This window comes from Sphingomonas sp. M6A6_1c (assembly GCF_053345135.1).
On sequence record NZ_JBKEZO010000003.1, the window covers coordinates 56102 to 112062 of the forward strand.

General features: G+C 68.2%; 51 protein-coding genes and 1 pseudogene (2 of these 52 running past the window's edge). 23 read left to right on the forward strand and 29 right to left on the reverse strand.

The genetic code is table 11. The features are described from left to right. Both ACLBWH_RS06340 and ACLBWH_RS06345 read left to right on the forward strand, forming a co-directional pair. Positions 1-898: the 3' end of a flagellar hook-associated protein FlgK gene (locus ACLBWH_RS06340; protein ID WP_447797589.1), read on the forward strand. Its footprint begins 1217 nt before the window's first position; the window shows 898 of its 2115 coding nt (coding positions 1218-2115); the start codon falls outside the window, past its left edge; its stop codon occupies positions 896-898. A 14-nt stretch (positions 899-912) separates the two neighbouring features. Further along, the gene (locus ACLBWH_RS06345; RefSeq protein ID WP_447797591.1) at positions 913-1824 is read left to right on the forward strand and encodes a flagellin; all 912 of its coding nucleotides are present in this window, start codon (positions 913-915) and stop codon (positions 1822-1824) included. Between the two features lie 164 nt (positions 1825-1988). Here ACLBWH_RS06345 and ACLBWH_RS06350 read toward each other — a convergent pair whose 3' ends face one another. Then, on the reverse strand, positions 1989-3767 hold the full coding sequence (locus ACLBWH_RS06350; protein ID WP_447797593.1) for a hypothetical protein: 1779 nt from the start codon (positions 3765-3767) through the stop codon (positions 1989-1991). After that, positions 3764-4003: a hypothetical protein gene (locus ACLBWH_RS06355; protein WP_447797595.1), complete on the reverse strand. Its 240-nt coding sequence runs from the start codon at positions 4001-4003 to the stop codon at positions 3764-3766. The genes ACLBWH_RS06350 and ACLBWH_RS06355 overlap by 4 nt, the downstream gene beginning before the upstream one ends. Before the next feature lie 90 nt (positions 4004-4093). On the opposite strand from ACLBWH_RS06355, the gene ACLBWH_RS06360 reads away from it, so the two are divergent. Then, on the forward strand, positions 4094-4513 hold the full coding sequence (locus tag ACLBWH_RS06360) for a hypothetical protein (RefSeq protein WP_447797597.1): 420 nt from the start codon (positions 4094-4096) through the stop codon (positions 4511-4513). 4 nt (positions 4514-4517) lie between these two features. Here ACLBWH_RS06360 and ACLBWH_RS06365 read toward each other — a convergent pair whose 3' ends face one another. From ACLBWH_RS06365 to ACLBWH_RS06380, 4 genes are all read right to left on the reverse strand, one after another. Continuing rightward, positions 4518-5399 (reverse strand): hypothetical protein, encoded by an 882-nt coding sequence (locus ACLBWH_RS06365; protein WP_447797599.1) that lies wholly within the window; start codon positions 5397-5399, stop codon positions 4518-4520. Between the two features lie 37 nt (positions 5400-5436). Further along, on the reverse strand, positions 5437-5826 hold the full coding sequence (locus ACLBWH_RS06370) for a DUF6468 domain-containing protein (protein ID WP_447797601.1): 390 nt from the start codon (positions 5824-5826) through the stop codon (positions 5437-5439). Next, the gene (gene fliM, locus ACLBWH_RS06375) at positions 5823-6830 is read right to left on the reverse strand and encodes a flagellar motor switch protein FliM (RefSeq protein WP_447798194.1); all 1008 of its coding nucleotides are present in this window, start codon (positions 6828-6830) and stop codon (positions 5823-5825) included. The genes ACLBWH_RS06370 and fliM overlap by 4 nt, the downstream gene beginning before the upstream one ends. A 77-nt stretch (positions 6831-6907) precedes the next feature. Then, complete coding sequence (locus tag ACLBWH_RS06380) at positions 6908-7402, reverse strand: flagellar basal body-associated FliL family protein (RefSeq protein WP_447797603.1); 495 nt, start codon at positions 7400-7402, stop codon at positions 6908-6910. A gap of 145 nt (positions 7403-7547) precedes the next feature. Here ACLBWH_RS06380 and ACLBWH_RS06385 point away from each other — a divergent pair, with 145 nt between their 5' ends. From ACLBWH_RS06385 to ACLBWH_RS06405, 5 genes are all read left to right on the forward strand, one after another. After that, a complete protein-coding gene (locus ACLBWH_RS06385; RefSeq protein ID WP_447797605.1) occupies positions 7548-8288 on the forward strand; it encodes a flagellar hook-basal body complex protein in 741 nt (246 codons plus the stop codon). A gap of 34 nt (positions 8289-8322) precedes the next feature. After that, positions 8323-9108 carry a flagellar basal-body rod protein FlgG gene (gene flgG, locus ACLBWH_RS06390; RefSeq protein ID WP_447797607.1) on the forward strand — a complete coding sequence of 262 codons (786 nt, stop codon included), beginning with the start codon at positions 8323-8325 and terminating at the stop codon, positions 9106-9108. 8 nt (positions 9109-9116) lie between these two features. Continuing rightward, positions 9117-9560: a flagellar basal body P-ring formation chaperone FlgA gene (gene flgA / locus ACLBWH_RS06395; protein WP_447797609.1), complete on the forward strand. Its 444-nt coding sequence runs from the start codon at positions 9117-9119 to the stop codon at positions 9558-9560. 14 nt (positions 9561-9574) lie between these two features. Next, entirely contained in the window at positions 9575-10315 is a 741-nt protein-coding gene (flgH, locus tag ACLBWH_RS06400; protein WP_447797611.1) for a flagellar basal body L-ring protein FlgH, read from the forward strand. A gap of 242 nt (positions 10316-10557) precedes the next feature. Then, a complete protein-coding gene (locus ACLBWH_RS06405; RefSeq protein ID WP_447797613.1) occupies positions 10558-11433 on the forward strand; it encodes a flagellin in 876 nt (291 codons plus the stop codon). Positions 11434-11933: 500 nt separating this feature from the next. Here the strand turns inward: ACLBWH_RS06405 and ACLBWH_RS06410 are convergent, their stop codons facing one another. Then, a complete protein-coding gene (locus tag ACLBWH_RS06410) occupies positions 11934-14441 on the reverse strand; it encodes an HAD family hydrolase (RefSeq protein WP_447797615.1) in 2508 nt (835 codons plus the stop codon). 335 nt (positions 14442-14776) lie between these two features. On the opposite strand from ACLBWH_RS06410, the gene ACLBWH_RS06415 reads away from it, so the two are divergent. Further along, positions 14777-15109, forward strand: a complete 333-nt coding sequence (locus ACLBWH_RS06415; RefSeq protein WP_447797617.1) for a hypothetical protein — start codon at positions 14777-14779, stop codon at positions 15107-15109. An 80-nt stretch (positions 15110-15189) separates the two neighbouring features. Here ACLBWH_RS06415 and ACLBWH_RS06420 read toward each other — a convergent pair whose 3' ends face one another. The 8 genes from ACLBWH_RS06420 to ACLBWH_RS06455 all read right to left on the reverse strand — a co-directional run bounded on the left by ACLBWH_RS06420 (position 15190) and on the right by ACLBWH_RS06455 (position 23996). Then, positions 15190-15849 (reverse strand): flagellar hook assembly protein FlgD, encoded by a 660-nt coding sequence (locus tag ACLBWH_RS06420; RefSeq protein ID WP_447797619.1) that lies wholly within the window; start codon positions 15847-15849, stop codon positions 15190-15192. A 12-nt stretch (positions 15850-15861) separates the two neighbouring features. After that, positions 15862-17592: a flagellar hook-length control protein FliK gene (locus ACLBWH_RS06425; protein ID WP_447797621.1), complete on the reverse strand. Its 1731-nt coding sequence runs from the start codon at positions 17590-17592 to the stop codon at positions 15862-15864. A gap of 64 nt (positions 17593-17656) precedes the next feature. After that, complete coding sequence (gene flhA / locus ACLBWH_RS06430; protein WP_447798195.1) at positions 17657-19732, reverse strand: flagellar biosynthesis protein FlhA; 2076 nt, start codon at positions 19730-19732, stop codon at positions 17657-17659. Between the two features lie 36 nt (positions 19733-19768). Beyond that, positions 19769-20215 carry a helix-turn-helix domain-containing protein gene (locus ACLBWH_RS06435; protein ID WP_447797623.1) on the reverse strand — a complete coding sequence of 149 codons (447 nt, stop codon included), beginning with the start codon at positions 20213-20215 and terminating at the stop codon, positions 19769-19771. Then, on the reverse strand, positions 20215-20580 hold the full coding sequence (gene fliN / locus ACLBWH_RS06440) for a flagellar motor switch protein FliN (protein ID WP_447797625.1): 366 nt from the start codon (positions 20578-20580) through the stop codon (positions 20215-20217). The genes ACLBWH_RS06435 and fliN overlap by 1 nt, the downstream gene beginning before the upstream one ends. After that, positions 20577-22139: a flagellar basal-body MS-ring/collar protein FliF gene (gene fliF, locus ACLBWH_RS06445; protein ID WP_447797627.1), complete on the reverse strand. Its 1563-nt coding sequence runs from the start codon at positions 22137-22139 to the stop codon at positions 20577-20579. The genes fliN and fliF overlap by 4 nt, the downstream gene beginning before the upstream one ends. 110 nt (positions 22140-22249) lie before the next feature. Continuing rightward, positions 22250-22918, reverse strand: a complete 669-nt coding sequence (locus ACLBWH_RS06450; RefSeq protein WP_447797629.1) for a FliH/SctL family protein — start codon at positions 22916-22918, stop codon at positions 22250-22252. A gap of 43 nt (positions 22919-22961) precedes the next feature. Continuing rightward, a complete protein-coding gene (locus ACLBWH_RS06455; protein ID WP_447797631.1) occupies positions 22962-23996 on the reverse strand; it encodes a flagellar motor switch protein FliG in 1035 nt (344 codons plus the stop codon). 95 nt (positions 23997-24091) lie between these two features. Here ACLBWH_RS06455 and ACLBWH_RS06460 point away from each other — a divergent pair, with 95 nt between their 5' ends. Both ACLBWH_RS06460 and ACLBWH_RS06465 read left to right on the forward strand, forming a co-directional pair. After that, entirely contained in the window at positions 24092-26776 is a 2685-nt protein-coding gene (locus ACLBWH_RS06460) for a hypothetical protein (RefSeq protein WP_447797633.1), read from the forward strand. An 18-nt stretch (positions 26777-26794) separates the two neighbouring features. After that, a complete protein-coding gene (locus ACLBWH_RS06465; protein WP_447797635.1) occupies positions 26795-27202 on the forward strand; it encodes a flagellar biosynthesis protein FlgB in 408 nt (135 codons plus the stop codon). 28 nt (positions 27203-27230) lie between these two features. Here ACLBWH_RS06465 and ACLBWH_RS06470 read toward each other — a convergent pair whose 3' ends face one another. The 11 genes from ACLBWH_RS06470 to ACLBWH_RS06520 all read right to left on the reverse strand — a co-directional run bounded on the left by ACLBWH_RS06470 (position 27231) and on the right by ACLBWH_RS06520 (position 39637). Beyond that, positions 27231-28916 carry a hypothetical protein gene (locus tag ACLBWH_RS06470; protein WP_447797636.1) on the reverse strand — a complete coding sequence of 562 codons (1686 nt, stop codon included), beginning with the start codon at positions 28914-28916 and terminating at the stop codon, positions 27231-27233. Positions 28917-28955: 39 nt separating this feature from the next. Next, the gene (locus ACLBWH_RS06475) at positions 28956-29324 is read right to left on the reverse strand and encodes a response regulator (protein WP_447797638.1); all 369 of its coding nucleotides are present in this window, start codon (positions 29322-29324) and stop codon (positions 28956-28958) included. A gap of 2 nt (positions 29325-29326) precedes the next feature. Continuing rightward, positions 29327-29596 carry a hypothetical protein gene (locus ACLBWH_RS06480; protein ID WP_447797640.1) on the reverse strand — a complete coding sequence of 90 codons (270 nt, stop codon included), beginning with the start codon at positions 29594-29596 and terminating at the stop codon, positions 29327-29329. Further along, positions 29596-31920 (reverse strand): chemotaxis protein CheA, encoded by a 2325-nt coding sequence (locus ACLBWH_RS06485; RefSeq protein WP_447797642.1) that lies wholly within the window; start codon positions 31918-31920, stop codon positions 29596-29598. The genes ACLBWH_RS06480 and ACLBWH_RS06485 overlap by 1 nt, the downstream gene beginning before the upstream one ends. Then, a complete protein-coding gene (locus tag ACLBWH_RS06490) occupies positions 31917-32306 on the reverse strand; it encodes a response regulator (protein WP_447797644.1) in 390 nt (129 codons plus the stop codon). Before ACLBWH_RS06490 ends, ACLBWH_RS06485 begins: the two co-directional genes overlap by 4 nt. Then, positions 32299-33180, reverse strand: a complete 882-nt coding sequence (locus ACLBWH_RS06495; RefSeq protein ID WP_447797646.1) for a CheR family methyltransferase — start codon at positions 33178-33180, stop codon at positions 32299-32301. Before ACLBWH_RS06495 ends, ACLBWH_RS06490 begins: the two co-directional genes overlap by 8 nt. Then, positions 33174-33791 (reverse strand): HEAT repeat domain-containing protein, encoded by a 618-nt coding sequence (locus ACLBWH_RS06500; protein WP_447797647.1) that lies wholly within the window; start codon positions 33789-33791, stop codon positions 33174-33176. Before ACLBWH_RS06500 ends, ACLBWH_RS06495 begins: the two co-directional genes overlap by 7 nt. A gap of 17 nt (positions 33792-33808) precedes the next feature. Then, complete coding sequence (gene cheB / locus ACLBWH_RS06505) at positions 33809-34882, reverse strand: chemotaxis-specific protein-glutamate methyltransferase CheB (RefSeq protein ID WP_322850819.1); 1074 nt, start codon at positions 34880-34882, stop codon at positions 33809-33811. A gap of 7 nt (positions 34883-34889) precedes the next feature. Then, the gene (locus ACLBWH_RS06510; RefSeq protein WP_447797649.1) at positions 34890-36491 is read right to left on the reverse strand and encodes a chemotaxis protein CheW; all 1602 of its coding nucleotides are present in this window, start codon (positions 36489-36491) and stop codon (positions 34890-34892) included. 28 nt (positions 36492-36519) lie between these two features. After that, positions 36520-38445 carry a methyl-accepting chemotaxis protein gene (locus ACLBWH_RS06515; protein ID WP_447797651.1) on the reverse strand — a complete coding sequence of 642 codons (1926 nt, stop codon included), beginning with the start codon at positions 38443-38445 and terminating at the stop codon, positions 36520-36522. A 292-nt stretch (positions 38446-38737) separates the two neighbouring features. Further along, positions 38738-39637: a LysR family transcriptional regulator gene (locus ACLBWH_RS06520; protein ID WP_447798196.1), complete on the reverse strand. Its 900-nt coding sequence runs from the start codon at positions 39635-39637 to the stop codon at positions 38738-38740. A 104-nt stretch (positions 39638-39741) separates the two neighbouring features. Here ACLBWH_RS06520 and ACLBWH_RS06525 point away from each other — a divergent pair, with 104 nt between their 5' ends. Continuing rightward, positions 39742-40722: an aldo/keto reductase gene (locus ACLBWH_RS06525; protein WP_447797653.1), complete on the forward strand. Its 981-nt coding sequence runs from the start codon at positions 39742-39744 to the stop codon at positions 40720-40722. A gap of 154 nt (positions 40723-40876) precedes the next feature. Here ACLBWH_RS06525 and ACLBWH_RS06530 read toward each other — a convergent pair whose 3' ends face one another. Together ACLBWH_RS06530 and ACLBWH_RS06535 are read right to left on the reverse strand one after the other, a co-directional pair. Next, a complete protein-coding gene (locus ACLBWH_RS06530; protein WP_447797654.1) occupies positions 40877-41953 on the reverse strand; it encodes a catalase family protein in 1077 nt (358 codons plus the stop codon). Between the two features lie 58 nt (positions 41954-42011). Further along, the gene (locus ACLBWH_RS06535) at positions 42012-43133 is read right to left on the reverse strand and encodes an alpha/beta hydrolase (RefSeq protein ID WP_447797656.1); all 1122 of its coding nucleotides are present in this window, start codon (positions 43131-43133) and stop codon (positions 42012-42014) included. 107 nt (positions 43134-43240) lie between these two features. On the opposite strand from ACLBWH_RS06535, the gene ACLBWH_RS06540 reads away from it, so the two are divergent. Next, complete coding sequence (locus ACLBWH_RS06540; RefSeq protein ID WP_447797658.1) at positions 43241-43978, forward strand: Crp/Fnr family transcriptional regulator; 738 nt, start codon at positions 43241-43243, stop codon at positions 43976-43978. An 11-nt stretch (positions 43979-43989) separates the two neighbouring features. Here the strand turns inward: ACLBWH_RS06540 and ACLBWH_RS06545 are convergent. Continuing rightward, positions 43990-46353: pseudogene (locus ACLBWH_RS06545) on the reverse strand (TonB-dependent receptor). Between the two features lie 280 nt (positions 46354-46633). On the opposite strand from ACLBWH_RS06545, the gene ACLBWH_RS06550 reads away from it, so the two are divergent. The 10 genes from ACLBWH_RS06550 to ACLBWH_RS06595 form a co-directional block, all read left to right on the forward strand. Next, the gene (locus ACLBWH_RS06550; protein WP_447797660.1) at positions 46634-48067 is read left to right on the forward strand and encodes a methyl-accepting chemotaxis protein; all 1434 of its coding nucleotides are present in this window, start codon (positions 46634-46636) and stop codon (positions 48065-48067) included. Positions 48068-48353: 286 nt separating this feature from the next. Beyond that, on the forward strand, positions 48354-49781 hold the full coding sequence (locus ACLBWH_RS06555) for a methyl-accepting chemotaxis protein (RefSeq protein ID WP_447798197.1): 1428 nt from the start codon (positions 48354-48356) through the stop codon (positions 49779-49781). A gap of 32 nt (positions 49782-49813) precedes the next feature. Next, positions 49814-50119, forward strand: a complete 306-nt coding sequence (locus ACLBWH_RS06560; protein ID WP_322850829.1) for an STAS domain-containing protein — start codon at positions 49814-49816, stop codon at positions 50117-50119. 11 nt (positions 50120-50130) lie between these two features. Further along, positions 50131-52305: a chemotaxis protein CheA gene (locus tag ACLBWH_RS06565; protein ID WP_447797662.1), complete on the forward strand. Its 2175-nt coding sequence runs from the start codon at positions 50131-50133 to the stop codon at positions 52303-52305. Next, a complete protein-coding gene (locus ACLBWH_RS06570) occupies positions 52302-53162 on the forward strand; it encodes a CheR family methyltransferase (RefSeq protein WP_447797664.1) in 861 nt (286 codons plus the stop codon). Before ACLBWH_RS06565 ends, ACLBWH_RS06570 begins: the two co-directional genes overlap by 4 nt. Further along, entirely contained in the window at positions 53159-54199 is a 1041-nt protein-coding gene (locus tag ACLBWH_RS06575; protein WP_447797666.1) for a protein-glutamate methylesterase/protein-glutamine glutaminase, read from the forward strand. The genes ACLBWH_RS06570 and ACLBWH_RS06575 overlap by 4 nt, the downstream gene beginning before the upstream one ends. After that, a complete protein-coding gene (locus ACLBWH_RS06580) occupies positions 54196-54753 on the forward strand; it encodes a chemotaxis protein CheD (protein ID WP_447797668.1) in 558 nt (185 codons plus the stop codon). The genes ACLBWH_RS06575 and ACLBWH_RS06580 overlap by 4 nt, the downstream gene beginning before the upstream one ends. 32 nt (positions 54754-54785) lie before the next feature. Beyond that, positions 54786-55151, forward strand: a complete 366-nt coding sequence (locus tag ACLBWH_RS06585; RefSeq protein ID WP_322850834.1) for a response regulator — start codon at positions 54786-54788, stop codon at positions 55149-55151. Between the two features lie 23 nt (positions 55152-55174). Continuing rightward, a complete protein-coding gene (locus ACLBWH_RS06590) occupies positions 55175-55618 on the forward strand; it encodes a chemotaxis protein CheW (protein WP_322850835.1) in 444 nt (147 codons plus the stop codon). 89 nt (positions 55619-55707) lie between these two features. Continuing rightward, positions 55708-55961, forward strand: partial view of a chemotaxis protein CheB gene (locus ACLBWH_RS06595; RefSeq protein WP_447797671.1) — the 5' portion only. 757 nt of this gene lie beyond the right edge of the window; 254 of the gene's 1011 nt are visible here — the first part of the coding sequence; it begins with the start codon at positions 55708-55710; the stop codon falls past the right edge of the window.

The following is a 55961-nucleotide window of genomic DNA, read 5'->3' on the forward strand; positions in this document are numbered from 1 at the left end:
GCTGACGCTGCAGGCGAGCGGCAGCGGCGCCGGCATCGTCGTCGCGCAGGACCCGAGCAGCCCGAGCGACCGCGCCGGCGTCGGCTTCTCGCAATTCTTCGGCCTCAACGACGTGGTTCGCGCCGATCACAATCCGCTGGTGCCGTCGGGCTTCACCGCCTCCGACCCGACCGGCTTCGCCGCCGGCCAGACCGCGCATATCGTCCTGCGCGATACGTCGGGGCGCGAACTCGGCAATTACACGCTGAACGGCGGCAGTGGCCAGACCTTCGGCGGCGTCATCGCCGATCTCAACGCCAATCTCAGCGGCTTCGGCAGCTTCGCGCTCGACGCCAAGGGACGGATCGCCTTCACGCCGACCAGTGCGGCGGCCGGCGTCACCGCGCTGGTCACCGCCGATTCGACCGACCGGTCCGGGAGCGGCGTCAGCTTCACCGCGCTCAGCGGCCTGCCCGGCGCGGCGGGAAGCGCCACGACCGCCACGGTGCGCGCCGCGCTGGCCGCGGATTCGAACCAGCTTCCGCTCGGCACCTTCATCACCACCGCCGCAGTCGGCGCCAAAGGCATCGGTTCCGGCGACGTCAGCGGCGCCGCGCAATATGTGCAGGCGCTGACGGGCACCCAGGACCGTGGCGCCGCGGGCAATATCAGCATCGCCAATCTCGCCGCCGACATGTTCGCGCGGATGGGGACCGACGCGGCGCAGGCGAAGACGACCAACGTCGATGCCTCGGCACGTCGCGACGAGGCGATCCAGCGTCGCGACAGTTTCTCGGGGGTCAATATCGACGAGGAACTGGCGAACATGGTCGTGTTGCAGAACAGCTATTCGGCCGCCGCACGCGTGCTGACCACCGCCAGCAGCATGTACCAGACGCTGATCGACATGGTACGCTAAAAAAGGAACCGACGATGTCCAGAGTCGCCACATTGCCGACGCAGACCGCACTGGCCAACGCCCTCGGCCGCGGACAGGAAGGTCTCGCCGAGTCCAACGTCCAGCTCAGCACCTTCAAGAAAGTCCAGGATTATGCCGGCCTGGGCACCAGTACGCGCAGCGTCCTGTCCGCCGCGACGCTGCAGGCGCAGCAACAGGCGCAGAGCGATGTCGCCAAGCGCGTCGGCACGTCGCTGAGCTTTTACAATAATTCGCTGAGCGTCATCGACGACAGCATGATCGACCTCAAAAAGAAGCTGCTCGACGCGGTCGGCCAGAACAATGGCGGTGCCGTCAACCAAGTGGTGCAGGAAACGTTCGATCTGATGCGGACCGCGCTGAATGCCAGTGAAGCCGGATCGCCGATCTTCGCGGGTGGCCAGACCAGCACCTTGCCCTTCGTCCCCAGGTCGCTTGCCGATGTGGCGGCACTTGCCTTGCCCGACGCCGCTTTCGCCAACGACGATAGGCATGTGAGCGCGCGGATCGATGGCGATACCGACGTGAGCTATGGCATCACCGCCAGCGAGGTGGGGACCGGTCTGGTCAAGGCGTTCCAGACGCTCGCCGGACTCGGCACCGTCGGCAAGACGATGACGCAGGCGCAGATCGACGCGATCAACAAGGCGATGGGGCAGATCGATGAAGGCGTCGCCACGGTGCGGACAGCCAGCGCCCGCAACGGCGACTTGCAGAACCACGTCGATACGCTGGTGAACAAGGCGCAGGATCGCATCACCCTGCTGTCGGGCGTGATCGGTGACGGCGTCGATGCCGATCTCAAGAAGGTCGCGACCGAATTGTCGCTTCGTACGACGCTGCTCAACGCGTCCTATGCCGCCTTCACCAAGCTCAACGGCATGTCGCTCGCCGACTATCTCAGATAGCGGGACGGCGCAGACGGTCGCCCCGGTGGCAACCGTCTGCGCCGTTAACCGTCGAGGCCTTGGCCTGGATAGCCTTGGACGATCGCGGCTTGGCGCGTCGCCCGATCTACGCTGCGCCAAGCGGCCGCGACGCCGCGATCGTCTGCGGCGGCGATCCATCCTGCCTATTGGCCGAGCGCAATGAGATCCCCGACATCGCCTGCCGGGCTCGCCGACGGCATTGCCGCCATCGCGCGCGCCATCGTCGCGGGCGTCACCGTCTCGGGCGCACCGGTCAGCGCGGCGAAGACCGGTGCGCTCGGCAGATGGGCGAAAGCGTCGCGATAGCGGTCGTGCAGCGCGGCCAGCGCCGCCTTCTGGTGCAACATGGCGAGCGCGATCGCGCGGCGCAGCACGATCGCCTGACCGACCTCGCCGAGCGGCCCCCGGGGCAGGCTCGCCTGCGTTTCGGCGACGACCCGCGCCCAATCCTGTCGCTTCCACGCGATTTCGGCGCGGATCGCGGCACCGTCGGGCACGTCCTGTAACACCGCCATCGCCTCCAACGGACGGCCGAGCTGGTCGAGCGCGACCGCTTCGACGCGCTTGCGCTTGATCACCATCGTTGCCGGATAGTCGGCGTGGTTGGTGCGCCGGATCGCGTCGAGCGCGCGCCCCGGTTCGGCAGCGAGGATGTAGAGCGTCGCGACCTTCACCGACAAAGGACCCTGCGACAGGTCGATGGCGCGTGCGGTCAGCTGATGTTCGAGCAATTGTGCCGCCCGCTCGTAAAGCCCGGCCGCCTGCAGCCGTTCGGCGAGTGCGTCGACCATCGCGTCGCCTTCCGCGCCGCCGGGCAGCAGGTCGCGATAGTCCCAGAACATCCCCGCCGCCTTGTCGAGCGGAATGGCGCTGCCCGGGTCGATCGCCGCGGCCATCTGCGCCTGCATCTCGCCAAGCAGCGCCGGCCCCTGCCGTGCCGGTCCGAAGAAGCGGAACAGCGCGGCGCCATTGTCGAGCGCGCTCTTGAGGTCGTGATGCTGAACCGCGATGGTGTAACCGAGCCGCAATGCGCGTTCCTCGATCCGGTCGCCGCGCCACCGATAGCGCAGATCGTCGATCTGGCGCAGCAGCACCTCGGGCCGCGCCCAGCGATTGACGGCGGCGAGTTCGATCTTGCCGAGTTGCGCCTCGGCGCGGACCGCCGGCGCGCCGGTACGGATCGCCCGGTCGAGCCGCGCGCGCGCCGCCGTCACCTCGCCCAGCACGCCCTGCGCACGCCCGCGCAGCAGGTTGGCGGCGGCATCGGTATCGGGCAGCGCGCTGAGCCACAGCAGCGCTTGATGCGCCTGTCCGCCCTCCAGCGCCGTACGGGCGGCGGCGAGCAGGAACGGCTGGCGTTGCCCGAGCGGGCGCGGCTGGATCGCCGCCGCCGCGCAATTGATCGTCGGCAGTGCTTCGGCGGCGCGGCCTGCTTCGGCGAGCGCGCGCATCCGCCAGGCGCATGCCTCGCGATTGCGCGGCAGACCGCCGCCGCCGAGTGCGTCGATCGCCGCATCGGGGCGGTGGAACAGGACCAGCGCGGCACCGCGGGCCAGCCGGAACGTATCGACCATCCCCAGATCGGGATCGTCCGCCTGCATCACGTCGAGCACGCCGAGCGCGTCCGCACCACGCCGACCCGCGATGAGGCTGCGCGCGTAATTCCACCGTGCACGCTGTCGGTCGATGCCGCGGCTGTGCGTCATCGCGCGCCAGATTTCGGCCTGCGGCAACACGGTGCCGGCGGTGGCGGAGCTGATCCGGCCGTCCTGCTGCAATTGCTGGGCGAAGCCGGGGATGCGCGCCGCGGAGGCGGCGAGGGTCAGGTCCGGATCGGGCGAGGCCAGGATCGGTGCGGGGATGGTCGGCAAAGGGACGACGGCCGCCGCCGCCGCCGTCGCCAGCAACAGCAGGGCCTTCACAACGGCAGCAAAGTCGGCAGGTCGAACAACGCGGTGAGCACGCCGCCGCCGATGCTGGCGATCCCGAACAGCAACACCACGCTCCAATCCAGCTTGAGGCGTTGCGCCGGTGCGGCGGCACCCTGCGCCGCGATCGGCACCGGCGCGGCGGCCGTATCGGAGCGCCGCCGGTCGGCGCCATCCGATCCGGTCGTGCTGGTGAGGCGTACCCGCGGCGGACGCTGATCTTGGCTCATCGGAACGGCTCCCTCATGTTCTTCCCTATTATAGAAGCAGGGCGGCCGCTGCCGACCGCACCGCCCGTCGTTCCGGTGCCGGAGTTCATCATGCGTCCCGTCTTTCCAGCGTTTCTTCTCTTTGGTCTCGTCCTCGCCGGGGCTGCCGCCGCCGCGGACAAGTCGCGCAACACCATCGACGAGGTGCTGGCGAGCAGCGGCAAGCGCTTCGTGCCGATGGACGAGATCACCACGCCGATCTTCGGCGAAAGCCAGATCGAGGGCGGACTGACCGTAAGGCTGGTGCTGGAAACGTCCGATGACGCTGCCGCCGGCGTGTTGCGCACCCAGATACCGAAAATCCGCGCCACCGCGGTGACGACGACGCTCGAATTCGCGCGGCTCAACGCCTCGGGCTATGCCCCGGTCGAAGCGCCGGTGTTGAGCAGCGCGCTCAACCGCGCGATCAAGGCGATCGACCCGCGCGTGACGCGGGTACTGATCGTCCGCCTCGGCGCGCAGGGCGGCTGACCGTCTAATGGCCCGGACGCGCTCCCGTGTCCGTCGGGACGGCGCGGGGCGGCGAGAGGGAGGGCGCGACCATCGCCTGCACCGGCGCCTGTAGCGGCGCCTGCACTGGCGCGGGGACCAGCGCGGGCGCCGGCAAGACGCGCTCGCGGCTCGCCGAATCGAATTGCGCGGTGTCGCGCGCGGCCGGCGCCTGTCCGCGCAGGCTCGGCCGATCGACCTGCGGCCGTTGCGGTGCGGTGATCGCGATCCGCGCCGCGGTGCCGTTGCGGCTGCCGACACGCTTGGCGGTTGCCGCGCCGGGCGGCGCCGTCGGTGCGTCCGCGGCGGTCCGCGCGGGTAGCGGCTGCGGGTGCGAGACCGGGTGGCCGGCGAGCGCCATGCTGAGCTCGGCCGCCGCGACCGGGTTCATGCTCGCCATCAGCAATGCCGCCGATCGCCCGCGCATCCGCCGCGCCACGTTGAGCTGCACCTCGGCGCCGAGTTTTTCGAAGATCGGAGCGGCGCGCGCGGGCTTCATAGCCTGATAGATGCGGGCGAGTTCGTCATAGGCGGTGGCGTTCGCCTTGGCCGGATCGGCGGGGTTGGCGGGATTGGCCGCCTGCGCGTCCTGGACCTGCTGTTCGGCGGCGCGCTGCGCCCGCTCGCGCAGCGCCAGCGCGCGTTCGCGCTCGGCATAGCGTTTGTCGCTGTCACGCATCGCTTGCCCGATCGCCTGGCCGAGCCGGGTCGGCTGGTCGGCGGGCGCGGCGATCGCCACCGCATTGGCGATCGCACAGGTCGCCGCGGCGGGAACGAGGAGCGCGAGCAGCGAGGCGCGGCGCCGGCGGCGGGGCGGGACGATCGCGCCGGCGGGCGGGGCCGGGCGGCGGGCGGAGGATGGGATCATCGGGATACTTTCGGGCAATGGGCAGCGATGCGGTCGGTCAGTGCAGGCCGGCAGGCGCGGCGGTGGGTTCGGCCTCCGCATCCGGCGCGGCCTCTGCCGTCTCGGGCTCGGGCCGGACGCTGTCCGACGCCTCGATGATGCGGTCGGCGACCGCATTGCCGATACCGATCAGCACCGACAACTCGTCCTGCAATGCCTGCGCAGTGCGGATCGTGCGGAAGCCCGAGGCGACATCGGTCGCCAGCAATTGCTTCATCTCGCCGAGCACCTGGGAGGCCTCCTGCGTCGCGCGGTCGAGCGCGACGATCGTGTCGTGCAGATTGTCCGCGCGCATGTCGCGGATGCGGCGCATCATCCGCGTCGCCTGCAACGCGACCACCGCGCACAGCACGACCAGCACGAGATTGGTGATCAGGGCGAAGCTCATCGTTGAAATCCCTTGGCGATGTCGGTGACGATCCGCACCGCGATGTTGCTGCGCCGCTGGCCGATATGGCCGTGGCCGAGCGGCACCCCGCCCGAATGGACCTCGAGCATGTCGTCGGGGCCGCGATCGAGCCGGATGGTCTGGCCGACGGCGAGGTTGCTCACGTCGTGCAGCCGCATCTGGCGCTCGCCGAGCACGACGTCGATCGTCACGTCGGTACGCCACAATTCGCGCGCCATATGCGCTTCCCAGAGGCGGTCGCGGCCGGGGTTCTCGCCCATGAAGCGCTGGAGCAGCTTCTCGCGGACCGGCTCCAGCGTGGCATGCGGCAGCAGGATGCTGAAACTGCCGCCGCGGTCCTCCATGCTCACCGAAAAGGTCGCCACCGCGGTGATGTTGCTGGGACCGGCGATCGCGGCGAAGCGCGGGCTGGTCTCGATCCGCTCCAGCTCGATGTCGATCGCATCGATCGGCTCGAACACGCGCGCGAAATCGTCGAGCGCGAGCTTGATGATCCGCGCGACCAGCCGCGTCTCGATCGAGGTGAAGGCGCGCCCCTCGATCCGTTGCGGCATGCTGCCGCGCCGGCCGCCGAGCAGCGCGTCGACCACCGCATAGATCAACCCGGTATCGATCGTGACGACGCCGTAATTCTCCCATTGCGGCACCTTGAAGACCGCGATCATCGCCGGCAGCGTCACCCGCTTCATGAACTCGCCGAAGCGGACCGAGGTGACCTCCTCCAGCCCGACGTCGATCGCGTCGGAGGTGAGGTTGCGCATGCTGGTCGCGAAGATCCGCACCAGCCGCTCGCACGCCGCCTCCAGCATCGGCATCCGTTCGTGGCTGATCGTGTCGGACTCGACGACCGCCCGCAGCCCCTTCTTCGGTTTGGCGACGGGGACCGCGTCGAAGCCGAACAGAGCGTCGATACCGGCCTGGTCGAACGTCTGCGGCTTGCCGTCGTCGCCCTTCGGCGCGTCGGTGGGCTCGCCGCCGGACATCGCGAGGTCGAGCGGCACGAAGGCGTCCGTGTCGTCGTCGGCGGCGGGGTCGGGCGCCGGATCGGCGGATACGGGGGTCATTGCTGGATGAGATCCTGGATGAGCACGTCGCGGACCGCGCCCTCGCCGAACGCGTCGGCGGCGCGCGACAGCATCTCTTCTTTGACGCGGAAGACCGCTGCCGAGCCGTTGAGATCGTCGGGCCGCAATTCGTGCAGGAAGGGCTGAAGCTCGTCGATGTAGAGCGGCAGGCGGGTGCGCACCGCCGGCACCTTGTCCGTATCCGCGGCGAGCAGGATGACGTGCAGCTTGAGCAGATGCGGCCGGCCGTCGCTGGTGTGGAGGCTGACGACCATCGCCGGCACGTCGATCATCGCCTTTTCGGAATCGACCGGTTTTGCCGCAGCCGCGTGGCCACGGCTCTGGTTGAGCCAGGCGTAGGCGCCGCCGGCCAGCACCAGCAACAGCACGACCGCGGCGGCGATCAGCGGCCCGCGCCGGCTTTTCCCGCTACTGGCGGACGCGTCCTCGATCTGCCGGTCGTCTGCATCGTCGTCGCCGCTATCGATCACAATCGTCCCCTTCAGGCTGGCCGCACCGTCGCGAATTCCTGCGGCGGTGCGACGTATCGGCCGGTTCTGCCTCTATTATAGGATCGGCGGGCGGCTCTTTTCCGGCCGGCGCAATTGATTGGCGTTTTTTCGGGAAGGTCACCGCATGGATGTCTCGTCCTACGTATTGCTGAGCCACGAGCAGGCGTTGCGGCGGCGGCTGGACGTCGCCGCCAACAACATGGCCAACACCAATACGGTCGGCTTCCGCCGCGAACGTCCCGTGTTCCGCGAATATGTCGAGCGCAGCCAGCAGGCGCAGATCCGCGACGCGCGCAGCACCTCGTTCGTGCTCGATTTCGGCGCGGTGCACGACACCGCACCCGGTCCGTTCCAGATGACCGGCAACCCGCTCGACGTCATGATCCAGGGGCAGGGCTATCTCACCGTCCGCACGCCCACCGGCACCGCTTATACGCGCGCCGGCTTCATCAAGATCTCCGCCGACCACGAACTGACCACCGCCGCCGGCTATCAGATCCTCGACGACCGCGGCGCGCCGATCAGCGTGCCGCAGGGCGAGGAGGCGCGCGTCACCATCGGCCAGGACGGCACCGTGATGGGCGCGAACGGTCCGCTCGGGCGGCTGGGGCTGACCGCCTTCGCCAACGAGGGCGCGGTCACCCCGCGCGGCGACGGCGTGATGAACGGCACCGGCGGGCGCGTGCTCGACGCGTCGGAGGTGCAGCTCAAGAGCGGCGGCGTCGAGGGGTCCAACGTCGAGCCGATCGTCGAGACGACGACGCTGATCGACATCCTGCGCTCCTATCAGTCGAGCCAGCAGATGAGCCAGAGCCTCGACGACATGCGCCGCGACGCCATCCAGCGGCTCGGCAAGGTCGGCTGAGCCAGACACTTCAGATCACGAGGAAACCCACATCATGCGCGCCTTGTCCATCGCTGCCACCGGCATGCTGGCCCAGCAGACCAACGTCGACGTCATCTCGAACAACATCGCCAATATGAACACCACGGCCTATAAGCGGCAGCGGGCCGAGTTCCAGGATCTGCTCTATCAGCAGGTGTCGCGCCCCGGTGCCGAATCCGGCACCGACGGCACCCGCATCCCGACCGGCATCCAGATCGGCGCCGGCGTGCGCACCGGCGGCGTCTATCGCATCCACGAACAGGGCGCGCTCACGCATACCGGCAATCCCTATGACCTCGCGGTCAGCGGCATGGGCTTCTTCCAGGTCACGATGCCGAACGGCGATTTCGCCTACACCCGCGCCAGTTCGTTCCAGTTGTCCGATCAGGGCGAATTGGTCACGACCGATGGCTATCGGGTCAATCCCGGCATCACCATCCCGCAGGGGGCGGAGCAGGTCAGCGTCTCCGAAGTCGGCCAGGTCCAGGTCAAGATGCCCGGCCAGACCGCGTTGCAGATCGTCGGCCGGCTGCAGCTCACCACCTTCGTCAACGAGGCCGGGCTGGAAGCGATCGGCTCCAGCCTGTTCAAGCAGACCGAAGCGTCGGGGCAGCCGAATGTCGGCAACCCCGGCGACATCGGTTATGGCTCGATCAGGCAGGAATTCGTCGAAGCGTCCAACGTCAACCCGGTCTCGGAAATCACCTCGCTGATCGCCGCGCAGCGCGCCTATGAAATGAACAGCCGGGTGGTGAAGACTGCCGACGAGATGCTGTCGACCACCACGCAGCTGCGCTGAGCCGCGGCATGATGCTCGCGCTGATCGTCGCCGCCGCGCAGGCGGCAGCGCCCGCACCGGCGACGTCGCGCGACGTGCCGGTGGCGGTGCTCGGCCGGGTGGTCGAGCGCGGCGAGCGCGTCGCGGCGTCCGACTTCACCGTCGAGCGCCGATCGCCCGGGCAGGTGCAGGGCGCCCTCGGCGCGCAGGAGGCGGCAGGGCTCGAGGCGACGCGCCGCTTGCAGGCGGGACAGGTCGTCCGTCGCGGCGACCTCATCGCCCCGCAATTGGTCCATCGCGGCGACAGCGTGACGATCACGCTGCGCAACGGTGGGCTGTCGATCACCAGCGCCGGCCGCGCGCTGTCCGGCGGCGGGATCGGCGAGCGGGTCCGCGTCGTCAGGCTCGTCACCAACACCACGCTCGACGCGATCGTCGAGGGCGAGGGCCAGGTCGGCCTGATGACCCGTTGAAGAAGGAATATCCGATGCGTCACATCATGACGGTCGTCGTCGCCGCCGCCCTGCTCGGCGGCTGCGGTACGGTCGGGCGGTTGCGCGATGTCGGCCGGGCACCGCGGATGTCGCCGGCCGAGGATGTCGCCTCGCCGCTGCTCGAACCGTCGCTCGGCAACGAGGGCCGGGCGCATCGTGCCGCGACTGCCGACGGTCGCCCGGCGACGCCGGTGCCGGCGCCGAACGCCTCGCTGTTCCGCACGGGTGCCGGCGCCTTCTTCCACGACCAGCGCGCGTCGGGCAAAGGCGACGTGTTGATCGTGCGCATCCGCATCGCCGACAAGGCGGTGCTCGACAATTCGACGACGCGCAGCCGCAGCGGCAGCGAGACCGCCGGACTGCCCAACCTCTTCGGCCTGTTCGCCAAGGACACGTCAAAGCTGATCGACGGTTCGTCGGAATCCAAATCGAGCGGCGCCGGCAATACCGCGCGCAGCGAGCAGATCGATACCACGATCGCCGCCATCGTCACCGACGTGCTGCCCAACGGCAATCTGATCGTCCAGGGCCGGCAGGAGGTGCGGGTCAATTTCGAGCTGCGCGAGATGCTCGTCTCCGGAATCGTCCGGCCGCAGGATATCGCGCGCGACAACAGCATCCTCAACACCCAGCTCGCCGAGGCGCGCATCAGCTACGGCGGCCGTGGCCAACTCACCAACGCGCAGCAGCAACGCTGGGGGCAGCAGATCTACGACGCGCTCTTCCCGTTCTGACCCGAACGGTGCGGCAGGCTTCGGACAGGGTTGATCGCCGTCGCGCGGCCCTCCGGTTCGTTGTCTATCGTATTGATTAGGCGGGAAATTAAAATTTCAAAATAATCGTCGGTCGTTTTGGTGGGTCGGAAAACATTCCTATCATGATTGTGTGACCGAGCATTCGGCCCGTCACGATCACGATCCGGTCCCCGACCGGGCAGGACCGAAGAATCGGTTCTTTCATCCAAGAAGGATTTATCATGAGCAACATCGTCAACACCAACGTCGGCGCCGCCGTCGCACTGCAGAACCTCAACGCCACCAGCCGCTCGCTGAGCTTGACGCAGGGCCGCATCAGCACCGGCCTGTCGGTTGCGTCGACCAAGGACGATTCGGCCGTCTACAATCTGGCGCAGAGCCTGCGCGGCGAAGTCAGCGGCCTCGTGGCGGTCACCTCGTCGCTCAACACCGCCAAGAGCGTGACCGACGTCGCCGTCTCGGGCGCGGAGAGCATCTCCGACACGCTCATCCAGATGAAGCAGGTCGCGACCAAGGCGAAGGACGGCACGCTGACCGACGCGCAGCGCGGCCAGTACAACACCGAATGGGCCAATCTGCAGAAGCAGATCACCTCGGTGATCAAGTCGGCCAACTTCAACGGCATCAACGTGCTGCATGACGGCGGCGGCAGCGTTTCGGCGCTCTCGTCGCTGTACGGCGGCACGACGGTTGCCGGCGGCGGCAGCACGACGGCATGGGCACCCGACACGGTTTCGGTCGCCAACCAGGGGCTCGACAAGTCGGGCGCCGGCCTCACCGTGACCGACGCGGCCGTGAAGATCGACTCCGCCACCAACGCCGACGCCGCACTCGGCAAGCTCGACGTCGATTCGAAGACGCTCGACGTCGCGCTCAGCGCGCTCGGCGCCGCGTCGCGCCTGATCGATCGCCAGCTGACCTTCACCAGCAAGCTGAGCGACACGCTCAACAGCGGTATCGGCAACCTGGTCGACGCCGATCTGGCCAAGGAATCGGCGGCACTCCAGTCGCTGCAGGTCAAGCAGCAGCTCGGCACGCAGGCACTATCGATCGCCAACCAGGCACCGCAGTCGCTGCTGTCGCTGTTCCGCGGCTAACAGCGCAGATCAGCCCCGGCGTATTTCGGGGCTACGATCGAAAGACCGGGGTGGCGCGTATGCCACCCCGGTTTTTTGCCGTCATACGAAAGCGTCAAAAGACGGCTTGTGTGTCGTCGGTTGCCCGCCTTGATCCCGGCCGCATGTCTGGGGCGCCGGTCGGGGTGAGGGGCAGGGCGGTCGCATATGGAATTTTGCGTGAGCCGACCCCTCTCCATTCCGTCACCCCGGCCTTGAGCCGGGGTCCCGCGTCTTTGGACGGCGCGAAGGAGCGGGATGCCGAATCAAGTGCGGCAAGACGGGAAAAAGGGCCGCTGCAACACCCCAATCGGTCATATGCGATAGCCCTCGGGTGAGGGGTAAGCGGGGTCGCGGCGGCCTGAGCGCTTCGCCGGCTCGGGGCAGGGGTGTGGCCGCGGCTTGTCGGCTCGGCGCTCGCATTGGTCGCGGAGCCGACAAGCGGGAACCGGCCGACCGGCCGGCACGCTGTCCGCGCTGCGCTAGGCGACCTGTCTCTGCTCGACGGCGGCGGCGGTGCGGACGACAGGGCGGAACACGACGCTGAGGATCAGGTCCCCGTCCATATTCTCGCGTGGGGCGGGCGGCGGGACCAGGATGAACGCCTGCGGCCCGGCCGCATGGTAGAGTCCGCTGGCGATCTCTGTCATGTCATCGACGATCGGGACGGCCGGAATCAGCCGCTCCACCGGGGACTTGGCCATGAACGTGTCGACCTGCTCGAAGGCCAATTCCTCGATCTGCACCACGTCGCAGATCAGCCCGAACTGAAGGCCGACCGAATAGCGGCGCGGTCCGATCGGGACGATCGCCCGGTAATAGCCGTCCGTCGTCGGATAGGCGTCTACCGCCACTTCGATCGGCGACCCGCCGTCCAACAACACCACGGGCAGCGACACCTCGCCGACGTCGAAATCGGCCTTGCGGACATCGAGCCAGAACCGCGAAATCGCCATCATCGCAAGGCTGAGCGGCATGCCCTGACGTCGCAGCTCGCCGGCGAGGAAGATGCGCGGATTGTTCTTTATGTAGATCAGCCCTCGCCGCCGCATGCCGTCTTCGGCGGCCGCCGTGTCGAGCATGGCGATGTTGATCTTGGTGCCCATGTTCACGTCCATATGGAAGTCGCTCAGGATTTCGACTTCCGCGGCGCTCGGCAGGTACAGCAGCCGGCTGAGCACGCCCATCGCCGTCCGGCGCCATCCCTCCGCGTCCGCGGAAGCCGCCGGCGCGACGACCGACTTGCCCACGTTCTGCAGATAGTCGCGGCACCCCGCCTGGATCGCGTCGCGGTGGGAGCTCTGCTTGGCGTCCAGACCGATCTCGCCTCGCACCGGCGTACCGTCGGGCTTGTAGTTCATCACCGACCCCTGCGAGACGGTACACATCTGCTCGAGGATCGAAATGTCGTGGTAGAGCGCGCGCAACGCGTGCGTGTCGTGGTTGCGCAGGTCGAACATACCCTTCTTGTCGAGGCCGGACAGCCGCTTCTCGCAGAGCGAAAGATAGCGGCCGCAGATGTCGAGCTTCATCGACGCGCGCAGCACCGGCTCGACCGCATTCTGCACCGAGCCGTTATAACCGAGGTCGACGAGCATGACCGTGTCGCCGTCCTCGACGCCCCTGGCGTGCAGGTGCGCGCGCAGTCGGCGCGCCATTCCGGCGGAACGCTTGAGGATTTTCTCGCGATTGACCGGCAGGGCGATCTTCTTGGCGAATTCGGCATCGGTCCTCGCCGTCGCCAGCCGCTTCTGCTCATCCTCGTCGAACAACAATTGACGCGCGAGCAGCGCATAGTCGCCGGTCAGTCCCAACGTATCGAGCAGATAGCGCTGGATGGCGGCGGGATCGACGAAGCTCGCGGCGGTCGACGTGAACCGGCTGATCTCGACGGGGATGATCCTGTCGCGCCATTCCGGATATAGCGCGGCGCAGGCCTGCGCCGGCATATGGCCGTCACGCAACAGGAACAACATTTTGACCGTGGTGCCGCTCGCGCGCTCGAGGGCATCGGTTTCTTCGCGCAGCCAGACCGCGAAGCCGTGCATGATCGGCCCGAGAACGTCATGACCCAGGACGGCATGGGGTTCGGCGTTCTCGCGCAGCGCAATCTGCGGACGATGGGCCTGGATCAGCGCGGTGTGCGCGCGGTTCGTCGGCTCCATCATCGCGGCGGCACAGGATTCCTGCCGCAGCCGTTGCTCGGCGACGTCGTCGAATTGGACGAGATGCACCGTATGCATGCCGACCTCCGCCGCAGCCTGCTGATCGGCGACGGGATTGTCCCCGACGTGGAGAATCTCCGACGCCGCGACGCCGAGTTTCGCCACCACGGGCCTGAACAGTCCCTGCGATTTGCCCATCCCGTGATCGCAGGAGCAGAAGACGTGATCGATCATCGCCAGCACGTCGCGCCCGCCCGCGCGATCGATCAGCGTACGCAACCTCGCTTCGGTCAGATAGGTGTCGGACACGACGATGACCTTCAGCCCGCGGCGTTTGGCATCGACGATCAGGTCGCGCGTCGGGGCGAAGATGTAGCAATGGCGGGCCTCCGCCTCCAACTCCGCATTCATCAACGCTGCCCGTTCGGCCGCGCGACTGTCCGGCAGGAGCGCCGCATGGATTTCGTCCAAGGTGACGTCGCCGCGCCGGTGCAGCATCGACGCGTGACGACGCGCGGCCTGCTCCGCCAGCACCCGCGCTTCGGTCGCGCCGGGTATCGGAAGGTCGGCGAAGACGTCGATGGGGGCATGGACGGCGCGCCAGAGCAATGTGTCGAAACAGTCGAGCGACAGGTATCGAACGGTGTCTGGTACGTCGGACAGCAGGCCGGGGAGGGCTGATGGACGAACGGAAACGTGGATCATGAGATTCTCCGGCGCGGTCTGCTGATCCGAAACAGCGGACCTGAGTGCATTATAGGAGTCGGGCAGCCTTTCGCGGCACTTGGCCCGGCAGAGCTGCGACCCCGGTCGGCGGCGCGCCACCCTCGATCACGCCGGCCGAAGGAAACCGCGATTTTTCGCGACAGATGATGGCGTCCGCCTAGATAGGAAGCATCAATCGGCGATCTTGCCGGAGCGGAATTCGTGAACGAAATCTAAGTTTTTGCATCTAAATTATACTTGATGAGGTTTTGCTTTATTAAAGAGTGACTTAGTGCGGGCGGAGGCAAGTAACCATTTGGTAAGGGTTTTCGTGGTTGTCGAGGTGGGAAAGACCCGTGGCAGGGCGTCGGCGTGCGCCGTCGATGTCGGCTCCGGGTGGGGGGAAGGGGGCATGAGAGGGGATCTCGTGCCCGCGTGTCTGGGGGAATGCGCTGATGCATCGATCGGTGCGACAGAGGACGTTGGATGAGGCACGCTCGGCCTCGGCGCCAAAGTGCGACATCGCGCTGACGATCGCAGTGCCGGAGCCGGCGCGCTTATGGGAGGAGGCGATGTCGCACCTCCGCCGTGCCGGCCTCGACCCCCAGGAGATACTCGAAACCATCGGGGATCAATCCGATCCGCAGATCGAGGACTGCCTTGCCGTGCTGCTGTTGCCGCGACGGATCGCCGGTTGCGACCTGATCTCCTTCGGCCTTCGGCAGGATCCCGTGCACGGCAGCGGAACCGGAAAGGATCCGGCGCGGTCACCCCATCCGATCGGCTGACGTCGACCCGCCGATATCGCCGCTTCTAGCGAAATGGCGCGAGCCGGCGACGAACGCAGACGCCGGACTCGCGCGCGAGTTCAGCTCGCCGCGGTGATGCCGATCATCTTGGCGAGGGGCAGGCGGATGCCGTTGACGCCGAGCTGGACGCTGCCGTTGGCCTGCACCACCTCCTTGACCACGCCGCTGGCGGTGATCGTGGTGGGAAGCTCGGCGCCGTCCGCCGTCTTGGCGGTCAGCGTCAGCGTATAGGCGCCATCGGGCGCCGTGCCGCGGCTGGTCTTGCCGTCCCAGCTGACCGTGCCGTTGGACAAAGGCTTGAGCGTGACCGCGTCGACCACCTTGCCTTGCGCGTCGGTGACGGTCGCGGTCAGGGTCGCGGGAACCTGGCTGAGGCTGTACGACCAGGTCGCGGGCGTGTTGCCGGCAAGCCCGGCGACGTTGCCGTCGAACTTGACCTGCTTGCCGACCAAGGTCGAGGCCTGCGCCATGCTCTGCGTGGTCAGGTTGCCCAGGATGTCCTTGAGCGTACCGTTCTGCTGCAATGCCTGCTCGACCTGCGAATATTGGACGAGCTGCTGCGTATATTGCGCGGTGTCCATCGGGCTCAGCGGGTCCTGATGCTGCAACTGGGTGGTCAGCATCTTGAGAAACATGTTGAGGTCGGGCGCGAGCGACTTTTGCGCCGCTGCGGCGCGGGTCTGCGTGGCGGCCTGTGCGGTCTGGCTGACGTTGGTCATGCTATCGATATCCTATGCGATGAGGTCGACACGATCGCTGGTGCGCAGCGAGCGGAAGGACAGGCGGTCGCCGTCGGCGGCCTGGCCGGCGGCGTAACGGGCGTCGGCCTGCGGCGACCGCGATTGGTGCTGCCCCGGCTGGCCGAAACCGCCGGCGCTGCCGCCGTTGCCCCGGCTGTCGAAGCTGAACGCCGAGACGTCGGCGCGGATGCCGGCGTCGGTCAGCGAGCGGCCGAGATCGCCGGCTTCGCTGCGCAGCATGGCGAGCGACGCCGGACTGTCGGCATGGACCGCCGCGGTGAGGCGGCCGGCATCGTCGAACGACAGCCGCACGTCGATCCGGCCCATGTTCGCCGGATCGAGCCGGATCGTCACCTCGGATTTGCCATCGGCGACATGGCGGGCGATCTGGACGCCGACCTCGCGGCCGATCCGGCCCGGCTGTGCCGCGACGACAGCGGCGCTCACAGACGACTGCGGCTGCGCGTTCGTCGCGGCCGCCGTGTCGCGCGATGGCAGGATGGCCGCGCCGGCCGCGCCATCCTGCGGTGGGGCGGTCGGGGCAGGCGCGGGATCGTCGGGCCGGGCAACGCCGCGCGGGGCGGGTTCGGTCGCCCCGCGCGTCGGCGATACGGCGGCGGAGGCGAGACGATCGCCGTCGGCGGCGTTGGCGCCGTCCCGTTTGATCGGCGCTAGCGATGCGGATGGGGTCGGTGCGGCTGCGACCATCGCCGCCACCGACGGATCGACCGGCATGGCGGTGGCCATCGGCGGCACCGTCTGTGGTTCGCCGGTGTCGTCATCGTCCGGGGCTTTGATCTTGCCGGGGACGGCGGGGCTCGCCTCTTCGGTGGTGGTGCTCACCGTCGGCGTGTTGCCGGCATCGGCGACGAGCGTTGTGAGACGGGGTGCCGCCCGCGTCGGCAGCGATGTGGCGGCCGCAGCATGGGCCGTGCGCGTGTCCGCGAGCGGCTTCGTCGGTGCCGTGCCTCGCGTCGCGAGAGCATCCGCGGTGTCGGGTTGCGCTTGCGGCGATACTTCGGCGGCACCTTCGGTATCGGTGAGCGTCGCCGGGGGAGCGTCGGACCGAACGTCCTCGACCGCCGTCTTCGCAGGCGCTGCCGACAGGTCGCGCGGCACGAAGGACTGCGCGGCGGCAGAGCTGGCGAAAGGCGCGGCCTTCGGTTCGGCGGCTTGCGTCGACGCGGATGGCGTCGGCGTAGCGTGCGGGACGGCGGCTGCCGGTGTCGTGTCCGGCGGCGTATTGCCCGTGACGACCGGTGCTGTCGTCACGGGCGTCTGAGGGGATAGCGTGCCGCCGACGACGTGGAGCGTCGGTACCGCCGCTATCGCGGTAGATGCGTCGGCACGATCGGCTGGCGTCGGGTCAGAGGATGCATCGGCGACTACGGCGATCGGGGCGGATGCACCGGCCCGATCGGCCGGCGCTGCGCCAAGCGGTGCATCAGGCACGGCGCCGTCGGGTGCCGCCGGTGACGCCCCGGCCAGCGCGGATTGCGCCGTCAGCGCCGGCCAACGCACGGTCGCCATCGGCAGCCGCACGAGCGCCGCGGCGGCATCCGCCGGTCGGTCGCCGGGCCTGGCCATCGCCGCGACGTCGGCACCCGCATCGTTCGCCGCGATATCGATCAGCGCGCCGAATGCGCCTGCGCCGGCATCCGCCGGCGTGGCGGGCGCGGCGCTGGCACCGGGCGTGGAAACGATGGCGTCGGCAACATTCATGCAGCGGGTCCCGTGATACCTTCCGTCATTATAGGACGATCGCCGCCGGCTGCGGTGCGGCGGATCAATTCACCATGCCGAGGCTGCGGATGCGCGCGCGGGTGTGGATCTCGTCCTGCGACAGGACGATGGTCGCCGGCCGCACCCGCTCGATGATCGAGCGGACGAACGGCCGCAGCGATGCGCTGGTCAGCAGGCAGGGGATTTCGCCGTCGGTGGCGAGCCGGTCGAACGTGTCGCGGACCGAGGCGATGAACTCCTGCAACCGCGACGGCGCCATCGCGAGATGGCGGTCGTCGCCCTGGCCGACGATGCTCTCGCCGAACGCCTCGTCCCAGCGCGGTGCCAGCGTGACGATCGGGATCGCGCCGTTGCGCGTCTGCTGCGCGGAGATCTGCCGCGCCAGCCGGCCGCGGACATGCTCGGCCATGTGCGTGATATTCTGGGTGAAGGCGACCGCCTCGGCGATCCCCTCCAGGATCGAGGGCACGTCGCGGATCGACACGCCCTCGGCGAGCAGCAACTGGAAGATACGCTGGATGCTCGAGATGCTGATCTTGGTCGGCACCAGCTCGTTGTAGAGCTTCTCGCAATCCTTGTGCACGTCGGTGAGCAGCTTCTGCGTCTCGCCATAAGAAAGCAGGTCAGCGATCGAATCCTTGACCAATTCGGTGAGGTGCGTGGTGATGATCGTGCCGCTCTCGACCACCGTCATGCCGCGCAGGCCCGCCTCGTCGCGCAGCGACCGGTCGATCCACAGGGCCGGCAGGTTGAACACCGGCTCGTGCGTCGGTTCGCCGGCGAGCCCGGCCGGCGCCTGGCCCGAATTGATCGCCAGCAATTTGTCGATGCGCAGTTCGCCGCGCGCCGCCTCGGTCTCCTTGATGAAGACGACATATTCGTTGGGCCTGAGCGCCATATTGTCGGTGATCCGCACCGCCGGCAGCACGAAGCCATAGTCGATCGCCATCTGGCGGCGCAGCGCGCGCACCTGATCGTCGAGCCGCGGCTCGGTGACCGAATGGTTGATGATCGGCAGCAGCGCATAGCCCAGTTCGATCCGCATCGCGTCGATCGCCAGCGTCTGCTGGATCGGTTCCTCGACCGGCTGCGCGCTCGCCTCCGCCTCGGCGAGCCGCGCCTGCGCCGCCTTGCCCCGGGCGCGGCGCGCCATCGACCAGGCGAGCCAGCCGCTGAGCCCCGCCATCGCCGCGAACGGCAGGAAGGGCAGGCCGGGGATCACCGCCAGCGCACCGAGCAGCACCGCGACGACGCCGAACGCCTTGGGATCGCTGCCGAGCTGTTCGGTGAGCGTGGCGCCCGTCTTGCCGGCGATACTGCCCTTGGAGACGAGCAGGCCCGCCGCGGTGGAGACGATCAGCGCCGGGATCTGGCTGACCAGACCGTCGCCGGCGCTGAGCACGGTATAGGTCCGGAACGCCTCGCCGATCGGCACGCCGTGGAAGACGACGCCGACGATCAGGCCGACGACGATGTTGATCCCGGTGATGACGAGCGCGGCGACCGCGTCGCCCTTCACGAACTTGGATGCGCCGTCCATCGCGCCGAAGAAGCCGCTTTCCGCTTCCAGTTCCGACCGGCGCTCGCGCGCCTGCCGCTCGTCGATCAGCCCGGCGTTGAGATCGGCATCGATCGCCATCTGCTTGCCGGGCATCGCGTCTAGGCTGAAGCGCGCGGCGACCTCGGCGATGCGGCCGGCGCCCTTGGTGATGACGACGAAGTTGATGACGACGAGGATCAGGAAGATGGTGAGGCCGATCACCGTCTGCCCGCCCATCAGGAAGGTGCCGAACGCGCCGATCACCCCGCCCGCCGCCTGCGCACCCTCATGGCCGTGCCCCAGGATCAGCCGCGTCGAGGCGAGGTTGAGGCCGAGCCGCAGCATCGTCGTGATCAGCAGGATCGTCGGGAAACTGGACAATTGCAGCGGCTTGTCGATGAACAGCGCGGTCATCAGGATCAGCACCGAGGCGGTGATCGAGAGCGCGAGGCCGAAGTCGAGCAGCCAGCCGGGGATCGGCAGGATCAGCATCGCGATGATCGCGACGATGCCGAGCGCGACGGCGATGTCGCGGCTCGGCCCGAGGCTCTGGAGCAATTGCTTGATTTTAGGCGGCATCATCGATCTCTGAGGCGATCCGGCCGGGACCGCGGGTCAGGCGCCGGCGCCGACGCGGGTCGGCTCGCCGTCCTGCAGGAAGCTGCGCAGCTTGTTGCGCATCGTGCGCACCGAAATGCCGAGCACCGCGGCGGCCGAGGTGCGATTGCCGCGGCAGCGGGCGAGCGTGTGCAGGATGAGGTCGCGTTCGACCTCGGCGATCGTCCGGCCGACCAGGGCGTCGAGAGGGTCCGCCGCCGGCGGATCGACCCGCGCCAGCCGCCGCGGCCCGCACAAACGTGCGAGCACTTCCGGCAAATCGAGCGTCATGTCGATCGCGACGAGGTTGCGGCGGCGGCGGCGATAGAGGCGCAGCAGGTCGGGGGCGCTCCAGCCCACCGACATCATCGTACGCGGCGTCCGCGCGAGGCCCGCCGCCAGATCGAGGACCTGGCCGGGCGCGCCGATCAGCAGCAGATGCCCGGTCTCGGCACCGTCGGGCATCAGCCGCGATCCTGATGGATGATCTCGGTCAGCGTGACGCCGAGTGTGCCGTCGATCAGCACCACCTCGCCGCGGGCGATCAACCGGTTGTTGACGAAGATATCGGCCGGTTCGCCCACCCGGCGGTCGAGCTCGACGACGTCGCCGGTCTTGAGGCGGAGCAAAGCGCCGATGTTCATCCGCGACCGCCCGAGCACCGCCTGGACGCGCACCGGCACATCGAACACCGCCTGCAGATCGTTGGCGTTCGGCGGCACATCCGGGTTGGCGTCGGCGCCCTGGTCGTCCTCGACCTCATTGTCGAACTGGGTCGGCGCCAACTGGCTCAGTTGGCCGTCCTGGTCGATGATATCGTCGTCGTTCATGCGTTCATCCAGTTGCGAATAACCGAAGTCGATTCGGCGGGATTGGTCGCGATGACGTCGCCGATCTTCTTGATGGTGGAGGCGCGGATGCGCCCGTCGACATTGGCCAGCGAGATGTCGTGGTCGAGCAGCGTCATCTCCTCTTCCGGCGCCTCGAGCTGACCGGCAGGCTCACCGCCGCCGCCGGGCGGCTGCGCGGCGAGGTCGATCGGTCCGGCGGCGTCGTCCGCGGCCTCGACCGGGCGGAGCCTGGCGAGCGCCATCCGCAGCCCGAACAGCAGCAGCCCGCCCACGATCGCCACCTCGGCGAGGTTGATCAGCATCGACGCGGTCAGGCCGAAGGGCAAAGCCGCGCGCGCGGCCTCCTCCTCGGGGGTGGGGACGAACGACATCCCCTCGACCACCACATTGTCGCCGCGCTGCGCGTCGAAGCCGACCGCATTCTGCACCAGTCGCGTCAGCCGCTGGCTCTGCGGCACCGGCATCGTCTTGCCCCCGGTGTCGACCATCACCGCGACGGTCAGCCGGTCGATCTTGCCCGGCGCGCGGACGCTGACCGAATGTTTGCGGCCGTTCTGATAGCTGGTGTCCTCGGACGTGTCGGTCTTCGCCGAACGCTGGCTGTCCTGGCCGGTGCCGTTGACCGCGCCGTTGCTGTCGGGAAGCTGGCTGCTCACCGTCGCGCCGGGGGCGTTCGCCTGGTTCTGCTGGTTCTGGTCGTTCGATTCCACCGTCACCTGATGCGCGATGACCTGCTGGTCGGGATCGTAGCTGTCCGCCTCCTCGCGCGTCTGGTCGCGGTTGAGGCTGACGGCGACCTGCGCATGGACCTTGCCCGCGCCGACCACGGGTTCGAGCAGATGCTCGATCTCGCCGCGCAGCCGCCCCTCCATCGCCGCCTGGCGCTCCTCGATCTGCGACGAGGCGGCCTCGGTGGAATCGCCGGCGCGGGCGAGCAGCGCACCCTGCTGGTCGACCACCGAGATGCTCTCGGGCGACAGATCGGGGACGGACGAGGCGACGAGATAGCGGATCGCCTGCACCGCCTCGCCGGACAGCCGGCTGCGGGTCTTCAGCGTCACCGCCGCGGTCGCCTTGCGCTCCTGCGTCGAGAACAGGTCGCGGTCGGGCATCACGATATGGACGCGCGCCTTGTCGACATTCTCCAGGCTCTCGATCGAGCGGGCGAGTTCGCCCTCGATCGCGCGGCTTTCGTTCAGTTTCTCGCGCGACGACGAGACGCCGAACGGCTGTTCGTTGTCGAGGATCTCATAGCCGATCTTGCCGCCCAGCCGCTCGGAGGCGAGCTGCATGCGCAACTCGGCGAGCTTGTCGACCGGGGCGAGCACCGCGGTGCCGTCGGGCGAGAGCTGGAAGGGCGTCGATTGCGCCTTCAGCTTCTCGGTGATCGACGCCGCCGCCGAGGGATCGAGATCGGTGAACAGATACCCCATCTGCGGGGATGAACCGTGCAGAGCGAGCGCGCCGACGCCGACGAGAAGCGCCAAGGCCACTCCTCCCATCAGCATCAGGCGACGCATACCAAGCTGCGCGATCATGGATCGCAATCCGTTCAAGGGCGGCCTCACGTGTAGAGCAAGGACACGCCGTCCCTGTTGCTTCCATTATAGAACCAGCGGCCTAGGCAAAACTTGCCGCGTGCAAAATTTCACGATCGATCGTCGCCGCGCAGCACCGGATCGAGTTCGGCGAGCACCGCCGCGCGGCGGGCGGCGGCGTCGACCGCCAGTCCGCCTTCGTCCCAGAAGATCACCGCATCCCCCGGTGCGATCGCAGGATCGGGCATCGCGGCCAGATGCAATTGGCGCCGATCGTGGCGCTGGCGTTCGGCGAGCAGCGCCGTCAGTGTGTCGTGCTGCGCCGGGTTGATGCGGATGCAAAGCCGCGTACCGCGCGCCACCTGTACCAGGACGCGGCCGAGCGCCTCGTCGACCGCGCGCAACGGCATATGGCCGAGCGCATGGCCGGCGAGCGCCTCCGCCGCCGCGAGCGCGACTTCGGCGGCGGCTTGCGACTGGTGTTCGATCGCCGCGGCGAAGCGCTCGTCGAGATCGTCGATCGCGGCATGGATCGCATCGGCGGCGGAGAGCAGGGCGGTGGTCGCCTCGTGGCGTGCCTGATCGAGCCCGGCCTGGAACGCCTCGCGCCGCACCCGCGCCAGTTCCTCCTGCTGCTCCTGCTCCATGACCGCCTGTCGCGCGAGCAGTTCGTGGACGTGGTCGGCGAGGTCCTTGCCGTCGGTCGCGACGGCTTCCGCCTTGGCCTGGAAGACGCGATCGAAGCCGAACGGCTCGACGTGGGCGCGGGAGTCCATCATCGATCAGCACACCTCATGCAGTCGGCGCGGTGCCGGCCGGTGGTCAATAGATCATCGCATCGTCGCTCTTCGAATCGAAGAGCATGATCTCGCCGCGGTCGCTGAGCGTCTTGGCGAGCCGCACCAGATTGGCCTGCGCCTCGTCGCAGTCGCGCGCGCGGACCGGGCCCATCGCCGCCATGTCGCTGCGGATCAGCTTGGCGGCGCGTTCGGTCATGCTCGACAGGAACAATTGCCGGATGTCGTCCGACGCGCCCTTCAGCGCGAGCGCCAGTTCGCGCTTGTTGGCGTTGCGCACCAGCGTCTGCACCGCCGGCTGCAGCAATTTGCCGAGATCCTCGAAGGTGAACATCAGGCTGCGGATGCGCTCGGCCGATTCCGGGGCGCGCTCGTCGAGCGCCGCCATCATCTGTTCCTCGGAGGTGCGATCGAGCGCGTTGAAGATCTCCGCGATCGTCTCGTGCGGGTCGGTGCGGTTCGACCGCGCCAGGTTGGACATGAACTCGCTGCGCAGCGTCTGCTCGACCTCCTGGATGACGTCCTTCTGCACGGTGTCCATGCGCAGCATTCGCAGGATCACGTCGGCGGACAGCTCTTCCGGCAGCTCGCCGAGCACGCGTGCGGCATGATCCGGACGCAGTTTCTGCACGATGACGGCGACGGTCTGGGGATATTCGTTCTTGAGGAAGGCGGCGAGCAGCGTCTCGCTGACGTTCGACAATTTGTCCCACATCGTCCGCCCCGACGGGCCGCGGATGCCCTCCATGATCTCGCGTACCCGATCGTTGGGCAGGACGCCCGCGAGCAACCGCTCGGTCGTGTCGTACGACCCGTGCAGCGAGTTCATTCCGGTGACCTCGCCGGTGAACTGGCTGAGCAGATGCTCGATCACCGCCACCGGCACGCGCCCAAGCTGCGAGATGCACGAGGAAAGTTCGGTGATCTCCTCCAGCGACAGCTGCTCCCAGATCGGGGCGCCATGGGTCTTCCCCAGCGCCAGCATCAGGGCGCCAGCCCGTTGCAGGCCCGAGTATTTCTTCAGTTCGGCAGGTTCGACGACCGGCGCGATCATATTCATGCGTACCTCGAAATTCAGCCGGGGATGCCGGCGAGCGCGCGTTTCCGTCTATCTTATAGGAGCGATGCGCACCTGCTCCGTAAGGGAACGTGAAAATGGCAAATGCTTCAGGCAGCCTGACGGGCGTGACTTATGCACCCGAGACCGCGGCGGTCCGCATCGCGCGCAAGGCGTTCAAGACGCCCGTGACCAAGGCACCCTGGGTCGGCGCGGCGAAAGCGTCGACGGCGCTGAGCGCGGTCACCGCCGCCGCATCGGCGGTCCGGTCGATGCAGACGATCATCGATCGGCCGAACGATCAGGAATCAAAGGGGGTCGACGATGTCGAGACCAGCTTCATCACCTATCGCGCGCTCACCCGGCTGAAATCGCTGGCGCAGGCGGCGCAGCAAAGCGGGCTGTCGGATACCGAGCGCAAATCCCTGCAGAAGGCGTTCAGCAAGGGGATGACGGAGCTGCAGAGCTTCATGGCGGCGGCGCCGAGCAAGCAGCTGACGCTCGCCTTCGGCGCGGCGCAGACGCATATCAAGGGCGCGGCGGCGTTGCCGACGCAGGACGTAACCGCCGCCCGCGGCGCAGGGGTCGTCGATGATTTCACCGCGCCGGTTGCGGGGCTGACCGGAAACGAGGTGCTGACGATCCAGTTGGACGGCGCGGACCATCACGACAAGGTGACCGTCGACCTGTCCAAGCTCGCGACGAAACCGCCCTCGCTGGAACAGATCGCCAAGGCGCTCAGCGATGCGGCTGCGAGCGCCGGCGGCGACTATCACTATGGCGTCAAATTCGCCGTCGCGATGATCGACGGCCGATACGGCCTGACCATGACCTCCACCTCCGGCGCCAAGGTCTCGCTGCAACAGGCCAATGCCGGCAACGCGCTGATGGTGGTGAGCGGCCAGCAGGTCGGCGACGCGCAGGGTGCCGCGGACGTCTATCGCTATACCGATGCCGACGGCGCGTTGAAGGGCAAGTCGATCGGCTCGATCGCCGCGACCGATCGCACCGCGACCGACGCCGCCCAAAGCAAGGCCAAGGCACGCGCGGACGCCGCGGGCAAGAAGACCGATGACACCAAATCGGCGCTGCCGACGGTTCTGGCCAGCCTGCATGCGCAGGCCTCGACCACGGGCGCCGATGGCTTCACTTATGTCGTCGGCACGACCAGCGGCGACATGGGCACCTATCGGTCGAAAGGGAACGAAGACCTGTTCCTGACCAAGGTGGACAGCGAGGGCAAGATCGTCTGGCAGCACGGGCTGGGCGTTTCCGGCACGGCCGAGGGCAAGGCGGTCAGCGTGGCGGCGAACGGCGACGTGGTCGTCGCCGGTTCGGTGACCGGCCCGTTCGACGGCAATAGCGGCGACAGCAGCAATTACGACATGCTGGTGGCGAAGTTCAGCGCAAGCGGCGAGAAGCAATTCGCCACGTCCATCCCCTCGCTCGGCGACGACCGCGCCACCGCTGTCACGGTCGGCGGCGACGGGTCGATCTATCTCGGCGGCCGCGTCGCCGGTGCCGGCGACGGCGGCGTCTATGTCGCGCATCTCAACGCCAAGGGGGGGATGATCAAGCAGCGGACGATCGACACCCCCGGCTTCGACACGCTCAGCGCGCTCACGATCGACAAATCGGGCAATCTGCTGGCCCTGACGCGCGAGAACGGCACGTCGCGGCTGCGGAGCATCGACGGCACCGACCTGACCAAGGATCTCGCCACCGTCGATCTCGGTGCTACCGACGCCCGCGCGATCGCGATCGGCGCGGACGGTACGATCGCCGTCGCCGGCGCGACGCGGACCGCCCTGCCCGGCGACGCCAACCGGCCGGCGGGGCAGGGGCTGGACGGCTTCGTCACCACGCTGCGCAGCGACCTGACCAATGCGCGGACGACCTATGTCGGTTCGACGGGCGACGACGAGATCGACAGCGTCGCGTTCATGGGCAGCCAGATCTACGTCGGCGGGCGCACGACCAGTGCGCTCGACGGTGCGCGTCGCGGCAAGGTGGACGGCTTCGTCGCGCGCATCGATGCCGCGAACGGGCAGATCGGCAGCATCTCGCAATTCGGCACCGGCGGCGGGACGACCGAGCCGGTCGTCGTCTCCGCGGCAGTCGGCGGCGACAACGTGCTCGGGACGCTGGGATTGCGGCGGGGTGCGTTGAACGACGAGATCGCCACCTCGCTGTCCGCGCAATTCGGCCTGGCGTTGCTCGACAGCTTCAAGGTGCAACTGGATGGCGGCACCGCGCGCAAGGTGACGATCGCCGAAGGCGAAACCCTCAACAGCCTGGGCTACAAGATCCGCAACCTGCTGGGGAGCGATGCCGTCACGATCAGCACGCCGCGCAACGCCGACGGCTATACCCAGCTGACCTTCGCCGTCGCGCAGGGCCATACGCTCAGCCTGACCGCGGGGCCGACGAACAAGGACGCGCTCGACAAGCTGGGCATCGATCCGGTACGGCTGCACGCCGATCCCTTTCGCAAGACGACCGATACCAAGGTGACGCCAGGCGGCAGCTTTGGCCTGGGGCTCGCCAGCACGCTCAACCTATCGAGCGTGGCGAACGCGAAGGCGGCGCTCGACAAGATCGACAGTGCCGTCTCGACCACCCAATCGGCCTATCGGTCGCTCTATTGGGATCAGGGCAAGGCGGACCGGATCAACGGCAGCATCGGCGCAGGAACACCCTATCAGCAGGCGCAGCTCGCCTCCTACAAAGCCGCGCTTGCCCGGCTGACCGCCAACAATAACGGCGGCGGCAGCTTTTTCTGATACGCAAGGACCAGGATCATGTCGGATGCCATTCCGCTCATCGACGGGCTGACCCGCTCGATGAAGCACCTCGCCGAGCGGCAGCGGGTCGTCGCGCAGAATATCGCCAATAGCGAGACGCCGGCGTTCCGCGCGCAGGATGTCGAGGCGCCCGATTTCTCGGCGCTGCTGACCCACAAGGGCGTGCCCCATGTCGCGCGGCCGCGGATCAGCGCGACCAGCGGCATGGTCGCGCTCGGCGTGCCCGCGACCACCGGCGGGCCGGTCATCGCCGCGGCCGACATCAGCGAGACCAAGCCCGACGGCAACAATGTCACGCTGGAGGATCAGTTGCTCAAGATGGGCCAGATCCAGGCCGACTTCCAGACGATGACCGACCTCTACCGCAAGCAGATGGGGCTGATCCAGACCGCGATCGGTCGCTGACCGCGGCTGCGGAGCCTATCGCGCCGGATCAGAACAGGCCGTCGTCGTCGATCGGATCGGCGACGGCGATCTCCATCCCGGCAAGCAGGAAGCCGGCATGGACGTCGCGCTCCGACGCCATCGTATAAGCGGCGGCGATACGGAGCAGCAGGTCGCGCAGCACCGCGTCCGCCGCCGCCGGCAATTCGTCGGGTGCGCGCACGCCGAGTGCGGACAGCCGCGCGCCCGCGGCGCGGATCGCCGATCCCATCGCCAATTGACCCGACAGCGCGCCACCGGCGGTGTCGAGCGCGGTGATCAGCGCGCGCGCGTCGTTGCCGCCATCGCGCACGCCGCGCTCGCTGCGGCCGCAGCCGGCGTGGACCGCGGCGAGCGCCTGCGCCAGCCGATCGCCCGACCCGGCGCCCTGGTCGCGCTGCATCGCCGCGATCGTGCGTCCGGCGCCGGACAGCGCATCCATCGCCGCACCGATCCGCGTGGTGGCGATATCGAGCTGGCCCGCGCAGACGCCGACCTCGACCGCGATCACCGCGACCGCGCGGCCCATCGTGCCGAAGCGCCGGCACAACAGCCGCGTGTTCACCGCAATGTCCTGCACGTCGCGGCGGATCAGCCGCAGCCCCTCGAACCGGTCGGCGAGCGCGCGCACCGCGCCGGTGGTCATATCGACCATCGCATTGGCGCGGCGGTCGGCGTCGAGCAATTGCGCGGTGAGGTCGCTCACCTCGGACACGTCGCGGTCGAGGCTGGCGAGCACGCCGCCGTCGCTATCCTCTTCATGCGCGGCGATGACGTCGAGCAGGCTGCGCGTCTCGTCGCCGAGCGCGGCCAGCGCCTGGACGAGGCGATCGGCGTCCTGTTCGAAATCGCCGGCAAGCGCCTCGATCTGCGCGGCGGCGAGCGCGTGGATATGCGCGGCGACCGGCACGGCGTCGGCGGGATCGTCGAGCGCGAGCGCGTCGATCATCGCCAGCATCGCGACGACGTGTTCGAGCCGCTGGCGGGTGATGTCGCCGATCTGCAAGGCGTTGAGCGCCACCGCGATCCGCCCCTCGATCTCGCGCGCGACCGTGGCGACGCGGCGGGCGACCGCCTTCAGGCCGGTCAGATAGCCGTCGAGGTCGGCGGCGTTGCGTTCCAGCCGGTCGGGTACTTCGGGCACGATGCGATCGCATTCGGCGAGCAATTGCGCGGCCGAGCGCCGCCCGTCCGCCATGCCCTGCGTCAGCTTGACGAGTTCGGCGAGGATCTGGGTGAGATGCTGCTCCCCCTGCGCGAGGCGGAGGAGCATATTGTCGACGAAGGTCAGGAAGACCGGCTCGCCCGAGGCGGCGATCTTGATGTTGGGGCCATAGATCGCGAGCAGCCTCAGGGTGGTGCGCACCTCGAGCACCTGGTCGCGGATCGCGTCGGCCTGCCGGTCGATACCCGCGAGATCGGCGTCGCGCCGCGCCTGGGTGACCGGCAATGCGGTCATCCGCCGCGCGATCGCCTGAAGGTCGCCGACCGCCGCCGCGGCGGTGTCGTCGTCGATCGCCAGCGTCACGCCGTCGAGCGCGGCGATGACCCGCTGGATCGCCTCGACCGCATGCGCGAGCGTCGCGCCGGCGTTGAGGAAGCGATCGTCGAGCCCCGCCGCCAGCGCGGCCAGCTCGGCCGCGAGCGCCGGGTCGGCGGACGAACCCGCCGGCAGCGCGAGGGGGGCATGGATCATCGAACGCCCTCGAAGCCGGACTGCGCGGTCATCGCCGGATCAGGCCGAGGGGACCAATTTGCGGACGATGCGCAGCAACGCCTCGCTTTCGACCGGCTTGGTCAGCCAGCCGGTCGCACCCGCCGATTTGGCGAGGTTGCGCATGTCCTGGCTCGATTCGGTGGTGAGCAGCACGATCGGCATGAAGGCATAGCCGGGCAGCTTGCGCGCCTCGCGGACGAGATCGATCCCGCTCATCGCGCCCATGTTGAGATCGGTGACCATCATCGCGGGCTTGAGGCCGCCCTGCAGCAGCGCGAGCGCGGCCTCGCCGCTGTCCGCCTTGTGGACGGTGAGCGTGGTGGTGGCGAGGGTCATACCGATGCTCATCAGCATCGAGGGGGAATCATCGACGATCAGGATAGACATTCTTACTCCGTAACAACGTATTTGGGGGATGCCGCCGGCGCGGCGGTCAGCAGGGGCAGCAGGCGGACCATGTCCGGCGCGTCGCTGTTGCCCTGGACGGGGGGGCGCAGGGCGAGCAGCACCTGCACCAGCGCGCTGTGCATGCCGGTGCATTTGCCGAGCGACACCTTCGCGCGCGGATTGGCGTTGAGGAAGGCGACGAGGTCGAGCGCCTCCTCGACCGCGCAGCGGCCTTCGAAATGGACCTGCGTTTTCGTATAGCGGATCGGCATCACAGCATCTCCTGAAGGTCGAGGATCAGCAGGACGCGGCCGTCGCCGAGCAACGTCGTGCCGCAATAGCCCGGCACGCCGGCGAGGATGCCGTCCATCGGCTTGAGGATGACATCCATGCCCTCGCGGAAATCGTCGATGACCAGACCGACGGTGCGGTTGTCGAAGCGGCAGACCAGCACCGCCTCGCCGCGCTCGTCGGCGGCGCGGCGATGGTCGGCGGCGACGTCGAGCTTGTGCGCCATGCGGACCAGCGGCACGACCTCGTCGCGCAGCACGAACACCTCCTCGTGCTTGATGCGGCGGATCGCGTCGGGGGCGAGGCGGACGGTCTGGACGACGACGTCCATCGGGATGCCGTACAGGCTGTCGCCGACGTCGACGACCATCACCCGCGTCACCGCCATGCTGAGCGGCATGGTCAGCCGCGTCGTGGTGCCGCGGCCGAGCTGCGAGCTGACCGCGACCCGGCCGCCCAGTTTCTGCACGGTGCTGAGCACGACATCCATGCCGACGCCGCGGCCGGAGAGGTCGGATACTTCCGCCGCGGTCGAGAAGCCGGGGCGATAGATGAGGTTGACCGCCTCCTGGTCGCTGAGCCGGTTGGCCTCGTCGCGGGTGACCACGCTCTTGGCGACCGCGGCATCGCGGATCGCGGCGGGATCGATGCCGCGGCCGTCGTCGCTCACCTCGATGACGACGCTGTCGGTGTCCTGGAACGCCTTCAGCCGGACGGTGGCCGCCGCGGGCTTGCCCGCCGCGACCCGCACCTGCGGCAGCTCGATGCCGTGATCGAGCGAGTTGCGCACGATGTGGAGCAGCGGATCGCCGAGCGCCTCGATGATCATCTTGTCGGCGGCGGTATCCTCGCCCTCGATCGCCAGATCGACCTGCTTGTCGAGCCGGCGCGCGATATCGCGGATCAGCCGCGGGAAACGGTCGAAGATCTCGGCGACCGGCAGCATGCGCACCGCCATGATCGCACCCTGCATCTCCTGCGTCAGCCGATCGATGATCGCATATTGTTCCTTGATCTCGCGCGCCATGTCGCGCGAGCCGTGGATGTCCTCGGCGCGCTTGGCGAGGAAAGGCAGCGCGTTCTTCGAGACGACCAGCTCGCCGATCAGCGTCATCAGCAGGTCGATCTTGCCCTGATCGACCTTGAGCGTCCGCGAGGCACGCGCGGCGTCGCCGGACGGGCCGTTCGCGGTGGGCGATGCGCCGGGCGGCGGCACCGCGACCGGCGGTCGGGCCGCGGCCGCCGGCTGGGGCGGGACAACGGCGGCGGTGTCGAGCGTCGCGAGAAAGGCGAGCAACGGCGCGACGTCGGCGGTCTCGTGCGCCTCGGCGAGCGCGGCCTGCCAGCCATCGACCAGCGCGCTATGGCCGAGGCTGCGCAGCAGGTTGCCGACGACCGCCGCGGTCGACGGCAGCCGCGCGGGGTCATAGCCGGTCCGGCCGAGGATGCGCGATTGCGTCGCCAGCACATGCGCGACCGGGGCCAGCGTGTCCGTCGCCGGCGGCGCCGGTGCGGTGGCGACCGAAGGTGCCGGCGCGGGCGCGGGGGCGACGAGCGTGCGGATCTCGATCTGGTCGAGTTCGTAAGCCATCGTCTGTTCGATGGTTTCGCGCGTCGCGCCGGTCAGCGCGGTCAGCCGCAGGTTGCAATGATAGGGGTCGAAATCGCTGCCCGCCGCCCAGGGTTCGCGCGGGCCGATCGCCAGCGCGCGCAGGTCGGGCAGTTCCTGGACCGAGGCGACCGGATCGGTGCCGGCATAGAAGCAGCCGGGATCGGGTTCGTAGCGGACGACGAGCACCGGCTCGCCCGCCGCGGCGAACGTGCGGCTCGCGGCGAGCGCTGCGGCATCGAGGTCGGCGAGCCAGTCGTCGGGTGCGATTTCGAGCGCGGCGTCGGGCGCGGCGACCGTTGCCTCGCCATCGCCGAGATGCGCGCGCAACAGTCCGGCACCATGCGCGGCGATCCGGTCGGCGTCGGGCGCGAGGCGGCCGTCGTTTTCGAGCTGTTCGATGAAGATGCCGACCTGGTCGAAACTGTCGAGCAATTGGTCGACGATGTCGGACTGCAAGGCGAATTCGCCGATCCGCACCGCCGACAGCAGGTCTTCGCCGGCATGGACCAGCCGGGTGAGCGCGGGCACGTCGAACAGGCCGGACGAGCCCTTCAGCGTATGGACCGCGCGGAACACCTCGTTGATGGCCGCGGCATCGTCCGGATTGCGTTCGAGCACGAGCAGGCCGGCCGCCGACGCCTGCAACAAGTCGCGCGCCTCCTCGATGAAGCGCGCCATCAGCGCGTCGTTCATGCGGCTACCCCGGTGAGCAGATGCGCGGTTTCGATCAGGATCGCGGGCGTGGCGGGCTTGACCAGATACAGATCGGCGCCGGCTTCATAAGCGCGATCGGCGTCGCAGCCCGCAGCCTCGGTGCTGATCGTGACGATCGGCACCGCCTGCATCGTGCTGTCGCTGCGCAGCCGCGCGATCATCGCATAGCCGTCCATCTTGGGCATGTTGACGTCGACGATCATCAGGTCGAACGGATCGAGCAGCGCGCGTTCCAGCCCTTCCAGGCCGTTCGCCGCCTCGTCCACCGCGAAGCCCGCCGCCTCGAACACCGAGCGGTAATAGAGGCGCGTGGTCATGCCGTCGTCGACGATCAGGATGCGCTTGCCGTTGGCGGGCTTAGTCATGGTCGGCGGGCCTTTGGTACAGGATGGTGCTGCCGTAGCGGCGAGGCTCGAACATGGAGGACATGCGGCTCATGCTCTCCGAATGGCCGAGGCAGATGACGCCGCCCGGCCGCATGCTGTCGTAGAGCGTCTCGACCGCCTCGCGCCGCGACACATCGTCGAAGTAGATCAGCATGTTGCGGCAGAAGATCACGTCGATGTCGCGGAACCGGCGCATCGCCATCGCGTCCGACACGTTGACGACCGTGAAGTCGATCGACTGGCGCAGCGCGTCGCAGATGCGGAAGCCCTCGGCGTGCTGCGTGAAATATTTGCCCTTGAGCTGCGCCGACAGGCGGTGGAGCGCGCGGTCGCTGTAGATGCCGGCCTTGGCATCGGCGATGACGCGGCTGTCGATGTCGGAGGCGAGGATCTGGATGTCATAGGCATCGGCCTGCGGCCAATTCTCCAGGATCTGCATCGCGATCGAATAGGGTTCCTCGCCGGTCGAACAGGGCAGCGACCAGATGCGGATCGGCTGGCCCGGTGCGCGGTGCCTGGCGATCTCGGGCAGGACGTGCTGGACCAGCGCGTCGAACTGATAATCCTCGCGATAGAAATAGGTCTCGTTGACCGTCATCGCGTTGACGAGATGCTGCATCTCGACGCCCGCCGTTTCGAAGCGCACCATCGTGAAATATTCGCGGAACGTCGTCTTGCGCGTCGCCAGGATACGGTCCTGCAGACGGCGTTCGACGAAATAGGCCTTGGTGTCGCTGAACATCATGCCGGTCTTGCGGTAGAAGAACTCGCAGAACTTGGCGTAATCCTGGGGCGTGATGCTGGGCGCGCCCGGGGGTGGCGCGGCGTCGGCGTGTCTGGCTGCGCTCAGCACCGGTTGATCCTCTGCGCGGCGACCTGCACTGCGAAGGCGATGAAGCCTTCGCCGGGAAAACGGTCGGGCAAGGCGAGCAGCGCGGGCAAGGCGGTTTCGTCGCCGATCTCCGCCAGCCCGTCGATCGCCGCGGCGCAGACGTTGACATGCGCGTCGTCCAGAGCCGCGACCAGCCATGCGGCGGCGCGCGGATGCGGGAGCACGCTGAGCAGGTTCGCGGTGAAGATGCGCACGTCGTCGTCGGGATCGCGCAGCAGCTGTTCGACATGCGGCGCGACCTCGTCGGGCATCGCCGCCAGCCCTTCCAGCGCGGCATTGCGCTGCGGCGCGCCTTCGCTGCGCAGCAACGGCAGCAGCGCGGTCACAACCTCGGGCGAGCGGCGCCGGATCAGCGCCGCCATGATCGCCTCGCGCACGCTCGGCGCATTCTCTTCGGCCAAGCGGGCGCAGAGCGGGGCGACGCCGTCGGCCTGCGTCTCCAGCCCCCGCACCGCGGCGCGGCGGTCCGCACCGCTCGGCGAGGCGAGCAGTTCGACCAGATCGGCGAGCGTACAGGCCGCCGCGGCGGACGGTTCGGCGGGGGTGTCGTTAGGGGCTTTGACCAGCGGCACGATACGTATCCTGTTCGTTATGACGCGCGCACGCGCCGGTTCGAGGCGAGCCAATTGGCGATCTGTCCGGCGATGGCATCGCTCGCCAGGACGAGGTTGGCGCCCGCGCGCCGGATGAGTTCGTTGGGCATGCCGAACACCGCGCAACTGTCGGCGTCCTGCGCGATCGTGCGCATGCCGCGGCGGTGGCAGCGCGCCATCGCCTCGGCGCCGTCGTCGCCCATGCCGGTGAGCTGGACGCCGATCAGCCGGTCGGCGGGCACGTGCTCGGCGGCACTGTCGACCAGCCGGGTGACGCTGGGATGCCAATTATGCTGTTCGCTCGCCGGCACCGACATCGCGGTGAGCACGCCGCCGCGGCGCGCGACGATCATGTCGGCGTCGCCGCGCGCGATATAGACATTGCCGCCGAGCAGCGGCGTCGGCGCGCGCACCTCCTGCACGTGGATCGCGCACAAAGCGTCGAGCCGGCGCGCGAAGACGCCGGTGAAGCTGCTCGGCATATGCTGCGCGACCAGCACCGGCCACGGCAGCGTCGCAGGGAGCGCCGGCAGGATCGTCTCGAGCACCGACGGGCCGCCGGTCGACACGCCGAGGATGACGAGGCCCGGCTCGATCGAACCGTCCTTCATCATCCGCTCGGGCGGCGGGGCGGGGGCGGGGGGCGGCGGCTTGACCACCCCCGCGCGCCCGCGCACCCGCGCGCCGGCCGCCATGCGGACCTTGGCGACGAGCTGCGCGGCGATCTCGTCGAGCGACAGCGAGATCGTCCCGCCCGGTTTCTGCACGAAGTCGATCGCGCCGAGGCTGAGCGCCTGCAGCGTGGTCTCCGCGCCCGCCTCGGTGATCGAGGAGACCATGATCACCGCGCGCGGGCTGCCGACCATGATCCGCGACAGGCAGGTGATGCCGTCCATCTCTGGCATGTTGACGTCGAGCGTGACGACCTGCGGGTCGAATTCCGCGACGAGTTCCAGCGCCTCGACGCCGTTGCGCGCGGTGCGGACCTCGAAGCCGGGTTGCTGTTGGAGGAGCTGCGCGAGGTGACGGCGCATCAGGGCGGAATCATCGACGACGAGGACGCGGGTCATGGCAGATTCAAGCGGCGAGCGCCGGCTGGTGCGGCGGGAGCAATGCGTCGGTGGCCGGCTCGATCAGGCAGTCGACATCGAGCAGCTGGATCATGCGGTTCTGCGCGGTGAGGTTGGCGACGCCGCGCACCACCTTGGCGCGGGTGCCCGACAGATCGGGCGCGGCCGAGATCGTCGCATCGGGGATGCGACCGACTTCCGAGACGCTGTCGACGATGAAGCCGACGTGCTGGCCGTGGATGGTGAACACCATGATCCGCTGCCGGTCGGACCGAACCGCCTCTTCGAGGTCGAAGCGGCGGCGCTGGTCGATCACCGGCAGCACGGTGCCGCGCAGGTTGATGACGCCCTCGACGAAATCGGGGGTGCCGGGCACGTGGGTGAGCTGGTCGGGAACGCGGACGATCTCCTGCACCGCCTCCACCGGCACGCCATATTCCTCGCCCATCAGGCGGAAGATCACATATTGCGCATCTTCGGTGACGGCATCGCTCATCGTGGTCTCTCCTTCGGCGGCACCGTCGCGTGCGGCACCGGCATCGCCCTGCGCGGCGCGCAGCGCGCGCAATTCGTTGACGTCGAACATCGCGTCCGCCGACAGCACCGACACCAGCCGGCGGCCCTCGTCGAGGCGGCAGATCGCGCGGATATCGCTGTGCCCGCGCTGCGAGTGGAGCGCGGCAGGCACCGGCTCGACCAGCGCGCGCTCGACGCGCAGCACCGCCTTCACCTTGTCCATCACGACGCCGACCGACAGCGGCTCGCCATCCTGTTCGCCGGGCAGCGAGACGACGACGACCTTGTTGGCGTCGGTGAACGCCTCCACCGGCATGCCGAACATCGTGCGCAGCGACACCAACGGCAGCAGCCGGTTGCGCAGCGTCGTCACGCCCAGCACGTGGCCGGGGGTGCCGGGCACCTGGGTGATCGCGGCGGGAAGCTGGACGATCTCCTGCACCTCGCCGATCGGAAAGGCATATTCCTGGCCGTCGACCTCGAAACTGACCAATTGGTCCTCGTCGGCGGCACCGTCGGCGGCGTCGTCGTCGAGCGTGAGCGCGGTCGGCCCGGCGACGTCGGCGAAGCGCAGCGCCTCGTCCTGCGCCGCGAAGGTGCGGCCGATCGACTTGGACACGTCGAGCACCATGACGATGCCGCGGCCGTCCTCCTCCTTGATCATCCCGGTCAGCAATTCGGTATCGATCGTCGCCTGGATCTGCGTCACCGGCTCCAGCCGCTCGCGCTCGACGGTGACGACATTGGCGACGCGATCGACCATCAGGCCGACCGGGTGGCCGTGATCGAGCACGACGACGCGGCTGGCATCGTCGCTGAGCACCGGCGGCAGCCCGAACAGATTGCGCAGGTCGAGCACCGGCAGCACCGTGCCGCGGAGGTTGGCGAGGCCCATCAGCGCCGGCGGGCTGAGCGGCATCCGCACCACGTCGGGCACGCGGATGATTTCCTTCACCTGCTCCAGCGGCACGGCGAACATCTCGCCGGCGCTGTGGAAGATGACGAACTGGCAGAGGCCAGCGCGTTCGTTGGGTGCGGGTAGGGGATCGGCGGAGGCGATGTCCTCCGCCGCGATCGTCGTCATATCGTTCATGCGCCCGTCCTTTCGTTGCGGTCGGGGATCAGGCGGCCTGCAGTTCGTCGGCCAGCGAGGCGATCTCTTCGATCGCGGCGGCGAGCTGTTCGGCACCGCGCGCCTGTTCGCGCGCGGCGTTGCTCGCCTCGTTCGAGGTGCGCACCGCCTGTTGCGCGGCGGTGGCGATCTGCTCGATCGCGATCTGCGTCTCGCCGAGCGCGCGGGCGACGTCGCCGGCGGCATCGGAGATCTCGCCGTTGCCGCGCACGACTTCGCTGACGTCGGCGGCGATCCGCTCCAGCCCGGAGGAGATCGTCCGGCTCTTCTCGACCTCGCCAGCGGCGGTGTCGGCGATGTCCTGCAAATCGGTGCGGACGATGCCGATCGTGTCCTGGATGCTCTTCACCGTGTCCTTGATTCGCTCGGCATTCTCCGCCGAATCGCGGGCGAGGTTGCGGATGTCGGTCGACACGACCGCGAAGCCCTTGCCAAATTCACCGGCCCGCGCCGCCTCGACCGAGCCGCTGACCGCGAGCATGTTGGTCTGGATCGACACGGTGGTGATCGCATCGATGATCTTGTCGATGCGGCGGCTGACCTGCTCAAGCGCGCTGATCTGGTCGCGGCTGTTGCGGCCGGCGGCAACCGATGCGGCGACCCCCTGCATCATCGCACCGACCAGCGTCTTGTTCTCGTCGAGCAATTTGGCGATTTCCTCGCCCTTCTCGGCGCCCGACGCGGCGGCCTGCGCCGCGGCCTTGGCGTTCTGTTCGATCTGCTCGATCGCGGTCGCCGACTGCTGGGTGGCGGCGGCGGACTGCTGCGAGCCGCGGTTGATCTGCTCCAGCGCGGTCGACACCTGGACCGAGGCGCGGTTGATCTCCTCCACCGCGCTCGACAGTTCCTCGGCGGCGGACGCGACTTCCTCGGCGCTCTTGCTGATGTTGGTGCTGTTCTTCAGCTCTTCGGAGAGCTGGCCGAGCTCCTGCGCGGCCTGCTCGCTCTGTTCGAGCGCGCCGGTCTGCTGTTCGATCGTGTTGCTCGATTCCTGGCAGGCGGCGGCCTGCTGCTCGGCGGCGGCGGCGATCACCTCGGCGCCCTTCAGCGCTTCGTTGGCCGCCTGTACGGCATCCTCGGCGCCATTGGCGATCAGGGTACAGCCCTTCAGGATGTCCGCCATCTCCTCGCGGATGCGGTCGAGCCCGGCGGTGACGATCGTGCCCTTCTGCGCCTCCTCGCGCGCCGAAGTCGCCGATTTCTCGATGCCCTCGGCGACCTGCCGTACGTCGTCCTGCACCTGGACGATGAGGTCCTGGATGTCGCGCGCCGACTTCTCGCTGGTCTCGGCAAGCGTGCGCACCTCGTCGGCGACGACGGCGAAGCCCTTGCCGTGCTGGCCGGCGCGCGCCGCCTCGATCGCGGCGTTGAGCGCGAGCAGGTTGGTCTGGTCGGCGATGCGGGCGACGGCCTTGACCACCTCACCGATCGCGCTCGCCTGACGGTCGAGTTCCTCGACCAGCTTCACCGACGCCTCCTGGCGCTCCGAGGCGCGGACGATCGCGCTGAGCGAATTGGCGACGTCGCTGCTCGTCGTCGCGACGAGGTTGGACAGCGACTGGGTCAGCGTCGCCGAGCCGTCGGCGCGCGTCTTCATCTCGCGCAGGCGGTCGGAGGCGAGCGTCATCGACTTCATCGTCTGCTGCGCCGCGGCCGAGGCCTGTTCGGCACCGACGCTGATCTGCTCGGCGGCCTTGCGCAATTCCTCGGACGCCGACGAGGCTTCGGCGATGCCGCTGGACAGTTCGGCGGTGGCGGAGGCGAGCCGCTCCGAGCCCTTCTGCTGGCGCGCGAACGTGCGCGCACGGCGCTTTTCGGCATCGGCGGTCAGGCGGACGCTGCTGCTGTTCATGGCGCCGGCACGAGTGCTCGCCTCGCCGGAGAGGGAAATCGTGCTTTTCTTGGCGAGGGACATCGCGGACTCCACTTGATATTGTTATGTCCATCTATGACCCAATTCGTAAAGATGAGTTAAAAATGGACACAAAGCGGCTGCGGATCGTTTGCCCGGATAACTCTATGTAAAAGCTCGATCTTTCCATGGCGGACGGAAGGCCGTGACGTCGGCGGTCGGCGGTTAATCTGGGTACGATAAGGATTTAGCCGCACCCCGCCCGCAGAGCTGTCGGCCATCACCGTAGTTAAAAATTTGCAGGCGGCGACGACCGGCGCAGTTTTCTACCAAGATCGGGTCGTAAGACGTTCGCTTATGCGACCGGATCGCGATAACGCAGGGCTTCCAATACCAGCGCAAATGCCGCCGAGGGTTGGCGGCGCGACGGATAATAAAGAAAATACCCGTCGAACGGCGGACACCATTCGGCGAACAGGCGGACGAGCGTCCCGTCCGCGACCAAAGTTTGGACCCGATCCTCGACCACATGCGCGAGGCCATGGCCGTCGCGCGCCGCGGCGAGGATCAGATCGACGTCGTTGACGACGATCTGGCCTTCGACCTTGACGTTGAGTACGCGGCCATCCTTCTCATATTCCCAGACATACAGGCTGCCGTTGGGCATCCGCCGGTTGATGCACGCGTGGTCGGCGAGATCGTGCGGCGTTGCCGGCGCGCCGCGGCGGGCGAGATAATCCGGCGCCGCGACCGTCGCCATCCGCAGCCGCGGGCCGATGGGCACCGCGATCATGTCCTGTTCCAGCCGCTCGCCGAGTCGCACCCCGGCGTCGAAACGTCCGGCGACGATGTCGGTCAGGCTCGCGTCGAGATCGAGCTCGACGCAGATGTCGGGATAGGCGGCGGTGAGCCGGTCGATCGCCGGCCACAGGATGGTCCGCGCGGGCTGTTCGGGGGTGGTGATCCGCACCGTGCCCGCCGGCTTTTCGCGCAATTCGGTCAGCGCGGCGATGCGACCGTCGATCGCGTCGAGCGCCGGTCGCAGCGTCTCGATCAGGCGTTCGCCCGCTTCGGTCGGCGCGACGCTGCGCGTGGTGCGGGTCAGCAGGCGCAGGCCCAGCTTGGTTTCGAGCCGGCGCATCGCATGGCTCAACGCCGATTGCGACAGGCCGAGGCGGACCGCGGCGCGGGTGAAGCTGCGCTCCTCGGCGACCGTCAGGAACAACGCCAGGCTGGCGAGGTCTTCGCGGCGCAGATCGGAACTCATGACCGGCATTCATAGGCCCAAGCGACGCGGCCTGTCTAATCGCGCGCACCACGCAGCCCTATCTTGCGTCCCAACCAATTGGAGGACGAACGATGCAGACGCGTATATTGGGCCGCGGGCTCGAAGTGTCGGCGCTGGGGCTCGGCTGCATGGGGCTGAGCCACGCCTACGGCCCCGCCACCGAGCGCGGCGAGGCGATCAGGCTGTTGCGCGGCGCGCACGACCGCGGCGTCACCTTCTTCGACACCGCCGAGGCCTATGCGCGGGGCGCCAACGAGGATTTGCTCGGCGAGGCACTCGCGCCGGTGCGCGATTCGGTCATGATCGCGACCAAGTTCGGCTTCACCAACGGCGTGACCACCGAAGGGCTCGATAGCCGGCCCGAGAATATCCGTGCGGTCACCGATGCGGCGCTGACCCGGCTGCGCACCGACCATATCGATCTGCTCTATCAACACCGCGTCGATCCGAACGTCCCGATCGAGGATGTCGCGGGCACGGTTGGTGAACTGATCCGGGCCGGCAAGGTGCGCCATTTCGGCCTGTCGGAGGCGGGCACCGAGTCGATCCGCCGCGCGCATGCGGTGCAGCCGGTCACCGCGTTGCAGAGCGAATATTCCTTGTGGTGGCGCGAGCCCGAGGCGGAGATCCTGCCGCTGCTGGAGGAACTCGGCATCGGCTTCGTCCCGTTCGCGCCGCTCGGCCGCGGCTTCCTGACCGGCAAGATCGACGCGAACACGACGTTCGACGCCAACGACTTCCGCAGCAACGTGCCCCGCTTCGCCGCGGAGACGCGGCAGGCCAATCAGGCGCTGGTCAATCTCATCGCGATGCTGGCGGCGGAGAAGGCCGTGACGCCCGCGCAGATTGCGCTCGCCTGGCTGCTGGCGCAGCGGCCGTGGATCGTGCCGATCCCGGGGACGACGAAGCTGCATCGGCTCGAAGAGAATCTCGGCGCGGCTGACGTCGTGCTGGGGGCCGCGGATCTGACGCGCATAGATGCCGCGCTGGCCGGGATCGAGATCCACGGCACACGCTACTCGCCGTCACAGCAGCAGTTCGTCAGCCGCTGACATTTCAGCGGGGCTGTACCCCGGCGGAGGCCGGGGTCCAGTTGGGTGAAGGTCTGTGATGACTTACAACAGCCTTCCCAACTAGGCCCCGGCCTTCGCGGGGGTACATCAGACATTACGTACGGCTCCTGATGCGCCTGCCCGATGGAGACGCTTACGCCCCCATCGGCTCGTGATACGGGCAGCCGTTCACCCGCGCGCGGAAGTCGGCGGAGTGGCGATAGGGTTCGTTGCGCGCGCGGTTGATGTTGCCGAGCGGGCGATGCGCGTCGAGCCCCGTCCAGATACTGAAGCGGCTCTCCTCGTTGATCGCACGGACATTGTCCTCCGACCAGCTTTCCTGCGCGGCGGCGCGGACGATGCCGACGCGGTGGAACGGCGCCTCGTCCTCGTCCCATTCCACCGTCGGGTCCTCGATCGGCTGGCGGTCGAGGTCGCGGCACAATTGGACACGAAATTCCCAGGCGGCGTCGATCGTGCGCATCTCGCTGCGCACTTCGTCGCGGATCGCATCTTCGCGACCGTCGACGTCGATCGTCTTGCCGGTCAGTGCCGTCATCTCCGGTGCGATCGGCTTCAGGCTGAACTTGGCGATATAATCGCCGTAGCGGAACGGCGTGACGCTGTAATAGGTCTCGCCGAGCGGATCGACGTTGGGCGCGCCGCCCAGCGAATTGAGCGCGGCGCTCTCGACGCCGACCGTCTCCAGCGTCGCGCGCACGCCCTGCAGCACCGACGACAGCACCTTCTTGGTGCCCTCCAGCCGGTCGGTGGTCTTGGCGAGGAGCTTGAGGTTGCCGAGGAATTTGTCGGCGGTCTTGGCCTGGAACACCGTGCCGTTGACCATCACGAAATCCTGCGACGTGCCCTCGGCGCCGGGCAGCCGCGCGCCCTTAACGTCGAACACCTTCATCGCGAGCCCGCGCGGCAGACTGATCGCGTCGGGTAGGATGTCGCCAGCGTTGGTCGACAGGCGCAGCAGCACCTTGTGCGTGCCGGCGTCGGCGAACAATCCCTGCGCAAGCTCCGGCGGCAGGCCGGCATCGACGGTCAGTTCGCCTTCGAGCAGGGCATGCGCCTTGGCGTGGACCGAGCGGACGGCGTGGCCGTAATCCTCGGCGGTGCGCTCCAGGATCGTGTCGAAGGTGGTGCACAATGCGGCGATCGTCTCGGCCTCGTCGGGCTGCACGTCCTCGACATCGGGGCGGTAGCGGATGGGGGCGTCGGTCATCGAAGGTCTCCTGTTCAAACAGGTAACGCGGGGCGGACGATTCCGCCCCGCGTACGGATCAGCGCTTGCGCGCCGGTGCGGCGAACGCCGTCTTCAGCCGTGCGACGGCGAGGTCGTTGGCGTCCTTGGCGCCGCGGACGACCTGTCCCATGCCGAAGAATTCGTGCGTGACGCCGGGGAAGGTGCGTTGTTCGACCTGATCGCCCGTCTTGCGCATCGCTGCGGCAAGCGTCTCGCCGTCAGAGCGCAGCGGATCGATCTGCGCGTTGATGATCGTCGTCGGCGGCAGGCCGCGCAGATCGGCGGCGACGAGGTTGAGCCGCGGGTCCTGCGCATCGGCGGCACGCGTCTGATAGTAATACCCGAACCAGCCGAGCATCGCCGCATTCAACGGCTTGGCATTCGCCGAATCGCGACGCGAGGGCAGCGTCTTGCTGCTGTTGGCGATCGGATAGATCGAGATGACGTGCACCGGCGCGGTCAGGCGATTGTCGCGGGCATAGATCGCGGTCGCGACGGCGAGATTGCCGCCGGCGCTTTCCCCGGCGAGCGCGACCTTGGCGGGATCGCCGCCCCAGCCCGCCGCATTCTGCAGCGTCCAGCGATAGGCGGCGGCGGCATCGTCATGCTGCGCCGGGAACTTGAACTCGGGCGCGTGGCGATATTCCACCGAGACGACGATCGCGTTGAGCGCCTTGGCCATCGCGCGCGGTGCCGCGTCATAGGTATCGACGTCGGCGATCACCCAGCCGCCGCCGTGATAATAGACGATCACCGGCAGCGGCGCACCGCCGGCGGGGGCAATGGCGGGCTTGTAGATGCGCGCGAACTGCTTGGGATCGACGCCATAGGGCCTGTCCTGCGTCGTCACGGAGGCGTCGGGCGTCGTCGGCATGCCGCGCTTCGCCATCACCGCCTTGGCGCCGTCGGCGGCGGACGGCTGCATACGCGCCTCGGCCGGGGTCAGCGTCTCGATCGGCTTGCCGCCGAGCCCGGCGAGCGCGTCGAGCACCGCCTGCATGTCGGGTGCCGCCTTGGGCGGCTGCGTCGCGGTGGCGGGCGGTGCGGGCGGCGGCGGCGCGCTCGGCGAGGGGGCGGACTGCGCCCGGACGGCGGTCGAGGCGAGCAGCGCGACGGCAAATGCGGTCGCGGTGCGCGCGGACGTGCGGGTGACGGACATGATTCCTCCTGTTGTTACTGTCGAGGAACAACCTTGATCAATCTATGTTGCTGTACGGAATCGGACCAAAGGGTGTCGACGAAGCGGCGGGGGGATGCGGACGGCGGATGGCGACGGGGTTGAAGAGCGTGATCGGCACGCAGGATCGGGGCACCAGCAACCGGCTGCTGCTGCACTTGGCGGATGCGGATTGGGCGATGCTGGCACCACATCTGGAACGGGTGACGTTCGCGGTGGGCGACGATATCGCCAGCGCCGGCGAACGGATCGCCAGCGTCTGCTTCCTCGACGACGGCATCGCCGGCATCCTCGACGCGCTGGAGGGCGACCGGCGCTATGCGGTGGCGCTGGTCGGGGCGGAGGGGTTCATCGGCTGGCCGCTGCTGCTCGGCGACGACCGCTCGCCCTATGACGTGACGATGCGCGCCGAACATGGCGCGGCGCTGCGCCTGCCCGCCCCCGTGCTGCTCGCAGCGGTCGAGCAGAGCGCGGGATTGCGCGCTCTGCTGCTGCGGTTCGTCCAGACGCTGATGCTGCAGATGGGGCGGACGATCGTCTCGTCACTTGCCCACCCGATCGAGCGGCGCATGGCACGCTGGATCCTGCTCTATCACGATCGCGTCCGCGAGGACGACATCTGCATGACGCACGAGGAGTTCCGGCTGATGCTCGGCGTGAGGCGCAGCAGCGTCACCGACGCGCTGCACCGGCTGGAAGAGGAACAGGCGATCCGTGCCTTTCGCGGCCGCGTCGTGGTGCGCGACCGCGGCAAGCTGATGACGCTTGCCGGCGACACCTACGGGCATGCCGAGCAGGAATATCGTCGCCTGCTCGGCACCCGCTGACCCCCGGCGGGTCAGAAGCCGCGGCGTAAAGTGACGAACCACTGGCGCGGCGCACCGGCGAGCAGCGTCTGGTTGTCGCCGCTGGCGACATAGCCGTTGCTGCCGATCGTCGCGATGTAGCGCTTGTCGGTCAGGTTGGTGACGCTGCCCTCGATCGCCAGTCCCTCCAGAACGCCACCGAGGCCATGCAGCCGGTAGCCGATGCTCGCATCGACCAGCAGCCGCGCCCCGACCGACTGGTCGTTGAGATAGGTGAAGTAGCGCTTCGTCATGTAATCGCCACCGGCGCGCGCGAAGAAGCGGTCGTCGTCATAGACGATCTCGCCCTTGACCATATGTTCTGGCGTATCGACCACCGTCTTGCCCTTGGTCGGCGACAAGACGATGCCCGCCGCGCTGAGCACGTCGTCCTGATAGGTCGATTTGTTGTAGGAATAGCTGGCGAACAGCGTCAGCGGCCGGACGATGCGATAGCTTGCCGACGCTTCGGCGCCATAGCTCTCGACGTTGCCGGCGTTGTTCAGCGTCGGCGGATTGCCGATGATGCCGGCGCCGTTGGAAAAGGACAGCAGGCGATTGGCGAAGTCGACGTAATAGCCGACCGCAGACACCTGCAAGCCGCCGCTATGGAGGCGGACGCCGCCCTCGACGGTCTTCGACGTCTCCGGCTTCAAGGTCGAGCGGATCGCATCGAAGCCGGCCTGCGTGGTCGCGAACGGCCCCGCCGTCGCAGCGGAAACGAAGGCACGCATGTTCTCCGTGTAGCTGGCGAACGCCTCGACGCCGCCACCCAGCCGATACAATGCGCCGATCTGCGGCAGGAACCAATCGCGCGCCTGGATTTTTCCAGCGACGAGTACGCCAGTGAGCAGGTTCGCCTGGTTGCGGACGCGCATGCCCTTCCACCCGCCGTTCAGCGTCAGCGGGCCTAGGTCGAGCGTGTCGGCGACGTGATACTGTAGCGTCTCCGTATCGTATTTGCCGTTGTATTGCGTCGCGAACGGGTTGGACTGGAAGGCAAGCGTCTCGCGATTAGGGGTGGTGCCGGCAGCCATGCCGTAGAACCGACGTGCCTGAGTAAACGTGTTGCTTTCGTACCAGCCGCCGAGTTCGAACCGGTTGGCTCCTGTCTCGATGAGCAGCCGCGTCAGATTGCCGGCCCGGTCGATGCCGTATTCTGTGGTGCGGAACGAGAGCGGCGCCGGGTTGGTGATCGGGGAACCGTCGGCGTTGGGCGCGCCTGCCGGTGTGGCAAGGTAGGGCGTGATCCACGATCCCTGTCCCTTGTTGTGGTGGTAATAGCTGGTCGATGTGATCGACAGATTGCTGGTCAAACGTGCGTCGAAGGTCAGGCCACCCAGCCAGTCGCGACGGAGACCGCCTGCATCGTAATAGACGTCGTCCACCGTCGCGATGCCGGTCGGGAAGGAAAGGCCTGACGACGGATACGGTAAAGCGGCGGTGGCGCTGCCGGCACGCGTCTGTTGATTCGCGTAGACCTATCCGATTTGCAGCGCGAGCGGATAGTTGCCGGTGATGTTGTCGTTGTTCAGCCCGCGGCGGCGGATGATGTCGAGGCTGAGATCCTGATAGTCGTTCTCGCGCCGGTCGGAGAAATCGACGAAGCCGGTGATGCTGCCGCGCTCGCCGAAATCCTTGACCAGTTTGGCGTTGGCCTGGTGCTGACGCTGGACGCCCTGGCCCTTCCACTTGTCGGTGGTGAGGAAGCCGTAGCTCAGATAGCCCTTTAGCCCGCCGCCCATGTCGCCGCTCTCGGCGCGGACGAAGGCGCGATAGGTCTGGTCGCTGCCATAGGTGCCCGAGGCGACGAGATCGGGGGTATCGGAGGGCTTGCGGCTGGTGAATTGCAGCGTGCCGCCGAGATTGCTGGTCGATGCGGTGCCGAGCGCGCCGGCACCCTGCGCCACCGTCGTCGTCGCCAGGTTTTCGGAGATGATCGCGCGGCTGATGTGCAGCCCGTTGACGTTGCCGTAGCTCATGTCGCCGAGCGGCACGCCGTCGAGGGTGAAGCCGAGCTGGTTCTGGTTGAAGCCGCGCAGCGAGATGCGCGTCGACCATTCATAGGCACCGAAGGCGTCGGACGATTGGAAGTTGACGCCGGGCAGCTTGGCGACCGCCTTCAGCGGCGAGGTGCCCGGGGTCAGCCGCTCCATGTCGATCGCGGATACCGTCTGCACCTGCCGGCTCTGGCCGAAGCCCATGACGACGATGTCGCCGCCGGCGCCGCCGGTCGTCCCGTCGTCGCTCTGCGTCACCGCGGCGGCGGTGTCCTGCGGCACCTCCTGCGCCTCGGCGGCCTGCGCCATCAGCAATGCGGCCGAGGCGACGCCGACCCACCGAAACCGTTCGATCATGCTCTTATCCCCCTGGCGCCGATGCGCTTTCAGGGAGGCTGGTGACGTAGGCGCGTGACAGAACCGCGACCGTTGCACGACGGCGCGGTGACAACGGCGATCATGGCCGCATCGGGCACGATTCCTTTAAAAGCCGTTCTATAATGGCAACAGGTCCGTTCAGATTGGCTGTATTTAACGAGGTCTTCAGACTTTCGGTCCAATTTGAACGTTAGAGGCTGATTCGAAACGATGAAGAGGCCGGGATCGGCGGGAGCGTCCGCCTTCATCGAAGGACCTGATGATGTTTAACTGGTTCGCGAATCACGCGCCCATCCGTACCAAGTTCAAGGTTTTGCTCGCACTGCACGGCACCGTGGCCGCGACCGGGGTCGCGACGACCTATCTCGCCGCGGAGGCGACGCCCGCCGAAGCGACGATCTACGTCGTCGTCGCCGCCGTGCTGTTCGTCGTGACGGTCGTCGCGGTCCTGGTCAGCGGCAAGGCGATCAGCGATCCCTATGTCGCATCGGTCGTCCGCATGGAGGAACTGGCCGCGGGCGACCTCAAGGCGCCGATCCCGTTCGCCGACCATCGCGACTGCATCGGCCGGATGTCGCGCGCGGTCAGCGTCTTCAAGCAGAATGCCGAAACCGTCCAGGCCGCCGCCGCCGCGCAGCAGCAGGTCGTCGGCACGCTCGGCGAGGGGCTGACGCGGCTGGCGGCGAGCGACCTCAGCTTCCGGATCGAGCAGAGCTTCCCCGCGGATTACGAGCGGGTGCGCGTCGATTACAACCGGGCGCTGGATGCGGTCGCCGAGACGATGCGCGCCGTGACCGAAGCGACCAGCGGGATCAACAACGGCGCGATCGACATCCGCCAGGCGTCCGACGATCTGTCGCAGCGCACCGAGCAGCAGGCGGCGAGCCTGGAGGAAACCGCGGCGGCGATGGACGAGATCACCTCGACCGTCCGGCAGACCGCCGCTGGCGCGGTGCGCGCCAACAGCGTCGTCGAGGAAGCACGTATCGACGCCGAGCAATCGGGTCAGGTCGTCCGCCGTGCGGTCGAAGCGATGGGCGGGATCGAGCGTTCCTCGAACGAAATCTCCGACATCATCTCGGTCATCGACGGCATCGCCTTCCAGACCAACCTGCTGGCGCTCAACGCCGGCGTCGAGGCGGCGCGTGCCGGTGACGCGGGCCGCGGCTTCGCGGTCGTCGCCTCCGAAGTGCGCGCGCTCGCCCAGCGGTCGGCCGAAGCGGCCAAGGACGTCAAGACGCGCATCACCGCCTCGTCCGAACAGGTCGATGCCGGCGTCGAGCTGGTCAGCGAGACCGGCAAGGCGCTCGACCGGATCATCGGCCGCATCGGCGAGATCAGCACGCTGGTCGGCCAGATCGCCTCGGCCGCCGAGCAGCAGGCGACCGGCCTGCAGCAGGTCAACACCGCGGTCAGCGAGATGGACGGCGTCACCCAGCAGAATGCCGCGATGGTCGAGGAAGCGACCGCCGCCGCGCGCAGCCTGTCGGCCGAGGCCGACGAGCTGGCCCGTCAGGTCGCGCGCTTCAAGCTGAACGCCGGCGAACCCGTCCTGCGCGCGGTGCCGGTGGTGCATCAGCTGCAGGACCGTGCCGCCGACGCCGGCCGCCGCATCGCGCGCTCGGCGCGGCGCACCGGCACCGGCGGTGGTACCGCGGTCGCGGTCGCATCGGACGATTGGTCGGAATTCTAAGCGATCGCGACCGGCCACGGCCGGTCCGCTCTAGGAAGAAGGGAAGGGGGGCAGCGTGCAGTTTCATCGTATCGATCATCGCGACCGTGCTTGCCGCCGCTCTTCCGCCGGCCGCACGCGGTTCGTCACCGATCGCGGCCATGCCGCGCAGCGCGAGCGCCGGCACCGCACCAATCTGATTACACCCAAAATGGGTGGTCAACGTCGCGTTAAGTCGATGCTGCCACCCCCCATCGTCATGGACCGGACGGACCGTTTCCGCCGGTCGTCGATGGAGACGTTGCCGATGTTGAGCTGGTTCGAGAAACGCGCGCCGATCCGCGTCAAATTCCGCGTCCTCGCAGGAATGCAGGCGCTGCTCGGTGCCATATTGGTCGCGATCACGGCGGGGGCGTCGACGGGCATGATCCATACCAGCCCGGCGATCGACATCGGCGTCGCGGCACTGACCGTCGTCGTGATGTGCGTGACGACGCTGTTCGCCGGCGGCATCATGTGCCGGCCCTATGTCCAGACGGTGCTGCGCATGGAGGCGCTCGCCGCGGGCGATCTGCAGGCGCCGATCGCGCATACCGACAACAAGGATTGCGTCGGCCGGATGACCAAGGCGATGGCGATCTTCCGCCACAACATGGAGGAAGCCAATACCGCCGGCGCGCAGCGGGCGATGGCGGGCGCGCTGGCCGAGGGGCTGGGGCATCTCGCGCAGGGCAATCTGACCTTCCGCATCACCAGCGACTTTCCGGCCGAGTTCGAGGCGCTGCGCAGCGACTTCAACGTCGCGATGGAGGCGATGATGGCAGCGGTCGCAGCGGTCAATCACGCCGCCGCGAGCATCGACGGCGGCTCGGGCGACATCCTGCAGGCGTCGGACGATCTGTCGCAGCGCACCGAACAGCAGGCGGCGAGCCTCGAGCAGACCGCGGCGGCGATGCAGCAGATCACCGCCACCGTCCGCGACACCGCGGCGCGGGCCGAGCGCGCCAACGGCGTCGTCGGCGCGGCGCGCGGCGAGGCCGAGGAATCGGGCCAGGTCGTCGCCCGCGCGGTCGACGCGATGGGCGGGATCGAACGCGCCTCCGACGAGATTTCGGAGATCATCTCGGTGATCGACGGCATCGCCTTCCAGACCAACCTCCTCGCGCTGAACGCCGGGGTCGAGGCGGCGCGGGCCGGTGACGCGGGCCGCGGCTTCGCGGTCGTCGCCTCCGAAGTGCGGGCGCTCGCCCAGCGCTCGGCGGAAGCGGCCAAGGACGTCAAGACGCGGATCACCGCTTCGTCGGTGCAGGTCGATGCCGGCGTCGCGCTGGTCAGCGCGACCGGCGAGGCGTTGCAGCGGCTGATCGGCCGGTTCGGCGAGATCAGCGGGCTGGTCGCGCAGATCGCCACCGCCGCCGAGCAGCAGGCGACCGCCCTGCAGCAGGTCAACGTCGCGGTCGGCGAGATGGACGGCGTCACGCAGCAGAATGCCGCGATGGTCGAACAGGCGACCGCCGCCGCGCGCAACCTGTCTTCCGACGCGAGCGAGCTGGTCGCGCAGATGGTGCGCTTCCGCACCGGGCGCCCGGCCCAGCCCGCGCTGAAGGCGGTGCCGACCGACAATCGCGTCCACCGTCTGCAGCGCCGCGCCGCCGACGAGGGCCGCCGCATCGCCGGACAGTCGCACCGGGGGACCGCCGTCGCGGTCGCCGGCGACGATTGGTCCGAATTCTAACCCGTTTCGAACGTATCGAAAGTCGAACCCGCATGTCCCTGCCCGCCACTTCCCTGCTTCCCGAGATGCTCGATACGTCGGCGGCCGGTCCGCTGCGCGTCGCGCTGCTCGACCGCATCGACCGCGGTGAGCCGGTCCATCTCGACGGCAGCGAGGTGACGCGCGCGGGGCTCGCCTGCCTCCAGGTGCTCGCCAGCGCCCGCGCCACCGCGGTGGAACAGGATGTGGACTTCCGGATCGACCAGCCCAGCGAGGCGCTGGCGCGGATGATCGCGCTCGCTGGGCTCGATGCGGCGCTCGACCTGCCGGGCGACGACGACCGCGATCTGGCCGCCTGAAAGGATTGATGATGAACCTCGACGAGATCCAGCAGATCTTCTTTCAGGAATGCGACGAAGGCCTCGCCACGATGGAGGCGAGCTTCGGCAGCGTGCGCCAGGGCGATTACGATCCCGAGACGATCAACACGATCTTCCGTGCGGTCCATTCGATCAAGGGCGGCGCCGGCGCCTTCGGCCACGAGCGGTTGCAGGCCTATGCGCATGAATACGAAACGCTGCTCGACCTGGTGCGCAACGGCACGCTGACGCTGACCGCCGACCTGCTCGGCACGATCGTCGGCGCGTTCGACATGCTGAGCGACCACGTCACCGCGGCGCGCGACGGTGGCGACGCGCCCGCCGACGGCGCGATGCTCGCGCGGCTCGTTGCCGCCGCTTCGCCCGATGCGGCGCCCGCGCCGGTTGCCACCCCGGCGGCACCGGTCGCTGCCGAGGAGGTCGCCGACGAGATGGGCTTCGCGCCGGTCGCGTTCGCCGGTGACGATTTCGACGATCTGTTCGCCCTGTGCGAGGCGCCCGCGCCGGTCGGCGCGACCGGCGACTGGCAGGTGACCTTCGTCCCCGGTGCCGACGCGCTGGAGAATGGCGGCGATCCGCTGCTGCTGCTGCGCGAATTGACGATGCTGGACGGCAAGGTGCTCGCCGCCGATCTGTCGGCGCTGCCGCCGCTCAACCAATTGCATCCCGAGCGCTGCTATCTCGGCTGGACCGCGATCGTGCCGGCCGCGGTCGCCGAGGACGACATTCGCGCGATCTTCGAGTTCATGGGCGAGTGCGAGCTGCGCATCGAGCGGATCGGCGGCGCGGCGATCGCGGACAATGACGACGACCTGCCGTTCGACCTGCCGCTGCCGACGCTGGATGCGAATTTCGACGCGCCCGCACCGGCGCCGGCACCGACGCCCGCACCGGTGGCCACGGCACCCGCGCCGGCACCGGTGGTGCCGCTGCTGCCACCGGAGCAGGCCGCGCCGCGCGCCGCGGTGGCGCCGCCCGCGCAGACGATCCGCGTCGATCTCGACAAGCTCGACCGGCTGGTCAACCTCGTCGGCGAGCTGGTCATCACCCAGGCGATGCTGGCGCAGCGCCTGTCCGAACATGCGATGGCGGGGATTTCCGAGCTGACCGACCTAGACCATCTGACGCGCGAATTGCAGGAATCGACGATGGCGATCCGCGCACAGCCGATGAAGACTGTGTTCAGCCGCGTGCCGCGTATCATCCGCGAGCTGGAGGTCGAAACCGGCAAGCGCGTCCGCCTCGATATCGTCGGCGAGATGACCGAGGTCGACAAGACCGTGGTCGAACGGATCGGCGAACCGCTGACCCATCTCATCCGCAACGCGGTCGACCACGGCCTGGAGACCCCGGCCGAGCGGCTCGCCGCGGGCAAGCCGGAAGAAGGTGTGGTAACGCTATCCGCGGCGCATCATTCCGGCCGGATCGTCATCACCGTCGCCGACGACGGCCGCGGCATCGATCGCAAGCGCGTCCGCGCCAAGGCGGTCGAACGCGGCATCATCGCTGCCGACGCTTTGCTGAGCGACGAGGAGACCGACAATCTGATCTTCGCGGCGGGTTTCTCGACCGCGGCGACCGTCTCCAACATCTCGGGCCGCGGCGTCGGCATGGACGTGGTGCGCAAGAACGTCCAGGCGCTCGGCGGCCGGATCGGCATCACCTCGCATTTCGGGTCGGGTTCCAGCTTCGCGCTGTCGTTGCCGCTGACGCTAGCGGTGCTCGACGGCATGATCGTCACCGTCGGCGACCAGACCTTCGTCATCCCGCTCGGCCATATCGTCGAGAGCCTGCGTCCCGATCAGGACGGCGTGAAGGTGCTCGGGCCGAGCGCCTCGCTGCTCGACGTCCGCGGCTCCTACGTGCCGGTGCATCGCGTCGCCGAACAGCTCGGCATCGACGGCGCGCAGACCGATCCGTCGCAGGCGGTGCTGATCGTCGTCGAATCCGACGTCGGCCAGGCGATCCTGATGGTCGATACGATCCAGGACCAGCGGCAGGTCGTGGTGAAGAGCCTGGAGGCGAATTACACCGCGATCCCCGGTCTTGCCGGTGCGACCATCCTCGGCGACGGGCGCGTCGCGCTGATCCTCGACGTCGATGCGCTGATCTCGCGCTGGCGGCGCGACCGCGTCGTCGCCGCGCCGCTGGGCCTCGCGGCATGAGCGCGGTGATGCTGGCGGCGAACCGCCCGACCGAATTCCGTTTCGAACCCGCGGATCATGCGGCGATCAGCGCCTTCGTCTACGACGCGGCCGGCATTCTGCTGCCGCCGGGCAAGATGCAATTGGTCTATGGCCGGCTGGCGCCGCGGGTGCGCGCCTGCGGCCTGACTTGCTTCGCCGATTATATCGATCTCATCGATCAGGACGAGGTGGAACGGACCCGCGCGCTCGACGCGCTGACCACCAACCACACCAGCTTCTTCCGCGAATCGCATCATTTCGACCATTTCATGGAACATGCCTGGCCCGCTCTCGACCAGCGGCTCGCGTCGCGCGGCAAGGTGCGGATCTGGTCGGCGGCCTGTTCGAGCGGGGAGGAGCCGTATTCGCTTCTGATGGCGATGTTCGGCACCGAACGCGGCAACGGACAGCGGCTGGCGCGGACCGATCTGCGCGTGCTCGGCACCGACCTCTCGACCGAAATCCTGGAGGCGGCGCGCGCCGGACGCTATTCGCTGGAGACGGCGTCGAGCATTCCGCAGCCGTTGCGCTCGGTCTGGGTGGCGCGCGACGGCGACCAGGCGGAGGTGCATCCGCTGGTCCGCGAGCGGGTGGCGTTCCGCAAGCTCAACCTGCTCGAATCGTGGCCGATGCGCGGCATGTTCGACGCGATCTTCTGCCGCAACGTGATGATCTATTTCGACGAGACGACGAAGGAACGGCTGCAGTCGCGGCTCGCCGACCAGCTCGAACCGGGCGGCTTCCTCTACATCGGTCATTCGGAGCGGCTCGCCGCGTCGGTGGCGCCGCGGTTCACCTGCGTCGGGCGGACCACTTTCCAGAAGGTAGCGTCATGATCGCCTCGCATCCCAAGACCGCGCCGACCCGCGTCCTGATCGTCGACGATTCGCCGACGATGCGCGCGATGGTGTCGCACAGCCTGTCTCGGTACGACGATATCGAGGTGATCGGCACCGCCGACGGGCCGCACAGCGCGCGCGAGATGATCAAGGCGCTCAACCCCGACGTGATCACGCTCGACATCGAGATGCCCGACATGAACGGCCTCGAATTCCTCGAGAAGATCATGCGGTTGCGGCCGATGCCGGTGGTCATGCTGTCGACGCTGACCGGGCGCGGTGCGGAGGCGACGATCCGCGCGCTCGAACTCGGCGCGTTCGACTGTTACGAAAAGCCCAAGACCGCGTTCGGCGAAGGACTGGGCGACGATCTCGCCGAGTTGGTGCGCACCGCCGCCAAGAGCCGCCGACGCCCGCGCTTCGTCACGCCGGCCGCCAAGCCCGCGACCGATTACGAACCGCGTGCCGATGCGATGATCGCGATCGGATCGTCGACCGGCGGCGTCGAGACGCTGATCGAGCTGTTGTCGGGCTTCCCGGCCAATTGCCCGCCGACGGTGATCGTCCAGCACATGCCCGAAACCTACGTGCCGACCTTCGCCGCGCGGCTCGACCGACTGTCGGCGCCGCAGGTCAGCGTCGCACGTTCCGGGGCGCCGCTGGAGCCGGGCCATGTCTATGTCGCGCCGGGCGGTTCGCACCATCTCGAGGTCACCGGCGGCACGCTGCGCCGCTGCCGCCTGGTCGCCGACGAGAAGATGAGCGGCCACCGCCCCTCGGTCGACCGGTTGTTCCTGTCGGTGGCGCGCTGGGCGGGGGCGTCGGCGGTCGGCGCGATCCTCACCGGCATGGGTGCCGATGGCGCCGAGGGCCTCAAGAAGATGAAGGATGCCGGCGCGATGACGATCGGCCAGGACCAGGATAGCTGCGTCGTCTACGGCATGCCCGCCGCCGCCAAGCAGATCGGCGCGGTGACGGTGCAATTGCCGCTGTCGCGGATCGCGGCACGCCTGCTCACCGAGTGCCGCGCATGAAAAGCGCCGTACGGACGGTCGATGGCCTCCGCCGAATCACGATCATGCAGGGCGAGACCAAGGTCTCGGACGATCCCGAGGCGGTGCTGACCACCGTGCTGGGCAGCTGCATCTCCGCCTGCCTGTTCGACCCGGTCGTCAAGGTCGGCGGGCTCAACCATTTCCTGCTCGCCGAACCGGGGAGCAACGACACCGACGTCTCGTCGCTGCAGCGCTATGGCGTCTATGCGATGGAGGTGCTGATCAACGCGATGCTGGCGATGGGTGCCACGCGCACCAATCTGAAGGCGCGCATCTATGGCGGCGCCTCGCTGCGCGACGGCTTCCGCGACATCGGTGCGACCAACGCGCTGTTCGCACGTCGTTTCCTGCGTGACGAGCGGATCGCTTTGGTCGGCGAGGACGTCGGCGGCTACGGCGCGCGCCGCGTCGAGTTCCGCCCGACGCTGGGCCTCGCACGCTGCCGCGTCGCCAACGTCCGCCCGGTCGAGCAATTGCGCGTCGCCCCTGTCCCCGTCCCGGTCGCCGCGGTCGGCGACGTCGAATTCTTCTAATGCGCCCCAATTATCCCAGTGAAGGAAGTTCCGTGCCCAGCACCATCATGACCGTAGACGATTCGCCGAGTATGCGGATGCTGCTGAGAGCGGCGTTGACCGACCTCGGCTATGACGTTCTCGAGGCGGAAGACGGCGTGCAGGCGCTGGAACGGCTGGACGGAGTCGAGCCCGACCTGCTGATCACCGACATCAACATGCCCCGGCTCGACGGCTTCGGCCTGATCGAGAAGGTGCGCGAACAGGACCGGCACCGCAATTTGCCGATCCTGGTGCTGACCACCGAAAGCTCCGACGAGAAGAAGCAGCGAGCCCGTTCGGCCGGCGCGACCGGCTGGATCGTCAAGCCGTTCCACCCGGAAAAGCTTGCCGCGGCGATCCGCCGCGTGCTGCACTGATCGCCCTTTCAGGAGACCGTTCCATGTCCCGCCAGCTCATTACCTTCCAGATCGGCGAGCAGATCCTCGGCGTCGATATCATGGCGATCCGCGAAATCCGCGCCTGGTCGCCCGCCACCCCATTGCCCAACGTGCCGCCGCACGTTCGCGGCGTCGTCAACCTGCGCGGCATCGTGCTGCCGGTGCTCGATCTCAGTCATCGGCTGGGCTGGGGGATGACCGATCCGTCGGCACGCCACGTCATCATCGTCGTGCGCATCGGCGAGCAATTGCAGGGCCTGATCGTCGATGCGGTCAACGACATCGTCACCGTGCCCGACGACGGCATGCAGCCGCTGCCCGATATCGGCGAGACGCCCGCGGCGAATTTCTTGGAAGGGCTGGCGACGATCGACCAGCGTCTGATCCTGGTGCTGGCGCTGGAACGGCTGATAGACAGCACGATGGCGCTGCCCGACGCGGCATGAGCCGGCCGTCCATCGCATTTCGGTAAAGCTGGCCGGTCCGCGGACGTTCCTCCCTTTTTACCTCCATTTTCGTTCAAGGAAGCCTGGCCATGGCCGCTGCGGTCAAAGTTCTCGTCGTCGATGATTCGCTCACCATGCGCGCCTTGCTGTCCGGCGCGCTGGAACGGATTCCCGGCGTCGTCGTCGTCGGCTCCGCCGACGGTGCGGAAGAGGCGCGCGCGATGCGCCAGCAATTCCACCCCGACGTGATGACGCTCGACGTCGAGATGCCGGGGATGAGCGGCATCGACTATCTCGCCGAGCTGATGGCGGACCGGCCGATGCCGGTGATCATGTTCTCCAC

What these genes read in the sequence shown, in the direction of transcription:
- fliN (WP_447797625.1), bottom strand. Translation starts at nt 20,580, where the DNA reads ATGAACGACGACGATATCATCGACCAGGACGGCCAACTGAGCCAGTTG.
- ACLBWH_RS06515 (WP_447797651.1), bottom strand. Translation starts at nt 38,445, where the DNA reads ATGTCCCTCGCCAAGAAAAGCACGATTTCCCTCTCCGGCGAGGCGAGC.
- ACLBWH_RS06580 (WP_447797668.1), top strand. Translation starts at nt 54,196, where the DNA reads ATGAAAAGCGCCGTACGGACGGTCGATGGCCTCCGCCGAATCACGATC.
- flgH (WP_447797611.1), top strand. Translation starts at nt 9,575, where the DNA reads ATGCGTCACATCATGACGGTCGTCGTCGCCGCCGCCCTGCTCGGCGGC.
- ACLBWH_RS06590 (WP_322850835.1), top strand. Translation starts at nt 55,175, where the DNA reads ATGTCCCGCCAGCTCATTACCTTCCAGATCGGCGAGCAGATCCTCGGC.
- ACLBWH_RS06565 (WP_447797662.1), top strand. Translation starts at nt 50,131, where the DNA reads ATGAACCTCGACGAGATCCAGCAGATCTTCTTTCAGGAATGCGACGAA.
- ACLBWH_RS06470 (WP_447797636.1), bottom strand. Translation starts at nt 28,916, where the DNA reads ATGATCCATGCCCCCCTCGCGCTGCCGGCGGGTTCGTCCGCCGACCCG.
- ACLBWH_RS06460 (WP_447797633.1), top strand. Translation starts at nt 24,092, where the DNA reads ATGGCAAATGCTTCAGGCAGCCTGACGGGCGTGACTTATGCACCCGAG.
- ACLBWH_RS06525 (WP_447797653.1), top strand. Translation starts at nt 39,742, where the DNA reads ATGCAGACGCGTATATTGGGCCGCGGGCTCGAAGTGTCGGCGCTGGGG.
- flgG (WP_447797607.1), top strand. Translation starts at nt 8,323, where the DNA reads ATGCGCGCCTTGTCCATCGCTGCCACCGGCATGCTGGCCCAGCAGACC.
- flgA (WP_447797609.1), top strand. Translation starts at nt 9,117, where the DNA reads ATGATGCTCGCGCTGATCGTCGCCGCCGCGCAGGCGGCAGCGCCCGCA.
- ACLBWH_RS06485 (WP_447797642.1), bottom strand. Translation starts at nt 31,920, where the DNA reads ATGAACGACGCGCTGATGGCGCGCTTCATCGAGGAGGCGCGCGACTTG.
- cheB (WP_322850819.1), bottom strand. Translation starts at nt 34,882, where the DNA reads ATGACCCGCGTCCTCGTCGTCGATGATTCCGCCCTGATGCGCCGTCAC.
- ACLBWH_RS06490 (WP_447797644.1), bottom strand. Translation starts at nt 32,306, where the DNA reads ATGACTAAGCCCGCCAACGGCAAGCGCATCCTGATCGTCGACGACGGC.
- ACLBWH_RS06370 (WP_447797601.1), bottom strand. Translation starts at nt 5,826, where the DNA reads ATGAGCTTCGCCCTGATCACCAATCTCGTGCTGGTCGTGCTGTGCGCG.
- ACLBWH_RS06475 (WP_447797638.1), bottom strand. Translation starts at nt 29,324, where the DNA reads ATGTCTATCCTGATCGTCGATGATTCCCCCTCGATGCTGATGAGCATC.
- ACLBWH_RS06575 (WP_447797666.1), top strand. Translation starts at nt 53,159, where the DNA reads ATGATCGCCTCGCATCCCAAGACCGCGCCGACCCGCGTCCTGATCGTC.
- ACLBWH_RS06530 (WP_447797654.1), bottom strand. Translation starts at nt 41,953, where the DNA reads ATGACCGACGCCCCCATCCGCTACCGCCCCGATGTCGAGGACGTGCAG.
- ACLBWH_RS06365 (WP_447797599.1), bottom strand. Translation starts at nt 5,399, where the DNA reads ATGATCCCATCCTCCGCCCGCCGCCCGGCCCCGCCCGCCGGCGCGATC.
- ACLBWH_RS06360 (WP_447797597.1), top strand. Translation starts at nt 4,094, where the DNA reads ATGCGTCCCGTCTTTCCAGCGTTTCTTCTCTTTGGTCTCGTCCTCGCC.
- ACLBWH_RS06465 (WP_447797635.1), top strand. Translation starts at nt 26,795, where the DNA reads ATGTCGGATGCCATTCCGCTCATCGACGGGCTGACCCGCTCGATGAAG.
- ACLBWH_RS06550 (WP_447797660.1), top strand. Translation starts at nt 46,634, where the DNA reads ATGATGTTTAACTGGTTCGCGAATCACGCGCCCATCCGTACCAAGTTC.
- ACLBWH_RS06405 (WP_447797613.1), top strand. Translation starts at nt 10,558, where the DNA reads ATGAGCAACATCGTCAACACCAACGTCGGCGCCGCCGTCGCACTGCAG.
- ACLBWH_RS06345 (WP_447797591.1), top strand. Translation starts at nt 913, where the DNA reads ATGTCCAGAGTCGCCACATTGCCGACGCAGACCGCACTGGCCAACGCC.
- ACLBWH_RS06425 (WP_447797621.1), bottom strand. Translation starts at nt 17,592, where the DNA reads ATGAATGTTGCCGACGCCATCGTTTCCACGCCCGGTGCCAGCGCCGCG.
- ACLBWH_RS06560 (WP_322850829.1), top strand. Translation starts at nt 49,814, where the DNA reads ATGTCCCTGCCCGCCACTTCCCTGCTTCCCGAGATGCTCGATACGTCG.
- ACLBWH_RS06450 (WP_447797629.1), bottom strand. Translation starts at nt 22,918, where the DNA reads ATGATGGACTCCCGCGCCCACGTCGAGCCGTTCGGCTTCGATCGCGTC.
- ACLBWH_RS06385 (WP_447797605.1), top strand. Translation starts at nt 7,548, where the DNA reads ATGGATGTCTCGTCCTACGTATTGCTGAGCCACGAGCAGGCGTTGCGG.
- flhA (WP_447798195.1), bottom strand. Translation starts at nt 19,732, where the DNA reads ATGCCGCCTAAAATCAAGCAATTGCTCCAGAGCCTCGGGCCGAGCCGC.
- ACLBWH_RS06570 (WP_447797664.1), top strand. Translation starts at nt 52,302, where the DNA reads ATGAGCGCGGTGATGCTGGCGGCGAACCGCCCGACCGAATTCCGTTTC.
- ACLBWH_RS06535 (WP_447797656.1), bottom strand. Translation starts at nt 43,133, where the DNA reads ATGTCCGTCACCCGCACGTCCGCGCGCACCGCGACCGCATTTGCCGTC.
- ACLBWH_RS06540 (WP_447797658.1), top strand. Translation starts at nt 43,241, where the DNA reads ATGGCGACGGGGTTGAAGAGCGTGATCGGCACGCAGGATCGGGGCACC.
- ACLBWH_RS06555 (WP_447798197.1), top strand. Translation starts at nt 48,354, where the DNA reads ATGTTGAGCTGGTTCGAGAAACGCGCGCCGATCCGCGTCAAATTCCGC.
- fliF (WP_447797627.1), bottom strand. Translation starts at nt 22,139, where the DNA reads ATGATCGCGCAGCTTGGTATGCGTCGCCTGATGCTGATGGGAGGAGTG.
- ACLBWH_RS06455 (WP_447797631.1), bottom strand. Translation starts at nt 23,996, where the DNA reads ATGAATATGATCGCGCCGGTCGTCGAACCTGCCGAACTGAAGAAATAC.
- ACLBWH_RS06435 (WP_447797623.1), bottom strand. Translation starts at nt 20,215, where the DNA reads ATGCCCGACGGTGCCGAGACCGGGCATCTGCTGCTGATCGGCGCGCCC.
- ACLBWH_RS06510 (WP_447797649.1), bottom strand. Translation starts at nt 36,491, where the DNA reads ATGAACGATATGACGACGATCGCGGCGGAGGACATCGCCTCCGCCGAT.
- fliM (WP_447798194.1), bottom strand. Translation starts at nt 6,830, where the DNA reads ATGTCCGGCGGCGAGCCCACCGACGCGCCGAAGGGCGACGACGGCAAG.
- ACLBWH_RS06420 (WP_447797619.1), bottom strand. Translation starts at nt 15,849, where the DNA reads ATGACCAACGTCAGCCAGACCGCACAGGCCGCCACGCAGACCCGCGCC.
- ACLBWH_RS06355 (WP_447797595.1), bottom strand. Translation starts at nt 4,003, where the DNA reads ATGAGCCAAGATCAGCGTCCGCCGCGGGTACGCCTCACCAGCACGACC.
- ACLBWH_RS06480 (WP_447797640.1), bottom strand. Translation starts at nt 29,596, where the DNA reads ATGCCGATCCGCTATACGAAAACGCAGGTCCATTTCGAAGGCCGCTGC.
- ACLBWH_RS06415 (WP_447797617.1), top strand. Translation starts at nt 14,777, where the DNA reads ATGCATCGATCGGTGCGACAGAGGACGTTGGATGAGGCACGCTCGGCC.